Genomic DNA, 53,315 nt, shown 5'->3' with positions numbered 1-53,315 from the left:
CCCAGGTCAGAAGGCACCTGTCTTTCAAGATCCACTATGTGGACCCGCCCATAATGAAGGGCTGAGGCTAGTCTCGCAGGAAATGTGGAAAAAGGTTACGCAGACGCCGTATGAGAGTTACTACAATACGTTGCGTATGCGAATGCAGGGCGAAATCGCGAGACGGCAGCGGCAGGTATGAGGCTTACGACCAGAGCGTATGGCTGCCCACGTGGGTAGCGGGTATGTCGGTCCGGACGATAACTTGTCCCGGTCCGATAAAGCGCCGAGCAACCAGGAGTCCGGCGTCATGGGCATCGGTGCCAGCGTGGCTAGCCGAGGCGTCGGCAACAAGCCAAGGGGTTAGGTTGCGCTCGAAGGCGTCCACCGCGCCCTTCAATACACAACTTTCAGTTGCGATACCACAGAAGTAGCACTCGGTCCAGCCGTGCCGTTCGAACAGCTTGGTACCCTCAGTATCAAAGGGGCTGTATATCCTCTTGTCGAAAATTGTCCCAAACTGGATATAGGGTTGCAGTTCGGAGACAATTTCGGTTTCGGGTGGGGACTGAAGACGTTCCCAGCCAAAGAATCGTTCGAACGGGCTGTCGGGATAGTTGTGATACCGCGTAAAGAGGACATCGCTACCCGCTTCCTGCCAGCGCTGGACTAGCTCGACAACGATCGGCACGATGTGCGCTGACTGCTCGCGTACGAAGCCGTTCTGCATGTCCGTCACGACAAGTACAGGGCGACCCGATGTCATCGGTTCAACCCTCTGCCTGTATCGCGGAGTGTTTCGATGGCTTGGTCCAGGGCTGGCATCAGGTCACTCGTTCGCAGAATTGCTCGGCGCATCGCCTGATGTTGTCCGGTTTCCCGTAGTCGGGAGACAGTGAGTTGGGAGCGTACTCCTCGAAGGTAGCGCCACCCATGCTCCGGCGACACCTGTGGGTCTCGCCCCTGCTCCACCTGACGGGCGATCGCGTCGCTGTACGCCCACATCGATTGAATAGCAAGCTCGCAGGCGACCATCTCGGCTTCCGTCAAGGAACGCTCGGCTGAGATCGGGTGGTAAACGACTCCGGACCATGAGGCGTAGCCCACCGAAATCCCAGGTACGCCGAACGATTCAATGCCTCCGTGGCCGTATGCCTCGGAAAGTAATGACTGCTCGATCAGTTCGGCGTGAGCGAGGTGTTCGTCGTCCAAGGCGCGGCCACGGTGCAGCAATGCTCTTGGCGTCGACATGATACGGAGCGCAGCGTCTAACAACTCCGGCGGCCAAGCCGGCTCAGTAACCCAATGAGCGCCAAGGACGTACACGGCAGATTCATCCTCTGCTGGCGAGATGGGCGCGAGGTAGTCGGTAGCCCATTTGATGTTGTCGCCGTACGACACCTCTCGCCACGCGGCGAGTGCCGCGATCGTGGATAGCTGGACCTGCTCGACTAGGTGAAAGACTGTGGACCCGCACGGCCAGACGTACAGCGTGCAGTCGCCTTCTGGGTGCTCGACCGGAGTCGAACAGCAGGTGTGCAACTGTTCCTCTGCTGGCGTACAGCCGGTGGCCTCGCGCAGCCGGGCAGCGCCTTCAGCGCCGACGAAAGCTGTCAGGAACTTGTGGGATCGCGCCGTGAAGTGCGGCCGATCCTCGGCGCTGCCGGTTAGCTCGCCGAACAGGTCATGGGGCTTTGCGTCGTACGCCAAGCAGTAGAGCTGGCGGTAGATGGGGTCGGTGACCGATACGCGTCCGGTCTCGTGGCGGTACATCGCTTTTTCGATGGCCTCGACCGTCGGTGTCTCGCGGATGCCGTGCTGTTGGCCTACGCGGTACAGCTCGCGCGCTGCGCGCTTGCGGGACTCCCAGCCGACTGCCTTCCGGCGGTTTACCAGCACAAGATTGGGCTTGAACTGCCGAGGAACTTCAGTGGACATGGGCCGTGTCCTTCGTGTCCGTGCGTAGTACCTGCCAGGATTCGCCGCCGGCAGGGCAGTCTAATTCGCAGGCGAGGTGTCGCTGCGGACGGCAGCCGAGAACAGCGTCAGCCATTAGTAAAGCCTACGCGGTGAGACGGTGCAGGGTCAGCCTTGGAGGCATGACGTCGATGGATGAGGATCGCTGGGCTGAGTCGGCGCCGGGCGCGGACGATGCCGACGTCACCCGCGAGTGCGTGATCGATGAGGCTGGCGACATGGTGCTCACGCTGCGGTGGAGCTTCGAAGACTTGAAGGCTGAGCACGGTGAGGTCGGTGCCCGGCGGATTCTCGCCGAGATCCTGGCCCGGTGGCAGGCGAACGGCGGTGAGCCGGTGTCGCTCGACGACGAGTGACCACCCGGAGTCGTCGTCCTTTTGGAAGGAGCACATCGATGTGGAATATCGGGGCGTTGTTCGGGGCGGCGTTGCTTGGCTTCTGCGCCGGGCTGTGGTCGTTCAGGGTGAAGACGCGGTGGTGTCCGGCCTGCGGGCGTGCGACGTACCCGTTGGCGGATCGGCGTGGCGGGTAGCCGGCTGCTCCGCACGCCCGAGCCGAACCCGGGAGACGTCCTGGTGGTCGGCGGCGAGGCCAGTGTGCAGTTCGCCGGTGAGCGACGGCTGAGGTTCCGGGTGATCTCGGTCGACCAGAAGCCGACGTACGAGGGCTGGGTTTGGGTGACCGGGTACGTGATCGACAAGTTGGGAGACGCCGCCGAGCGGCGGGAGATATTCGTGCAACGCCGTGGACTTTATCGGCTGCCTCGGCGCGAACAACGACCGTGAAAGGGAGAAAGAAGTGATCGTCGAGTTGGTTCGCGACCTGGTGTTGCGGTTGCGGGAGTGGTGGGACGGGCAATCGGCGGCGTCGAAGCGGCTCGCCAGGCTGGCCGGGGAGCGGTCGGCGGCCCGGCACCGGCGGTTGGACGGCAACCGTGGGCATCACTGGTCGTCGCAGCCGACGATGCTCGCTCCGACGCTGCGTCCGCTGATGACCTTCGGCCAGCAGCTCGGCTACCGCGTACCGGCGAGGTTGTGATCTGACCCGGCGGTCGAGTCGGAGGCTGAGCTGAGACCAAGAGTTGTACGAACGCCGCTGGCCGGTCCCGTCACGGGACCGGCCAGCGGCGTTGTGGCTGCTCAGTGAGCGGAGGATACGAGATTCGAACTCGTGAGGGTGTAAACCCAACACGCTTTCCAAGCGTGCGCCCTAGGCCTCTAGGCGAATCCTCCGTCCGACAGGGTACAGCCTGTCGGCGCTGCGGCCACCACCGGTCGGGGTGGCCCAAGGTCCGTCCCGGTTGAGGGTAGAGTAGGGCCAACCCCTCGTGCGGCGTGCATCTCGTGAACCTCCCCAGGGCCGGAAGGCAGCAAGGATAAGCGGGCTCTGGCGGGTGCACGGGGGGCCCTTTCGTCTCCGGGTCGACCCCCGGCCGCCCACGTCCTGGCATGTTTCGGCCTGGAAATCGTCGGTCCCGCGTGACAGCCTGGCAGGCGGCCCGACCCCGGTGCGGGCCCGTCCGGGGTGGCGGTGACCGCCCCGTCCGCGCAGAATTGCCCGGTCGAGAGGAGGCGGTGAGAGTGGCCCTGGCGCTCTACCGCAAGTACCGGCCACGGACGTTCGCCGAGGTCATCGGGCAAGAGCACGTCACCGAGCCGCTGTCGCAGGCGCTGCGTACCGGGCGGCTCAACCATGCGTACCTCTTCTCCGGGCCGCGTGGCTGCGGCAAGACCTCCAGCGCCCGGATCCTGGCCCGGTCGCTCAACTGCGAACAGGGACCGACCCCCGAGCCCTGCGGCAAGTGCGACTCGTGCCGCTCGCTGGCCGTCGACGGCTCCGGCTCGATCGACGTCATCGAGATCGACGCGGCCAGCCACGGCGGCGTCGATGATGCCCGCGAGCTGCGCGAACGGGCGTTCTTCGCGCCGGCCAGCAGCCGATTCAAGATCTACGTGATCGACGAGGCGCACATGGTCTCGTCGGCCGGCTTCAACGCGCTGCTCAAGCTGGTCGAGGAGCCCCCGGAGTACGTCAAGTTCATCTTCGCCACCACCGAGCCGGAGAAGGTCCTCGGCACGATCAAGTCGCGGACCCACCATTATCCGTTCCGGTTGATCCCGCCGGGCGTGCTGCGGCCGTACCTGGAGCAACTCTGCTCGGCCGAAGGCGTCAAGGTCGACCCGGCGGTCTTCCCGCTGGTGGTGCGGGCCGGTGCCGGCAGCGCCCGGGACAGCCTGTCGGTGCTCGACCAGTTGATCGCCGGAGCGGGCCCGGAAGGGGTCGGCTACGCGCGGGCGGTGGCGCTGCTCGGGGTCACCGACAGCGCGCTGCTCGACGAGATGTGCGACGCGCTGGCCGCCGGTGACGGCGCGGCCGCGTACGCGACCATCGACCGGGTTGCCGAGGCCGGGCACGATCCGCGTCGGTTCGCGTCCGACCTGTTGGAGCGGCTGCGGGACCTGATCGTGCTGCAGCAGGTGCCGGACGCGGTCAGCAAAGGGCTGATCGACGGGCCGACCGACCAGATCGAACGGATGTCCGCCCAGGCCGAGCGGCTCGGACCGGCGACGTTGTCGCGATGTGCGGACATCGTGCACAACGGCCTGGTGGAGATGCGTGGCACCACCGGTCCCCGGCTGCTGCTGGAGCTGGTCTGCGCCCGGATGCTGCTGCCCGGCGCCGAGGACTCCACCGGGGCGCTGCTGCAGCGCCTCGAACGGATGGAGCGTCGGCTGGCGGCCGGCGTACCGATGGCTGTCGCGGCCTCCGTCGCACCCGCCGCCGCTGTGTCGCCGACCTCCGTGCCGCCGCCGCCCGCGACCCCGGTGGCGACCTCCGCGCCGGAGCCCTCGTCGCCGGCAGCTTCCGCGCCGGTGTCGGCTGCTCCGACGCCGGCTGTGCAGCAGCCACCACGCCGTCCGGTGGCGCCCGAGGCGGTGATGCCCGACCCGGGCACCCCTGAGCCGCCGTCGATGCCGGCCGTGCCGGGTGAGCTCGACGCGGCCGGTGTCCGCCGGGCCTGGGACGAGATTCTCGGCATGGTCGGCAACCGGAGCAAGCGCGCCGCCGCCGTGGTGCGGGAGGCGACGGTACGCGAGGTGGCCGGCGACGTGCTGGTGCTGACCTTCCGGCACAGCGTGCACGCCACGATGCTGTCGTCCTCGCCGGACCTGCTGCTGGAGGCGATCTACGAGACCCTCGGCGTGCGGTGGCAGATCCGCTGTGAGACGGCCGGCGCGCCGGCTGGTCCGGCTCGGGCGAGTGCCGCCCGGCCCACCGGTACGCCGCCAGCTGCCGAGCCACCCGCCGCACAGCGGTCGGCGGCGGCGACCAACGCGCGAGCGGCCGCCGGCGGTGCGGGCGGTCGACCTGGGGCGAGTCGTCCCGCCGCCGGTCAGCCGTCGACGGGTGGGGGCGACGAGTCCGACTGGCCTGAACCGGCCCGGCCCGGTGGTGGGCAGCCGGGGGGTGCTACCTCGGTCGGCGATGGCTCCGGGCCCGCCGATGACGGCCGGCATGACAACGGCAACGGCAACGGCAGCCAGCACCGCAACGGCGGCCAGCGTGGCGGCGGTGGCCGGCCGGCAACGGCTGGTCCGTCGGCCGCAGCCGGGGCTGTCCGTGCGCCGGGGGCCAGGCCAGGCGGCGGTGCGGCCCAGTCGGGCTCACCGCGCGCCGATGGTGGCACCTGGTCGGACGGATCGCCGGCGGAGGAGCCGCCGTACGACCCGGACTACGACGGCCCGGCGCGCCCGGCCGTCGCGAGTCCCGCTGCCGGCACCGCGACCTACGAGGGTTTCGATCCGGGTGACGAGCCGCTGGACGAGGTCGTCGACGAGAAGACGGCGCGGCAGAGCAGCGAGGAGCAGGCGATGCAGCTGCTGCGGCAGGCGCTCGGCGCGGAGAAGATCGGCGAGATCGACGCTCGCTGATCGTGGTGCCGAGTTTGTGCCGAGCGGTGCGGCTGGGGCCTGACGGACTAGGCTGGGCCACGATTCGAAGCCACACTGATCCAGCCACACTGATCGAAGGAGCGGTGCCGTGCGCCCCGGTGGACAGCCCAACATGCAGCAGATGCTGAAGCAGGCGCAGAAGATGCAGCAGCAGATGGCTACCGCTCAGGCCGAGTTGGCCGAAGCGGAGGTGACCGGGACCGCGGGTGGTGGCCTGGTGACCGTGACGCTGTCCGGCGTCGGCGAGATCCGGTCGATCAAGATCGATCCGAAGGCGGTGGACCCGGATGACGTGGAGACGTTGGAGGATCTGGTGCTGGCCGCCGTCCGGAGCGGCAACGACGAGGTCCGCAAACTGACCGAGGAGAAGATGGGCCCGGTCACGGGCGGCCTCGGCGGGCTCGGGCTGCCCGGGTTCTGAGTCACCGTCGATGTATGAAGGCGCAATTCAGAACCTGATCGACGAGTTGGGCCGGCTGCCCGGGGTGGGGCCGAAGAGCGCCCAGCGGATCGCGTTCCACATTCTGTCCGCCGACCCGGCGGACGTCACCCGGCTGGCCACCGCGCTACGCCGGGTGAAGGAGCTGGTGCGGTTCTGCACCGTCTGCTTCAACGTGGCCGAGACCGAGCAGTGCCGGATCTGCCGGGACACCCGCCGTGGGGTCGATGTGCTCTGTGTCGTCGAGGAGCCGAAGGACGTCGTGGCGATCGAGCGCACCGGCGAGTTCCGGGGGCGGTACCACGTGCTCGGTGGGGCGATCAATCCGTTGGAGGGCATCGGCCCGGACAACCTGCGGATTCGTGAGCTGATGCTGCGGCTGGGCTCCGGTGACGTCAAGGAGCTCATCCTGGCGACGGATCCGAACACCGAAGGTGAGGCCACGGCCACCTATCTCGCCCTGATGGTCAAGCCGATGGGGATCGCGGTATCCAGGTTGGCCAGTGGCCTGCCGGTCGGTGGCGACCTGGAGTACGCGGACGAGATAACCCTGGGCAGGGCGTTCGAGGGTCGGCGATCGGTCTGACAGCCGGCCGGGGAAACATTCGAAACATGTAACAACTTGATGTAGCGAAATTTCCGACATATGTGGCGTATCATCTCCTCTGTACGGTCCGATCGCTGCTGTCGGGACAGTTAAGACACGATCCGGTACCAACCGCGTACCGGCCGGTTTCCGGTCGCGTCGAACGCCCGCTAAGGTCTCGCCATCGGTGACCCCCGTCACTACGTTGTCCGTACCCAAAGGACGAGGTGAAGCACCCATGCGTGCACCCAGGCCGAAGGCCGCCATCGCGGCCGTCGCGGTCGCGGCGCTGGCCCTAGCCGGCTGCGCCGAGAGCGAACGCGACGACTCCGGCGATTCCAGCGATGCCACCCTGGTCTTCGGCGTAGCCGGTGACCCGAAGGTCCTCGACCCCAGCTTCGCCAGTGACGGCGAGTCGCTGCGGGTGGCCCGGCAGATGTTCGAGACCCTGGTCCGTCCCGAGGAGGGCGGCACGGCGATCTCCCCAGGTCTGGCGGAGAGCTGGACCCCGGACGCCACCGGCACCGTGTGGACGTTCGCCCTCAGGTCCGGCGTCAAGTTCCACGACGGCACCGACTTCAACGCCGAAGCGGTCTGCGTCAACTTCGACCGCTGGTACAACGCCACCGGCCTGATGCAGAGCCCGGACGTCACCGCCTACTGGCAGGACGTCATGGGCGGCTTCGCCAGCAACGAGAGCGAAGACCTGCCGGAGAGCCTCTTCAAGTCCTGCAACGCGGTGGACGAGACCACCGTCGAGCTGGCCTTCAGCCGTGTGTCGAGCAAGATCCCGGCCGCGCTGATGCTGCCCTCGTTCTCCATCCACTCGCCGACCGCTCTCGAGGAGTACGGCGCGAGCGACGTGACCGGCAGCTCCGACGACATCACCTACCCGGCGTACGCGTTGGAGCACCCCACCGGCACCGGCCCGTTCAAGTTCAAGGGCTGGGACATCGCGAACAAGACCCTGACCCTGGAGCGCAACGAGGAGTACGCCGGGGACAAGGCGAAGGTCAAGACCCTGATCTTCCGCACCATCTCCGACGAGAACGCCCGTAAGCAGGAGCTGCGTACCGGTGGTATCCAGGGCTACGACCTGGTCGGGCCGGCCGACGTGCAGCCGCTGAGCGACGACGGCTTCAACGTCCTCACCCGCCCGGCGTTCAACGTCCTCTACCTGGCGATCAACCAGGCCGGTAACCCGGCGCTCGCCGACATCCGGGTCCGGCAGGCGATCGCCCACGCGCTGAACCGTCAGGCGCTGGTCGACTCCAAGCTCCCGCCGGGAGCCGAGGTCGCCACCCAGTTCGTCCCGCCGACGGTGGAGGGCCACAACCCCGCCGTCACCACCTACGACTACGACGTCGAAAAGGCCAAGGCGCTGCTGGCCGAGGCCGGCCACCCGGACCTCACCCTGCGGTTCCACTACCCGACCGAGGTCACCCGGCCGTACATGCCCAACCCGAAGGACATCTTCGAGCTGCTCGCGGCCGACCTGCGGGAAGCCGGTATCACCGTCGAGCCGATTCCGCTGAAGTGGTCGCCGGACTACCTCAACGCCACCACCTCGGGCAACGCGCACGACCTGCACATGCTCGGCTGGACCGGTGACTACGGCGACGCCTACAACTTCATCGGTACGTTCTTCGACCGGCCGAAGGACGAGTGGGGTTACGACAACGCGGAGCTGTTCGAGAAGTTCGTCGCCGCCGACAGCACCGCCGACCTCGACGCACGGTACGAGCTGTACAAGGGGCTGAACGCCGACATCATGGAGTTCCTGCCGGGTGTGCCGATCTCGCACTCTCCGCCGGCGATCGTCTTCGCCGAGGACGTCATCGGTGTCACGGCCAGCCCGCTGACCGACGAGCGGTTCGCCACCGCCGAGTTCGCATCCTGATCGACCGAGTGAACTAGCGAACGGAACGAGGGCGGGCGTCCGCCGTCACCCGGGCCACCAGTCCGGATGGCGGGGGCGCCCGCCCACGTGACCCTCCACACCCCCTGCCGAGGCACCGTGTTCCGCTTCATCGTCAGACGCCTGCTTCAACTCGTACCCACCCTCTTCGGACTGTCCCTCCTGCTGTTCATCTGGCTGCACCGGCTGCCCGGCGGTCCCGAGACCGCGATCCTCGGCGAGCGCGGCACCCCGGAGATGCGCGCGGCGATCCGCCGCAACCTGGGCCTCGACGAGCCGATCCTGATCCAGTACGGCCGGTTCATGAAACGGCTGCTCCAGTTCGACCTCGGGACCTCCATCTCCACCAAGCGTGAGGTCACCACCGAGTTCCTGCTGCGCTTTCCCGGCACCGTGGAGTTGACCATCACCGCGATGCTGATCGCGGTCGGGGTCGGCATCCCGCTGGGCTATCTGGCAGCCCGGCGGCGCGGCACGCTGCTCGATCACGGTTCGGTGGTCGGCTCGCTGATCGGCATCTGCATCCCGGTCTTCTTCCTGGCGTACGTGCTGAAGGCGATCTTCGCGGAGAACCTCGGCTGGTTCCCGTCCAGTGGCCGGCAGGATCCGCGGATCGACGCCACCCGGGTGACCAACTTCTTCGTTCTCGACGGCCTGATGACCCAGGAGTGGGACGCGTCGCTGAACGCGCTGTGGCATCTCGTGCTGCCGGGTCTCGCGTTGGCCAGCATCCCGCTGGCGATCATCGTGCGGATCACCCGGGCCAGTGTGCTGGAGGTGCTCGGCGAGGACTTCGTGCGTACCGCCCAGGCCAAGGGCCTGACCGAGCGGGTGGTCCGCCGCCGGCACGTGCTGCGCAACGCGATGCTGCCGGTGGCGACCTCCATCGGGCTGCTCACCGGCGGGTTGCTCTCCGGCGCGGTGCTCACCGAGACGGTCTTCGCCTTCGGCGGCATCGGTGCGTTCGTCGCCGAGGCGATCGGCCAACGTGACTATCCCGTACTGCAGGGCTTCATTCTGATCATCGCCCTGGTCTACGTGCTGGTGAACCTGTTGGTGGACATCTCGTACACCTTCATCGACCCAAGGGTGCGTGTCCGGTGAGCGCGAGGAGTGAGCGAGCGTCAGCGAGCGAGCCCCGCAGTCGCGAACGGAAGGTACTGCGGTGAGCGACATCCTGAGTCCGGGGCGCAAGAAGGACAAACTCGACCGGCTCGCGGAGCTGTCGGCGGTGCACGACGACGAGCGCGGGGTGAGCCTCTGGCAGGAGGCGTTCCGGCGGTTGCGGCGCAACCCGGCGGCGATCGTCGGCGCGGTCATTCTCGGCATCTTCGTGCTGGTCGCCCTGATCGGCCCGTTCCTGGTGCCGTACGACCCGGTGGCGCAGCTGTGGAAGGACGAGATCCGCGAGGCGCAGGCCTACTATCCGGGTCCGCGGGCGGAGAACTGGTTCGGCGTCGACCACCTGGGCCGCGACCAGTTCAGCCGGATGATCGTCGGCGCCCGCCAGACGCTGCTGGTCGGCGTCGTCTCCACGCTGATCGGGCTGACCGTCGGCGCGCTGATCGGCGGGCTCGCCGGTGCCGCCGGTGGGCTCGGCGGCCGCTGGGGTCGCTGGATCGACACGGTGCTGATGCGGATCGTCGACATGCTGCTGGCGTTGCCGAGCCTGCTGCTGGCGATCAGCATCGCGGCGCTGCTCGGTGCCAGCCTGACCACGGTCATGATCGCGGTCGGCATGGTGTCGGTGCCGGTCTTCGCCCGGCTGCTGCGGGGCTCGATGCTCGCCCAGTCGAACAGCGACTACGTGGTGGCGGCGACCTCGTTGGGGGTACGCCGGTCCAAGGTGGCGCTGACCCACATCCTGCCGAACTCGCTCGCGCCGGTGATCGTGCAGTCGACGCTCACCCTGGCGACCGCGATCATCGAGGTGGCGGCGTTGTCCTTCCTCGGCCTGGGCAATCCGGACGCGGCGATTCCCGAGTGGGGGGTGATGCTGGCCGACGCGCAGCGCTATCTGGATGCGGCACCCCGGCTGGCGATCCTGCCCGCGCTCGGCATCATCGTGACCGCGCTGGGCTTCACCCTGCTCGGCGAGGCGATGCGGGAAGCCCTCGACCCGAAACTGCGGAAGTGAGCCATGGCGCTGCTCGATGTGGATGAACTCGCGGTCACCTTCGCCCGGCGCGGGCAGCGGACCGTACACGCCGTCGACGGGGTCTCCTTCTCGGTCGACGCCGGGGAGGTGACCGGCCTGGTCGGCGAGTCGGGCTGCGGCAAGAGCGTCACCTCGCTGGCGATCATGGGTCTGCTGCCTACCGGCAAGGGCGTCCAGGTGCGGGGCAAGGCCGCTTTCGACGGCACCGATCTGCTGCAGCTCGGCTCCCGGGCGCTGCGGGACGTACGGGGCCGCGACGTGGCGATGATCTTCCAGGATCCGCTGTCGTCGTTGAATCCGGTGGTGCCGATCGGGGTACAGGTGACCGAGGTGCTGGTGCGCCACCGCGGGATGCGGGGCGAGCCGGCCCGCAAGGAGGCGGCGGATCTGCTCGACCGGGTCGGCATCCCGGATCCGACCCGCCGGCTCAAGGAGTACCCGCACCAGCTGTCCGGCGGGATGCGCCAGCGGGCGCTGATCGCGATGGCGGTCGCCTGCCGCCCCCGGTTGTTGATCGCCGACGAGCCGACCACCGCGCTCGACGTGACGATCCAGGCGCAGATCCTCGAACTGCTCAAGGACCTGGTCCGCGAGTCGGGCACCGCCCTGGTGATGATCACCCACGACCTCGGGGTGGTGGCCGGCATGTGTGACACCGTCAACGTGCTCTACGGCGGCCGGGTCGTCGAGACCGCCCGGCGGCGGCCGTTGTTCGCCGGACCGCTGCACCCGTACACGGTGGGGTTGCTCGCCTCGATTCCGCGCCTGGACTCGGGCCCGGGGCAGCGACTACAGCCGATTCCCGGTTCGGTCCGGGACCTGCTGCCCTGGACGGACGGTTGCGCCTTCGCACCGCGCTGCACCCGGCAGGTCGACGCCTGCCTCGGCACCGCTCCGGAGCTGCGTCGCAACGTGGACGGACACGCGTTCCGCTGCGTCAACCCGTCCGAGACCGACACCGTGGAGGCCACCAGTGAGTGAAACCCTGGTCGAGGTCCGCGACCTCAAGGTGCATTTCCCGATCCGCAGGGGCGTGTTGTTCGACCGGGTGGTCGGACACGTCAAAGCGGTCGACGGGGTGGACCTGCGGATCGCCCGGGGCCAGACGTACGGGCTGGTCGGCGAGTCGGGCTGCGGCAAGTCGACGCTCGGCCGGGCGATCCTGCAGTTGACCCCGTCGACCGGGGGCGAGGTGGTCTTCGACGGGGTCTCGCTGGATCAGTTGCCGGCGGGCAAGCTGCGGGAGATGCGCCGGCGCTTCCAGATGATCTTCCAGGATCCGATGTCCAGCCTGGATCCCCGGCAGAACGTCGAGTCGATCCTGGTCGAGGGGTTGCAGGCGCACAACATCGGCGCCGACCGGGACGAGCGACGGCAGATCGTCACCGAGGCGCTGGACTCGGTGGGCCTGCCCCGCTGGGCGCTGTCGCGCTACCCGCACGAGTTCTCCGGCGGGCAGCGACAGCGGATCGGCATCGCCCGCGCGCTGGTTCTCGGCCCGGAGCTGATCGTCGCCGACGAGCCGGTCTCCGCCCTGGACGTGTCGATCCAGGCGCAGGTGATCAACCTGCTGAACGAGCTGCAGATCGAACGCAACCTCACCTATCTGGTGATCGCGCACGACCTGGCGGTGGTCCGGCACATCTCCGACACCATCGGGGTGATGTACCTCGGCGCGTTGGTCGAGGAGGCCTCCGGTGACCAGTTGTACCGCGAGCCGCTGCACCCGTACACCCGGGCGTTGCTGTCGGCGGTGCCGGTGCCCGACCCGGAGGTGGAGGACCGGCGGGAGCGGATCCTGCTCGCCGGCGACCTGCCGTCGCCGGCGAACCCGCCGGCCGGGTGCCGGTTCCACACCCGCTGCCCGTGGGTGCAGCCGACCCGGTGCGTCGACGAACGGCCGGTGCTCCGTGAGATCGGCGGCACCCGGGTGGCCTGCCACTGGGCGGAGCAGATCGCCAGCGGGGCGCTGCGCCCGCACCAGGTGGCCCCGGAGCTGGTCCACCCCGCCGGTGGTGGCACCGGTCCGTCGACGGTGTCGGCACCGAGCGAGCCGGAGACCTACGTCTGATCGGCCGTCCGGGCGGTGATCGGCCGTCCGGGCGGTGATCAGCCGTCCGGGCGGTGCAGCAGACCGACCGCGATGGCGTGCACCGCGGCCAGGTCGGCCGGATCGGCGAGGCTGGCCCGGCCACCGGTCACCAGGTACCACTCGTCGGCGTCCTTGTACTGCACGCGGAGAGTGACCTCCCCGGCGGCGAGCTCGGTACGCAGCGTCAACGCGCCGGTCACCACGCCGACCTCGTCGGTCATCACCCCACCCGGTCCGGGAACGATGTCCTGCGTGCGGCTCTGCTCCGGCGCGTCGCCCATGGTCAGCCTCCTGTCGTCGCCCCGGCCCGGATCACGGGCAGGTCGTCAGCATGTCGGCCAGCGTCGCCTTCTCCGGCTCCGTCACCGACAACTCCCAGTAGTGCTTCACCGTGATCCAGTCCTGGGCGTACTGGCACCAGTAGTCCCGGTTCGGCGGCTGCCACTGGGACGGGTCCTGGTCACCCTTTGCCCGGTTGGTCGATGCGGAAACCGCGATCAGCTGCGGTCGTTCCAGATCGTTGGCGAATTCGCGCCGTTGATCGTCGTTCCACTCGTCGGCACCGGAGCGCCAGGCGTTCGCCAGCGGCACGATGTGATCGATGTCGAGGTCGCGGGGGTTGGTGAAGGTCTTGCCGTCGAAGGCGCTGAGCCATTCGCCGCCGACGACGTTGCAGCCGTCCAGCTCGATCGCGGTGCCGTCGCGCTCCAGCACGGTGTCCCGCACGTCACAGTTGCTGCCGGCGGAGGTCCAGTGCGAGAAGCGGTCCCGGTTGTAGCCCTGCATGCCGCCGGCGGCCGCCACGGTCAGCTGGTCGAGTAGCGCTGCGGCCTCCTCGCCCGAGTCGGCGGCTGGCGCACCGACGCCGGGACTGCCGGTGGGGGAGTCGATCGAGACGTCGATGGCCTCGCAGCCGGCGGCCGCCATCAGCGCCAGCGCGGCGGCTGTGGCGACCGCCGCCCGGCGAAGGTCGAGTCGGGTGGTCCATGGTCGGTGTCGTTGAGGGGTTCGCACCCCTCAAGCTTGCGGGTGCCTGACGTACGACGCCAGGCAACCGCGAAGCACGGCGTTTCGCCAGAACTACAGTGGATCTTGGCTGACGCCGGATTTCAGCCGCTGCAGCGGATTCTCAGCCGCTGCGACGAGCCCGGTTGACCGCACTGGTCACGGCCCGTACCGAGGCGACAACGATGTTGGAGTCCAGCCCGACCCCCCACACCGTATGGTCACCGACCTCGCACTCCACGTACGCGGCTGCCTGGGCATCGCCGCCGGCGGAGAGCGCATGCTCGTGGTAGTCCAGCACCCGCACACCGACGTTCACCGACTGCAGCGCGTTGACGTACGCGTCGATCGGGCCGTTGCCCACCGAGTTCAGCGTGTGCCGGACCCCGTCGACCTCGACCACCGCGGTCGCCTCCACCTTGCCGTCGACCGTGGAGGTGGCGTACGACTCCAGCGTCACCGCCGGCCCGGTCTGCTGCCCGGCGAGGTACTCGCCAGCGAAGATCCCCCACATGCGCTGCGGCTCGATCTCGCCGCCGGTGTCGTCGGTGAACGCCTGCACCACGCCGGAGAACTCGATCTGCAGCCGTCGCGGCAGATCCAGGTTGTGCTCCTGACGCATCACGTACGCCACGCCGCCCTTGCCGGACTGGGAGTTGACCCGGATCACCGCCTCGTAGGTGCGCCCCACGTCACGCGGATCGATCGGCAGGTACGGCACTCCCCACTCGTGCTCGTCGACCTCGACTCCGGCGGCGCCGGCATCGGCCGCCAGCGCGTCGAAGCCCTTCTTGATCGCGTCCTGGTGGGAGCCGGAAAACGCGGTGTAGACCAGATCGCCCGCGTACGGGTGTCGCTCGTGCACCGGCAGCTGGTTGCAGTACTCCACCGTGCGCTTGATCTCGTCGATCTGGGCGAAGTCGATCTGCGGATCGATTCCCTGGCTGAACAGGTTCAGCCCCAGGGTCACCAGGTCGACGTTGCCGGTTCGTTCGCCATTGCCGAACAGGCAACCCTCGATCCGGTCGGCACCGGCCAGCAGGCCCAGCTCGGCGGCGGCCACGGCGGTGCCCCGGTCGTTGTGTGGGTGCAGCGACAGCACCACGCTGTCGCGGCGCGGCAGCCGCCGGTGCATCCACTCGATCGAGTCGGCGTACACGTTGGGGGTGGCCATCTCGACGGTGGCCGGCAGGTTGATGATCAGCGGGCGGTCCGGGGTCGGCTGGATCACGTCGATCACCGCGCCGCACACCTCGAGCGCGTAGTCCAGCTCGGTGCCGGTGTACGACTCGGGCGAGTACTCGTAGAAGATGTCGGTGTCCGGGGTGTGGATCTCGGCATACTTCTGGCAGAGCCGCGCCCCGGTGGTGGCGATGTCGGTGATCCCCGCCTTGTCCAGGCCGAACACCACCCGCCGCTGCAGCACCGAGGTGGAGTTGTAGAAGTGCACGATCGCCCGCTTCGCGCCCCGCAGTGACTCGAAGGTCCGGTCGATCAGGTGCTCCCGACACTGGGTCAGCACCTGGATGGTCACGTCGTCCGGGATCAGGTCCTGCTCGATCAGCTGCCGGACGAATTCGAAGTCGGTCTGACTCGCCGCCGGGAAGCCGACCTCGATCTCCTTGTAACCCATCTTCACCAGGAGTTGGAACATCCGGCGCTTGCGGTCCGGCGACATCGGGTCGATCAGTGCCTGGTTACCGTCGCGCAGATCGACCGCACACCACCGGGGCGGCTGTTCGACGCGCCGGGCCGGCCACTGCCGGTCCGGCAGATCGATGGAGAACTGCTGGTGGTACGGCTGGTAGCGCTGGTACGGCATCCGGCTGGGCTGCTGCCGGGCGATCGGATCAGCAGCGGTCCCGGCGGTGGCGGTCCCGGCGGTGGCGGTCCCGGCGGTGGCGGTATCGGCGGTGGCGGTATCGGCGGTGGTGGACCCGTTGGCGGTGCTGGTGGCCTGTTCAGGGCCGGCGATCTTGGACATCCTGCGAACTCCGCTGGTCTGAAGGAACCCGCTGCCGCCGTGCCGTCCGCCCACGGTCGGTCATGTTCGTGGGCGTCGCGGTGTGCGTAGGTGGCACGGGCGCGGGAGAGGTCAAGGCGGCGCGGATCAACTCCGCGACGAGGTGCCGGCCTGAGGGGCCTCGTCGCGGCAGCGAAGGAGGAGCGCCTGCCACATGACAGAAATCACCCTACGTGGTTTCCATCGGTCAGCAAAGCGCAGCCGGCAAATTGTGTGCCGGCCCTCAGCGCTCAGGCCGGCCCTCAGCGCTCAGGCCGGCCCTCAGCCGGGATTGGCCCCGGACGGCGACGGTGGTGCCGGTGGGCTCCCGGTCCCGAGCGGGGAGCCAGCGGTCACCGGCCCGGGAAGGGTGATCGACCCAGGTGCCGCGCCCGGCTGCCCGGCGAGGGTGACCGTGCCCAACCCCAGCCGGGCACCGGTCAGCGTGCCGTCCGGCCGGTAACAGTAGATCCCCACGTCCAACGGCGAGCGCAACGACGCGGTCGTCGACTCGACCGAGAAGCAGGTGCCGTCCGTACCGGGCAGCGGATCGACCACCGACACCGCCAACGGCGCCCGACGGTCGGCCAGCACCGCGATCCAGTCGGTGAACAGGTGCTGCAGCCGGGGATCGACCGCCGGGTCGACCGGAGTGCCCGGGTCACCCAGCCGGACACAGGACAGCGTCGTCGGCCGGGCGGCCGACGGCAGCACGCACTGGAAGGACCCGTCCTCGGTCTGCGCCATCGCGACGTCCACCGCGCCGCCGAGCGCCCCGCCGGGAATGTCCACCCGCCAGGTGCCGTCCACCGCCGTGGCCACCGCCACCGTACGGTCGGGCCGGTTCGCCGTCCGCCAGGTGTAGAACGCGGTGATCCGCAGGTCGGCTGCGGCCGCGGCGACCGCCGCCAGCTGCATCCGGGCGTCGTCTGGTGAGGTGCCCTGCCCGGACGGGGCGGCTGTCGCCTCCGCCGACTCCTCCGCCGGCGAGTGCACCGGACCGGATGATTCGCAGCCGAGTAGGAACGACGTGACGAACGCCACGCAAGCCAGTACGGCAAGTGAGTTTCGTGACGCGCCGGTACCCGGGGAACGCATCCGCCCATTCTGCGTACCCGGTCGGCATTTGCGGCAGGCGGCCCGCAGAAACGCTGATTCTCGCGGGACTACCCCTGATGACCTGCGGCCTTTACCGTCGGTGGCGGCACCAGCCGGACAGGGCGGCGGCAACGGCGGTGTCCCGGGTATCTACAGCCGGTGACCATGCCTGGCCGGATCGTGGGAACGGCTGTCTACCCGGCCGCCACCCGCCGGTACCCTGATGCCGGCAGGTTGGCAGCAGCTGGAGGGAGTGGACCGCCGTGGCACTGGTGGTGCAGAAGTACGGCGGGTCCTCGGTCGGCGACGCCGAACGCATCAAGCGCGTCGCCGAGCGGATCGTCGCGGCCCGCAAATCCGGCGACGATGTCGTCGTGGTCGTCTCCGCGATGGGTGACACCACCGACGAGTTGCTCGACCTGGCGGGGCAGATCAGCCCACTGCCGCCCGGCCGGGAGCTGGACATGCTGCTCACCTCCGGGGAGCGGATCTCGATGGCCCTGCTCGCCATGGCCATCCACAACCTCGGCTACGAGGCCCGGTCGTACACCGGCTCGCAGGCCGGCGTGCTGACCACCTCGGTGCACGGCCGGGCCCGGATCATCGACGTCACGCCGGGCCGGCTGCAGGGCGCCCTCGACGAGGGAGCCATCGCGATCGTCGCCGGCTTCCAGGGGGTGTCCCAGGACACCAAGGACATCACCACCCTGGGTCGGGGCGGCTCGGACACCACGGCGGTGGCGCTCGCTGCCGCGCTGCACGCCGACGTGTGCGAGATCTACACCGATGTCGACGGCGTCTTCACCGCCGACCCGAGAATCGTGCCCAACGCCCGACACATCAAGCAGATCACCTACGAGGAGATGCTGGAGTTGGCCGCCTGCGGGGCAAAGGTGCTGCACCTGCGCAGCGTCGAGTACGCCCGCCGCGCCGGGTTGCCGATCCACGTCCGCTCGTCGTACTCGACCAACACCGGCACCATGGTCACCGGATCGATGGAGGACCTTTCCGTGGAGCAAGCACTCATCACCGGAGTCGCCCACGACCGGAGCGAGGCGAAGATCACCATCGTCAGCGTGCCGGACGAGCCGGGTGCCGCCGCCCGGATCTTCGAGACCGTGGCCAACGCCGAGACGAACATCGACATGATCGTGCAGAACGTCTCGACCGAGGGCACCGGCCGTACCGACATCTCGTTCACCCTGCCCAAGGCGGATGGCCCGACCGCGATGGCCGCGCTCGGCAAGGTGCAGGAGCAGATCGCCTTCAAAGGTCTGCTCTACGACGACCACGTCGGCAAGGTGTCGCTGATCGGTGCCGGCATGCGGTCGCACCCCGGCGTCGCCGCCAACTTCTTCGCCGCCCTGGCCGAAGCGGGCGTCAACATCGAGATGATCTCCACCTCGGAGATCCGGGTCTCGGTGGTCTGCCGGGACACCGACCTGAACGCCGCCGTGCGCGCGGTGCATGCGGCCTTCGACCTCGGCGGTACGGAGGAGGCGGTGGTCTACGCGGGCACCGGGCGGTGAGCCGCGGTGCCTGACGCGAAGGCACGCCCGCTGCCGACCCTCGCGGTGTTCGGCGCGACCGGAGCCGTCGGCACCGTCATGTGCGAACTGTTGACCTCCCGGGCCAATGTCTGGGGCGAGATCAGGCTGCTCGCCTCGCCCCGCTCGGCCGGACAGCGGCTGCGCTGCCGGGGCGAGGAGTTGCCGGTTTCGGCGGTCAGCCCGGAAGCCTTCGACGGCGTCGACGTCGCGATGTTCGACGTGCCGGACGAAGTGTCCCGGCAGTGGGCGCCGATCGCCACCGCGCGAGGTGCCACCGTCGTGGACAACTCCGGCGCGTTCCGGATGGATCGCGGCGTACCGCTGGTCGTCCCGGAGATCAACGTGGCGCAGATCCGCCGCCGGCCGCTGGGCATCGTCGCCAACGCCAACTGCACGGTGCTGGCGATGATCGTGGCGATCGCCCCGCTGCACCACGAGTACGGGCTGCGCGAGCTGGTGCTGGCCAGTTACCAGTCGGTCTCCGGCGCCGGCCGGTTCGGCGTCGATCTGCTGCACCGCCAGCTGGCCAAGGCCGCCACCGACCGTACGCTCGGCTCACGGCCGGGCGACGTACGCCAGGCGGTCGGCGACGAACTCGGCCCGTTTCCGGCGCCGCTGGCGCTCAACGTGGTGCCGTTCACCGGTGACCTGGCCGACGACGGCTGGTCCACAGAGGAGCTGAAGCTGCGTGACGAATCCCGTAAGATCCTCGGGCTGCCGGATCTGAAGGTCTCGTCGACCTGCGTACGGGTGCCGGTGGTGACCGGGCACTCGGTCGCCGTGCACGCGGTCTTCGGCAGCGAAGTGACCGCCGACGGTGCCCGGGAGGTGCTGCGCAACGCCCCCAGCGTGATCGTCGTCGACGACCCGGGCAACGCGGAGTTCCCGATGCCGATCGACGCGGTCGGCACCGAACCGTCCTGGGTCGGCCGGATCCGTCGGTCCATCGACGACCCGCGCGCCATCGACTTCTTCGTCACCGGCGACAACCTGCGCAAGGGCTCGGCGCTGAACACCATCCAGATCGCCGAGCTGATCGCCCGGGACCTGCGGTAGGCCGGATGAGTTCGTGTACACCTCGCCGGGCAGATCGTCCGGTAGGCAGAGCAGCCCGGTAGTCCCGGTCGGCGTCGAGCACAGATAGGTCGGGTAAGGCCACCCGAGGCAGCTCGCAAGCGTGGAAGTAGTTCGACGCCCTGACTGGCATCAGCCAGTCAGGGCGTCGACCTGGTCGGGGTGGCCGGATTCGAACCGACGACCTCTTCGTCCCGAACGAAGCGCGCTACCAAGCTGCGCCACACCCCGAGGCACGCTGGGCAATACTAGCCCACCGAGCCGGCAGGGCAAATTCGGTATCCCCAAGCCACGTCGGTGGTGTGGCGGCCCGGTGCGGAGCCGACCAGCGGGAGATCAACGTCAGCGGGAGATCAACGTCAGCAGGGTGGCCTCCGGCGGGCAGGCGAACCGCACGGGTGCGGTCGGGTGGGTGCCGAGCCCGGCCGAGACGTGCAGCCAGGAGTCCGTGCCGGGCCAGCGGTGCAGGCCCTTGGCCATCGACCGGGGCAGGTCGCAGTTGGTGACCAGGGCGCCGACGAGCGGCACGCAGACCTGCCCGCCGTGGGTGTGCCCGGCGAGGAGCAGATTGAACCCGTCGGCGGCCATCCCGTCGAGCACCCGGGGCTCGGGGGAGTGGGTCAGGCCCAGGCTCAGGTCGGCCTGTGCCGACGGCGGGCCGGCGACGGCGTCGTAGTCGTCGCGTTCGATGTGCGGGTCGTCCACCCCGACCGCGTCGATCAGGCGTCCACCGGCCTTGAACGAGGCCCGGCGGTTGTTCAGGTCATGCCAGCCGGCACCGACCAGCACCTCACGTAGCTCCTCGAACGGCAGGTCGGGACCGGGCTGGTACTCCCGCTCGGGCAGCAGATAGCTCAGCGGGTTCTTCCAGACCGGGCCGGTGTAGTCGTTCGAGCCGAAGACGAACACGCCGGGCAGGTCCAGCAGCGGCTGCAGGGCCCGCAGCACCGCGGGCACGGCGGCCGTGTCGGCTAGGTTGTCGCCGGTGACGACGACCAGATCCGGGTCCAGCCCGGCCAGCCCGGCCACCCAGGCCTGCTTGCGTCGTTGGTCCGGCATCATGTGCAGGTCGGACAGGTGCAGGATGCGCAGTGGCTCCGCGTCCGGCGCGAGCACCGGCACGTCGAACCGGCGCAGGGTGAACATGTTGCGCTCGATGAGTGAGGCGTACGCCAGGGTGGCGGCGCCGAGAGCGGCGGTGCCGGCGGCGAGCCGGAATACGGTGCGCTTTCGCATGCCGCCCAGCGTAGTTTGACCAACCATGAACACAATGAAGGACCGCCTTACCGCCGACATGCGGGCCGCGTTGAAGGCCCGCGACGAGCTGACCACGTCCACGCTGCGGATGGCGCTGGCGGCGATCGGCACCGCCGAGGTCGCCGGCAAGGCCAAGCGGGAGCTCACCGACGACGAGGTGCTGTCCGTGCTGAGCAAGGAAGCGAAGAAGCGCCGGGAGGCGGCGGAGGCGTTTGCCGAGGCAGGCCGGGTCGACCAGGCCGCCAAGGAGCGGGCCGAGGGTGAGGTGCTGGACCGCTACCTGCCACGTCAGCTCGACGACGCCGCGCTCGCCGAGATCGTCGCCACGGCGCTCGGCGACGGTGGTTTCAGCGGCAAAGCGCAGATGGGTCCGGCGATGAAGGCGGCCCAGGCCGCGGTGGCCGGCCAGGCCGAGGGCGGCAGGGTCGCCGCCGAGGTACGCCGCCAGCTCGGCCTCTGATGCTGCGGGCCGCCCCATCTCCGGATTCGAACTGCCGATGGTCAGGCGCTCGCACCAGCGGGGACTGACGGGGCTGAGGGCGGGCACCGGAATGTCGGTGCCCGCCCTCAGTCCGTGCTAGCTGTCAGTCGTCCGAGTCGCCGGGGCGGCCGGGCGTACCCCTGTCGCCGGGCCCGTTGCCCGGCCCTTCGCTACCGCCCGGACTTGGTTGTGCACCCTGGCCGTTGCTGATCCGGATGATCACCGCGCCGCCCTTGATGGTCCGGCCGCTCGGACTGGTATTGGCGGCGGTGCCGGCCGGGCAGGTCGAGGTGACCGGGCCGGACCGGTCCACTTCGACCTGGAAGCCGGCGCCGGCGAGCCTGCTGCGCGCGTTGTCGATCGACTGGCACTCCACGTTCGGAATGGAGCGCTGCTCGCCGCGGACCAGCTTGCCGCCCGGTGGGGTGAACTGCTTCTTCTCCTTGCCCTTCAGCGCGTCGCGCAGGGTTTCGTAGACGGCCGGGTCGACGATGCTGTGCTTCATGGTCGCGTTGGTGTCGGCCCAGTCCGGATCGGCCAGCACGCCGGCGACCGAGAGCTGCTTGCTGGTGACGACCATGCTGGCGGTCTTCTCAGCGTCGGTGGTGCCGGTCTTGCCGGCCACCGGGTGCCCGACGATGCTGCGAACACCAGCCGCCGTACCGACCCGGCACCTCGTGGTGCTCGACCGGTCACCGACCGGGCAGCGTGCGGCGTCGATCGCGGCCCGGGCTACCTCGACGGAGACCGCCTGCTTGCACTGCGGCTGGGCGATGTCCAGGCTGTTGCCGTCCTGGTCGCGGATCTCCTGCACCGGCAGCGGCTTGCAGTACTTGCCGTCGGCGGCGAGCGTCGCGTACGCGTTGGCCATCTCCAGCGGTGTGGTGTTCGACACGCCGAGGGTGAAGGCACCCCACTGGTTGGCACCCTCCGGGTCGTTGGCGAACCGGGCGTCGTTGGCGGCCCGGAAGGTGATGCCGAGCCGCTGTGCCACGTCGATCGCGGCGGCTGCCCCGACCTGCTCCTGCAGTGGGATGAAGTACGTGTTGACCGAGCCGCCGAAGGCGCTCCACATGTCGTGTACGCCGTTCATGCTCGGGCTGGCGTTCTTCGGGCAGTACTTGTTGGTGCCCGCGCAGGCCGCCGGGCTGCCCCGCTCGACGATGTACTTCGACTCGTACGGGCTCTTCGCGTTGATCGTGTACTCCAGCGGGTAGCCCTTCTCCAGGGCCGCCACCACGGGGAAGATCTTGAACGTCGAGCCGAACTGGTAGCCGGTGATGTCACCACCGCCGGTGAGCAGCGGGTTGGTCGTGTTCGGGTAGGTGCCCCGGATGCCCTGGTCGGCCTTCTTCGGGTCGCTGGAGATCTTGTTCCGCGGGTTGTCCGGGTCGTCGAGCTTGTAGTTGCGGTTGACCGCCATGCTGCGTACGTAGCCGGTGCCCGGCTCGACGGCCGCGACCATCAGCGCGTTCTTGTTGCCGGTCTTCAGCGCGTCCTCGACGGCCTTCTTCGCAGCGTCCTGCGTCTGCACGTCGAGGCTGGTGACGATGTGGTAGCCGCCGCTCTTGAGCCGCCGTTCCCGGTCGTAGGTGGTCACGCCGAACGTCTCCTGCTCCAGCCACCAGCGGTAGAAGTAGTCGCAGAAGAAGCCCCAGTGGTTCTTGTTGGCGGCGACACAGCCGTTCGGCGCGCGTTTGCCGTTGACGACCAGCTCGACGGCCTTGGCGGCGTCGGCTTCCTCCTGGGTGATCGCTCCGGTCTTGACCATGTTGTCGATGACGTAGTCACGTCGCTCGACGGCCAGTGGGTAGCCGCCAGGGGTGGTCGGGTCGAACGAGGTGGGCGCCTTGACCAGGCCGGCGAGCATCGCGGCCTCGTCGATGGTGAGGTCCGCGGGTTGCTTGCTGAAGTAGACCTGGCTGGCGGCGAAGACGCCGTACGCGCCGTTGCCGAACGGAGCGATGTTGAGGTAGCGCTCCAGGACCTCGTCCTTGGTCATCTCCTTGGTGAGCTGCATCGCGTACTTCATCTCACGCAGCTTGCGGGCGTTGGTGTCCTCGGTGGCGGCGATGACGTCCTCCGGGTGGGTCGCCGAGTAGGCGATGGCCAGCCGGACGAACTGCATGGTCAGCGTCGAGGCACCCTGGGTGGTTTCACCAGCACCCTGGTTTGCGACGAAGGCGCGGGCGACGCCCTTGACGTCGACGCCGTTGTGCTCGTAGAAGTTGTGGTCCTCGGCGGCGATGATCGCCGCCTGCATGATCGGTGAGATGTCCTTGAGTGGGACGTCGCGGCGGTTTTCGTCGTACATGGTGGCCAGGGTGGTCTTGCCGTCGGAGGCGTACAGGTAGCTGATCTGCGGCGCCCGTTTGACGGTCAGCTCGCTCGGCAGCTTGTCGAACGTCTCGGCACCTGCCTTGGCGGCAAGACCGGACATCGCCACCGCGGGGAACGCGGCCGCGGCGACCACCACGCCGGCCAGCAACCCACAGATCAACAGTGAGGCGGCATTGGTCAGGATGTTGTGGTCTCGCTTGCGCATCCAGGTCACCCGATCAGGGTACGTGAGGTACTGGTGAGACCGCCGGTTGGCGTACCTGTGCATTTCCTGACGGCGTCGGCCTCGTTGTGCTAAACGCAGACACCCGTCGCGCGGTTGTGCTCTCCGCCGCCCGCTTTCCTCCGGGGAAGCCGTCGGCGGTGGGGTTTCCCTGTTTCAGCCGTGGGTACCCCTGCCCGGCACCTGTCTGGCAAGTGATGATGTGTCCGGATAGGTGGATTTCGGCAATAACGTTGCGTAATCATACGACTACACATGATGATGGTCCGGCGAGGATCGCACGGCGACCGTGCTGCGGGGGAAAGCGGCGCGGTTGGCCAGCTTGCCGACTGACTCCACCGGTTGGAAGCGGAATTGCTAGGGGGGACGTGGAAACGATGGGCATGATCGCTGATTGGCCCAGCCTGGCGGCGTGCCAGAGCGGAGACCCGGACGCGCTGTTCGTACAGGGCGCCGAGCAGAACGTGGCCAAGCGCATCTGCCGGGGCTGCCCGGTGCGGTACGAATGCCTGGCGGACGCACTCGACAACCGGATCGAATTCGGAGTCTGGGGCGGTATGACCGAGCGGGAGCGGCGGGCGCTGCTACGCCGGCACCCGCAGGTACAGAACTGGCGCAAGATGTTCGAAGCCGCCATGCGCGACCGTGACAAGGTGCTCGTCGCCACCAAGTGACGAGCGTGCCGGCGAACCGCCGCTACGCGCCCCGGCCGATCGCCCGACCGATCGTCCGTAGTCCGTCGACGTCGTGCACGTCGGCGGGCTGGGCGCGGACCGTCGCCACCGGCACGTGCGGGTAGGCGTCGGTGAACACCGTCGCCACCCGCTGTTCCCGCGCGGACTGCTGCGCCACGGCGGCGTGCATCCGCAGCACCTCGGCCGTCGAGGCATGCTCACCGGACTGGTCCAGTCGTCGCGCCGCGGCCAGGCTCCGCTCGGCCGACAGGTCGACCGCCGGTTCGTGCACCCGGTTGAGGACCAGCCCGGCCAGCGGCATCCGTTCGGCACCGAGTCGCCCAGCGAAGAAGGCGGCCTCGCGTACCGCATCCGGCTCGGGGGCCGCGACCAGCAGGAACGCCGTCTCGTCAGCCTGCAGGATCCGGTACGTCTGCTCGGCGCGCTGCCGGAAGCCGCCGAACATCGAGTCCAGCGCGGCCACGAAGCCGGACAGGTCGCTGAGCAACTGGGCACCGAGGATCTTCTGCACCACCCGGGAGAACATCCCGAACGAGGCGGTGACCAGGCTGAACATGCTCCGCCCGCCGGCTCTGGCCGGTGCCATCAGCAGCCGTAGCATCCGCCCGTCGAGGAAACGGGACAGCCGGGCCGGGGCGTCCAGGAAGTCCAGCGCGGAGCGCGACGGCGGGGTGTCCACCACAATCAGGTCCCACTCGCCGCCAGCGTGCAACTGGCCGAGCTTCTCCATCGCCATGTACTCCTGGGTCCCGGCGAAGGTGGAGCTCATCGCCTGGTAGAACGGGTTGGCGAAGATGTCGGCGGCCTTGTCGGCGTCGGTATGGGCGAGCACCACGTCGTCGAAGGTGCGCTTCATGTCCAGCATCATGGCGTGCAGTTCCCCGCCGCTGGCCACGACGTCGATGCCCTTGACCTGTCGGGGCGTGTTGTCCAGCTCGGTCAGGCCCAGCGACTGGGCCAGCCGGCGCGCCGGATCGATCGTGAGCACCACGGTGCGCCGCCCGTGCTGCTCGGCCGCGCGCAGCGCCAACGCCGCAGCAGTCGTCGTCTTGCCCACCCCGCCGGCGCCGCAGCAGACCACGATCCGTACGCCCGGATCGGCCAGGATCCGGTCGACGTCCAGCGGTGGCGCTGCGTAATCAGGAGGCACCTGTCGAGCGTATCGGTGCCTGGCGGCGATCCGCCGTTCAAGTGGCTGTGAGGTCGCTTCCAGGTGTCGGCGGCGGCGCCAGCAACGTTTCGGCCAGGGTGTCCAGCCCGGTACGGGTGATCCCGTCCGGCAACAGCGGCAGCCTCACGATCGGCCGGCCCAGCTCCGACAGGTCGGTCTGCAGGGATTCCTCGAGTGCCCGGCGGGTCAGGTGCTCCTGCGCCTCGGTGCGCAATCCGGACACGATGCCGCGATCCGTCGGCAACCCGGCGGCGGCCAGCCCGCGCCGCAGCTCAGCCTGGCTCACCTGGTTGTCACCCAGCAGCGGCGGTCGGGTGGCGTTGAGGATCACGTTGCCCACCGGAATGCCCAGCCCGGTCAGGTCGGTGACCGCGTCCAGCGTCTCCTGAACTGGCATCTCCTCCAACAGAGTCACCACGTGCACCGCGGTGATCGGGGATCGCAGCAGCGCCGCCACCCCCTCGCTCTGCGTCTTGATCGGGCCGACCTTCGCCAGCCGGGCGGTCTCCGTCGTGACGTTGAGAAACCGCCCGATCCGCCCGGTGGGTGGGGCGTCCAACACCACCGCGTCGTAGACCCGCCGCCGGTCGGCCATCCGGGTGGTGGCCTCCTTGACCTTGCCGGTGAGCAGCACGTCACGCAGACCCGGGGCGATGGTGGTGGCGAAGTCGATGGCACCGAACCGGCGCAGGGCCCGACCGGCGGCGCCGAGCTTGTAGAACATGTCGAGGTACTCCAGGAGCGCCTCCTCCGGGTCGACCGCGAGCGCCCGAACCTCGCCGCCGTGGGGCACGCCGGCTATCCGGCGCTCCTGGTACGGCAGCGGCCCGAGGCCGAACAACTGGGCGATGCCTTGCCGTCCCTCGACCTCGACGAGCAACGTGCGCCGGCCGGCACTGGCCAGGGCGAGCGCCAGTGCTGCGGCGACACTGGTCTTGCCGGTGCCGCCCTTGCCGGTTACCACGTGCAGCCGGGACGGCCAGCCGGGCACGGCAGGCAAAGGTGCGTGTTCGGTGACTCCCACGTCCACCCAGACTAGCCAGTCCGAGTCAGCTGACGTCGCAGACGAACCAACTTGACCTTCGCACCACGACGAAACTGAGCTCCTGCTCGGCGCTGCGCTCGTCTTCGGTGATCATCTGTACGGTCACCGTGACGACCGCCCGATCCTCGGCCTGCTCGTCGACGGCGGGCACGTTCCACTCGAACTCCGGGTTGCGGTACGTCGACGAGTAGCCCTCGATCTCCTCGACCTTTTCGATCAGCGCGGTCTCGTCGCGGGCTTCCCGACAGACCAGGTCGGCGGCGGCGGTCACGTCGCGATCGGTGTAGACCGCCTGCAGAAACTCGTCCACCGCGGCGACCGGCTCTGCCGCGCCGCCGCCGGTCTCCAGGTTGTTGATCACCAGGAAGGCGGCGATCCCGCCGCCGCCGCAGAGCACCAGGACCACCGCGAGTACCAGCGAGGCGATGAGCAGTCCGCGTCGCTTTCCCGCCGGCGCTTCGCCAGCCGCCCCCGTACCGGGCGGTGCCGAGCCGGGCGGTGCCGAGCCGGGCGGCGGCCCGAAGGCCGACGACGCGCCTGGCCCGAACGTGCCGGGCTGTCCCGACCCCGGTGCGGGAAACGGCTGCCCCGGTGCCGCCGCGGCGAACGGCGACGGAGCCTGCGCAGGAGCAGCCGGCGGCGCCGCGAAGGGAGGCTGGGCCGGCGGGGCCGGGAACGGTGGCGGGCTCGGCGGGGTGGCCGGCTGCACGGCGGGCTGGGTGGCGGTCTGCTCCGCGGCCGGGTCGGGAGGGCGCCACGGCGGCGGCGGAAGGGGCTGCCCGGCGGTGCCGGTCGCCGACTCCCCGGCAGCGGTCTGCTCGGGCTGGCCGTCCGGTGGCTGGGCGTCGCCGCTGGGCGGTTGCGTCATCCTCATCCCCAGTTTCGTCGTGGGCGGGCGGTAGCCGCCGCCGACGGTCAGGGTAGCTGGCTGGCGCACCCGCCTCACCGACCCGGCGGCGGGTCGTAGGCTGTCGCGGAAGCCAACCCGAGCTAGCGGAAGCCAACCCGAGCTAGGAGCCATATCGCAATGCAGAAGTGGGAGTACGTCACCGTGCCGCTGTTGGTGCATGCCACCAAGCAGATTCTCGACAACTGGGGCGACGACGGGTGGGAACTGGTCGCCGTGGTTCCCGGTCCCAACCCCGATCAGCTGGTGGCGTACATGAAGCGACCGAAGGCATGACCGCCGGCCCGCACGCCCGGCTCGCCGACCTCGGGCTGAGCCTGCCGACCGTCGTCCCGCCGGTCGCCGCGTACCTCCCGGCGGTCCGCTCCGGGCAGCACGTCTACGTCTCCGGACAGTTGCCGATGGCCGACGGCGCGTTGCTCGCGGTCGGCAAGGTCGGTGCGGAGGTCACCGCCGAGCAGGCCAAGGTGTTGGCCCACCGGTGCGCGTTGAACGCCCTCGCCGCGATCGACCAGCTGGTCGGTCTCGACGCCGTCACCCGGATCGTCAAGGTCACCGGTTTCGTCGCGTCGGCCAGCGGGTTCACCGGTCAGCCGACGGTGGTCAACGGCGCGTCCGAGCTGTTCGGGACGGTCTTCGGCGACGCCGGACGACACGCGCGCAGCGCGGTCGGGGTGGCCGAACTCCCGCTCGGCGCCCCGGTCGAGGTGGAGGTCATCGTCGAGGTGTCGTGACCTCGCCAGCTGAGTCGACCTGAAGATGTCTCGGCGAAGTCACGGCGCGGTCGTACGATCCAAGCCATGACCGCGCACGTCACCGCCCCCGCCACGGCCCTGGCCAGCCAGCTGCCGGACTGGGTGACCCTGTTGCGGGCGCCCAACCCCGGGCCGATGACGCTCGACGGGACCAACACCTGGGTGCTGCGCCAACCGGGTGAGCGACTCGGCGTACTCGTCGACCCGGGGCCGGCGGACGCCGCGCATCTCGACCGGATCGCGGCCCACGGCCCGTACTCGGTGATCCTGGTCACCCATGGGCACCCCGACCACGTCGACGCGGTGCCGGCGGCGCGCGAGCGCCTCGACGCCCCGGTCCGGGGCCTGGTCGCCGAGTACCAGCAGTTGCCCGACCCGGTCCGGGACCGGACCGTGCTGTCCGTCGGCGGCCTGACGGTCACCGTGCTGGCCACCCCGGGGCACACCGGTGACTCGGCGTGCTTCCTGGTCGCCGGGCCGGACGGTCAGCGGGTCGTGCTGACCGGGGACACCATTCTCGGCCGGGGCACCACCGTGGTCGCCTGGCCCGACGGGGACCTCGGCGACTACCTGACCAGTCTGCGGCTGCTGGCGACGTACGACGGGCTGGTCGCGCTGCCGGGCCACGGGCCGGCGCTGGCCGACTGCGCCGTCGCCGCCCGGTTCTACCTGGCCCATCGGCAGGCCCGGCTCGACCAGGTCCGGCAGGTCGTGGCGGCTGGCGTGACGGACCCGGCCGCCGTCGTGGCCGAGGTCTACGCGGACGTGGACCGGCCGCTGTGGTGGGCCGCCGAATGGTCGGTACGAGCACAGCTGGCGTATCTGAACGGGCTGGAACCGCAGTGACCTGCCCGGTCTGCGGCACCGTCGCGGTGCCCGGTGCCCGGTTCTGCCACAACTGTGGTGCCGCCCTGCCAGCGGCGGCGTTCCTGCCGGCCGCCGAGCGCCGGGTGGTCACCGTGCTCTTCGGCGACCTGTCCGATTTCACCTCCTGGTCGGAGGATCTCGACCCGGAGCGGGTCGGCGCGGTGACCGACCGGGTCCTGGCCGCGTTGGCCGGGGCGGTCAAGACATTCGGCGGACACGTCGACAAGCTCACCGGTGACGGGATCATGGCGGTCTTCGGCGCGCCGGTGGCACACGAGGACGACGCCGAGCGGGCGGTGCGGGCGGCGCTCAGCATGCAGCGCGCGGTGCGGCGGGTGCTCGACGACGAGCGCGGCGGCGGCGCTCCGCTGGGGCTACGGGTCGGGCTCAACACCGGCGACGTGGTGGCCGGCATCCAGGCGGCGATCGAATACACCGTTATCGGCGACACCGTCAACACTGCGGCCCGGCTGGCTGACGCCGCCGCGATCGGCGCGGTGTACGCCGGATCACGCACCGCGGCAGGCACCCGGCACGTGGCCGCCTGGCGGCAGTTGCGACCACTGCGGCTCAAGGGCAAGCGGGCTCCGGTCGAGGCGTACGAGCTGCTCGGGCTGCACGACGCGCCCGGCACCCGGTCGGGCATCGGTGATCAGGCCCCGTTCGTCGGTCGGGAGGCGGAGGTCGGCCGGTTGGCCGGCCGGCTCACCGAGGTGATCGACCACGGTGATCCCCGGGTGCTGGTGTTGACCGCGGAGGCGGGCATCGGCAAGTCCCGGTTCGCCGCCGAGGTCGAGCGGTACGCCGCCGGCTACGACGTCGGCACCGGGCGGTACGCGGCCCCGACCGGCGCCCGCGTGTTGTCGGTGCGCTGCGCTGCGTTCGGCGAACGGCGCCGGCTGGCACCCTTGGCCGACCTGGTACGCATAGCGGCCGGCCTGCCCCGGGACAGCTCCACCGCCGTCACCCGTCAGGTGGTCGAGGAACGGCTGCGTCGGCTCGGCCAGCGGCTGGCCCGGGCCAACCCGGATCCGCCGCCGATCGCCGTCGACCTGCTGCTGACCCTGCTCGGGTACGCCGACCCGCCGGCCGCCCACCCGTCCTCGGGCCCGGCGGACCTGACCGCCGACGCGCCGGTGCTCGACTCGGAGGCGATTCCGGGTGCGGTCGCCGACCTGCTCAGTGTCCTGGCCGAGGAAACGCCGCTGCTGATCGTCGTGGACGACCTGCACGACGCGCTGGCAGAGACGGTCGTGGCGTTGGGCGAGACGTTGTCGCGGCTCACCGGCCCGGCACTGGTCCTGCTGCTGGGGCGGCCCGAGTTGGTGCGGACCGCCGGTGCGCTGACCCGGGTCGCCGACGCCGAGGTGCACGCGTTGCCGCCGTTGCGCGGTGCGGACGCCGCCCGGCTGTTGACGTCCTACCTGGGCGGCGGGCGGCTGCCCCAGCCGGACGTGGACCGGTTGCTCGCCACCGCCCAGGGCAATCCGTTCTACCTCGCCGAGTTGGTGACCCTGTTGATCGAGCGGGGGGCGTTGACCCGGACCGGTCCGGGCCCAGGTCCGGGCCCGGGCACTGGACTGCCGGGTCCGGCGTCGGTGCCAGGGGCCGGCGACGGCGGCGACGGTGCGGACTGGCGGCTGGTGCCCGGCTCGCTGAGCAGCCGGCTGCTCTCTCGCGACCTGGCGGCGGTGTTGGCTGCCCGGATCGACGCGTTGCCGGCCGACGCCCGGTCGGTGTTGCGGGACGCCGCCGTGGTGGGCGATGTCGTGCCCGGCGGCGCCTTGGAGGCGCTGCGGGACCGGCGCGACGGACGGCCGACCGCCGTCGTCGCCGTCGAGCTCGACCGGGCGGTCGAGGAGTTGCTGCAACGCCGGATGTTGCGCCGTACCCGCACCGGCTATGCCTTCCCGACCCCGTTGATGCGCGAGGCCGCGTACGCCGGGATCGGCAAGGCCGACCTGGCGGAGCGGCATGCCTGCCTGGCCCGGTGGGCGGGTGCGGCGGTCGACGACGCGGCTGCGCCGGGCGTTCCCGGCGGCATCGCGGCCCCGGCCGGCGCGGCGTCCGGCGGCGGGGTCGGCGGGATGAGCCCGGCGCTGCGCGACGCGTTCGTCGCCGACCACGCCGAGCGGGCCGTCGGGTTGGCGGAGGCCGTCGGGCTGCGGCCGGACTCGCCGTCGCGGACGGTGGCGCCGCTCGCGGTGGCGGCGTTGGGTCGGGCGTCGCGCCGGGCGATCGCGGGCGGCGAGCCGGCACTCGCCGTCGAGTACGCGGAGCGGGCGACGGCGTTGGGCGGTGAGGCGGTGCCCAAAGCCGACCGTCTGGTCTACGCCCGTGCCTTGTTGCAGACCGGCCGGCCCGCGGACGCGTTGGCCGACGCGGAGAAGGTCCTTGCCAACGCCGGCGACGACGCCGCGGCGAGGTCGGGCGCGTTGCTGGTGGCCGGCCGGGCGCATCGCGCGCTGGGCGACGGCGACCGCGCGTTGACGGTCTGGCGGGAAGCGTTGCAGGTCGCGACGGATGCGGGGCTGCCCGCCGAGCGGGCGGAAGCGATGCGTCGGCTCGGGATGGCGGATTTCCTGGCTGGCCGGCTCAGCCGGGCGAGTAGTCGCTTCGCCGCCGCGTACCAGGTGAATCTGGCGGCGGGCGACCGTCGCGGGCAGGCCTGGTCGTTGCAGAGTCTGGCCTGGGTGACCACCACCCGGGGCGACTTCGCCGGCGCGGACGCGGTGCTCGCCCGGGCGGCGCGGCTCTTCGCCGAACTCGACGATCCGGTCGGGCGGTCCTGGCTGCGGGGCACGACGGCGTTCGCGCGGTTGCTCTCGGGCCGGTTGGCCGACGCCCGTCGGCTCGCGGCGGTGTTCCTGCCGTTCGGCGAGCGGGTGGGCGAGGCGTGGGCGGTCGGCTCGTTGCGCGCGGTCGAGGCGTTCGCCGCGGCCGAGTTGGGCGACCTGGCTGAGGCGGACCAGTCGGCCCGGCGGGCGTACCGGGACTTCGACAGCGCGGCCGACGACTGGGGGCGCGGCTTCGCGTTGTTGGCCAGGGGCGCGGTGGCCCGCGGGCTGGGCGAGCTGGAACACGCGGGTGATCTGCTGTCCGACGCGCTGGACCAGGGGCAGCGGATCGACCATCCCCTGTTGATCGGGATGGCCGGCACGTTGCGTGGGTTCGTGGCGTTGGAGTGCGGCGACGTGGCGTACGCCGAGCGGTTGGCCCAGTCGGTGCTGACCTCGGTCGAGCCGCACAATCCGTTGGCCGCGGTGCAGGTGGGGCCGCGCGTGCTGCTCGCGTCGGCGCGGTTGGCCGCGGGGGATCCGGCTACCGCTGTCGGGCTGCTGACGCCGATCGCGGCCGCTACCGGCACCGAGGCGGTGCTGCTTTCCCGACGCCACGCGCTGGCCCGGTACGCCGCCGCGTTGTTGGCCGACGGACAACCGGAGCGGGCGCTGCGCTGGGCGCGGCGGGCGCTCGAAGCTCCGGCCGAGGACGTGCGAAGCCGGGTGATCGGGCTGCAGGTGTCGGCCACCGCGTTGGCAGCCAACGGTGATCATCAGGGCGCGCGCCGGGCCGCCGACGAGGCGGTCGCCCTGGCGTACGCCACCGAGCAGGTCAGCGAGCGGGCGAGGGCGGAGCAGGTCAGGTCCGTTGTGGAGAAAGGCGCGGCGTCCTGACCGGTGGGTCAGGATCTTGTGGTACGCCCGGTAGGTCGACGGTGTCGACCCGGTGATGACGGGCGGGCTGACCGCTCGTTAGCCTGTACCCACAGTGGCTCCACCGTGGGCGTCACCGGGCCGGAAGGACACCTCCCGATGAAGCTGCCCCGTTCGTTGTCCGGCTGGACCATCGCGGTGTTCGGCGCGATGGCGTTGCTGATGGGCGCGGTCGGCCTGGCGCAACCCGACATCCTGTTGGGCCTGCTCGGCTTCGAGGTGGTGCCGGCGGCGCAGCGGGCGGACGGCGACTACACCCGTACCTTCATGGCGGCGTCCTCGATGGCCTCGTTCAACATGGGGGTGTACTACCTCCTGGCGGCGGTTACCGACTGGCGGCCGTTCTTCCTCTTCACGGTGGTGTTCCGGCTGGTAACGACGACGGTGTTCAGCGGGCTGATCCTGTTCGACGTGGCACCGGCGCGGTTCGTCGGGGTGGCCGCCTGGGAGGGTGTGGGGGCGGTGGCGACCGGGGTGGCGCTCCTGGTCGACCGTCGGCGTGGTGAACGGGCGGCGGCGACCAGGTAGCCGCCGGACCGCCCGGCCGTCCGGCGGGTTGGGTACCGTTTACCGTGTGAACGACAGGACGCAGAGCGCACTGCCGTTTCCGGCAGTGCCTGGACTGTCAGATTTGTCAGTGTTTGCCAGGGGTGGCTTCGCCACGGTCTATCGGGCGGTGCAGGAGTCGGTCGGCCGCGAGGTCGCCGTCAAGGTGGAGAACCGGGCCCTGGACAACGAGCGTGACCAGCGGCGCTTCATGCGCGAGGCGCGCGCCGCCGGACGGATGTCGTCGCATCCGCACGTGGTCGACCTGTTCGACGTCGGCGTCACCACGGACACGCATCCGTACCTGATCATGGAGATGTGCGACGGCTCGTACGCCGACCGGATGAAGACCTCGCCGTTGGACGAGTTCGAGGCACGCGACGTCGGGGTGAAGATCGCCGATGCGCTCGCCGACGCGCACCACCTCGGCGTGCTGCACCGCGACGTCAAGCCGGCCAACATCCTCTATTCGCGGTTCAACGAGCCGGCGTTGGCCGATTTCGGGCTGGCCGTCCTGGTCGAGGCGCGCGACGCCTCGGTCACCCTGGAGGTGCTCACCCCGGCCTACGCGCCGCCCGAGTCGTTCCAGCATCGTCCGCCGTCGCCCGCCGCTGACGTGTACGCGCTCTGCGCCACCCTCTACGCCATCATGCGCGGAAAGCCACCCCGCTGGGACGACGAACGCAATCCCAGTCTGGTGATGTTGCTGGAGTTGTTCGACCAGCCACTGCCGGATCTGCCCGGGGTCAACCCGGCGCTGACCGAGGTGCTGCGCCAGGGGATGGCGAACGACCCGGCGGCCCGGCCGACCGCACTCGCGTTGCGGGACACCCTGGCCGCCGTACCACTGGGCCCGCACTGGAGCCCCGCCGCACCGCACCGGCCACCGTTCTCGATAGCTCCGGTCTCCGGCGGTCCGTCCGCCGGCTCCGGCGGCCAGATCGCCCCGGCCCCGTCCGGGCAGCCGCGCGCGATGCCGGTGCCGGCCCAGGGCGGTTCGCCCGTGCCGGCCCAGGGCGGGCAGCCGGGCGGCGTCGCGCCGCAGCCAGCTGCCGGGCAGGCGGCCTGGAGCGTTCCGGTGCCACCTCCGCCCGGTCACCAGACCGGGCCGAACCATGGATGGCACTCGGCCGACGACCTGACGACCCGGACCAGCCCGCCCGCCGGTCCGACCGGCGCTGCCGGGAGTCCCCGGCTGCGGATGCTGGCCAGCGGGCTCGGCGTGTTGGTACTGCTGGCGATGACGAGTCTGGGCACCTGGATCGTGGCCAAGGGCTCCGGGGGCGGTGCGTTCAACCAGCCGACGGCGGTGCCGTCGGGCCAGTTCACTCCGCAGCCGGCGGCCTCCGGCAGCACCGCTGCCGCCGGAGGCGTGCTGCCGAACTGCCAGCTGACGATCCGACCGGAGCTGCGCTGCCCGACCGACAGCGAGTGCTTCGACGCGCAGGCGACCGGCGAGCCGCCGGCCCTGTCCGCTACCGCGTGTACCGGCAGGCACACCTGGGAGACGTTCGTCGTCGGCGAACTCCCGGCACGACTGCTCGGCGCCGACCACGCGCAGATCAAGGCCGACCCGGACATCGGGGCGGCGTGCAGCGAGAACGTCTTCCGGATGGTCACCCTGCGGATGGACGTCCGCGGCTGGCGGTTCGAGGTGCTGCCTCCGCACGCCCTGGCGCTGGCCGACGGTGATCACACCTTCCGCTGTCTGGCCGGCAAGGGTCCGGGCGCGCTGATGGGTCCGACGCTGGTGAATCGCTGACCGGCGGTCGCGGCTCGGTCGGATCGCGGCTGGCCCCGGCTGCCGGCTCGGCATCGAGCCGGTCGTCCGGCACGGCGATGGCGTGATCGGGTCGTTACCGGATCGACCGCAACTATCGGACGTCGCCGGCCGTATCAGAAGCGGGTACCCACATGATGAGGAGAGCAAATCATGTCATTCGTCCGTAACGATGGACGGGCTCGCTTCGCGGCGGTCGTGTCGGCGGCGGCCATGTCGGCCGGGCTGGTCGCGGGCTGCGGCGCTGCTGGAGAGGCGGTGCCCGCGGCGACCGCACCGACTGAATCCGTTGCCGTGCACACGCCGAACGGCACGGACGTCGCATTCGCCCGGGACATGATTCCGCACCATCGGCAGGCGATGGAAATGGCCGATCTCGCCGTCGACCGAGCCGGTAGCGCCGAGGTCCGTACCCTGGCCGACCAGATCCGGCAGGCACAGGACCCAGAGATCACCCAGATGGCCGGCTGGCTGACCGAGTGGGGCCAACCCCTGCCGAGCCCTGGTCAGTACACCGGCCAGGACGAGCACCACGGAATGCCCGGCATGATGACCGGTGCCGAGATGGCGGCCCTGGCCGGCGCTGCGGGGGCCGAGTTCGACCGGCTCTTCCTTGACATGATGATCCGGCACCACGAGGGTGCGGTGCGGATGGCCGGAATTCTGCACAGTGACGGCATCCACCCTGCGGTTCGTCAGCTGGCCGAGTCCATCGCCACCAGCCAGCAGAGCGAGATCACCGAGATGCGAGGGCTGCTGGAGCGGCTCTGACCGGCGTCGATCAGTTGACGGAATTCGCCGAACGGGTGATCATTCGATATTGCCTGCTGCGACTACATTGAGGGCTGGCCGGCAGAGTGGACGGCTTCCGAATTCGCATGATCTTGACTGTCGTAGTCGGGCGGAGGCTGTCATGGCAGACACACCCATCCCAGTTCACCCGTCTCGTCGGCGTCGATCACGGCAGGTGCTGACCACTGTGGCGGTCGTCGCGACCCTCGCCCTGGCCGGTTTCACGGCCTGCGACGACGAGAGCGAGCCGCCGCAACGCACCGTGAAAGGGCTACGGGACGCCTCCACCATCAGCCACCGGGAAAAATTGCGCATCGGCATCAATGACGACTTCCCACTGATGTCCTACTTGGAAGGCAATGTCCGGAAGGGATTTGATGTCGAGATCGCTCGGTACATCGCCAGCTCGCTCGGCTTCCAAGGTGATCTGCGCATCCAGTGGGTGCTGGTGCGGACCGAGGACCGGATCGCAAAACTGCGCAGCGGCGAAGTCGACATCGTCGTGGCCAGCTTCTCCATAACGGCTGACCGTGAGGAGTTCGTCGGCTTCGCCGGACCCTATCTGATCACTTCCCCGGAGGCGCTCGTCGCGACGGAGTACGCCGATGAGATCAAGTCCCTGCCGGACCTGCGTAAGGAGGGGCACGTCGTCTGCGTCGCGGGCGGGTCCACCACCGAGCAGCTCCTGATCGAGCGCGGGATTCCCCGGGTGGAGGCGGACAGCCCGACCGACTGCCGGGACGGCATCCTGCGCGGGGAGTTCCACGCAATGGTCTCCGACAAGACGATTCTCGCCGGCTTCCGGTCACAGAATCCCGATCAACTCACCCTCGTGGACATGCCGTTCGGCGTCGAGGAGGCACTTGGCATCGGCGTACCACCGGAGGACGAGAATCTGCGTGACCTGGTCAGCTACTTCCTGAACAAGAGCTATCTGCAGGGGCAGCGGGGCGAGACGACCGTGTGGCAGACGGCGTACACCAACACGCTCGGCCCCTGGCTGGGCGCTGCCGACCAGCCCCCTCCGCTACAGGCACCCGATCTCGTGGATCACGACGACAAAGTCCAGCGGTGACTTCCCCCGGCCGGCGCACCGAGGACGAGGAACGGCAGACCCGGGCCGCTCAGCAGTTCTGGAGCGTGGTGGTCGGCGCTCCGGCGATCGTGTCGGTGCTTCGGCTGGTCGTCGAGGCCGGCGGTGAACCGCAGACCACCCTGCTGCTGGCCGCCAACGTCAACCCGGTCAACCTCATCGCCGCCTTCGTCACCACGGCGAGCCGGCTGGTCTCCGGCGCGATGGTGGCGCTGTTCGCGATCAGCGCGGTGCTGTCGATCAGCATCGACAACGATCAGCAGCGGTGGCGGGACCGACGCCTGCCACTACTGGCCAGGTGGAAGCGGGTGGTGCCGGTCTGGTTCGTGATCGTCACCCTGCTGGTAGCGGCGGTCACCTGGAAGATTCTCTATCTACCGCTGCTGCTACCGGCGATCGTGGCTACCTTTCAGACCTCCCCGAACCGGCTGCACGACCGCCGCAGCGTCCGGATCATGTTCGTGGCCGCGCTGCTCGCCGCCTACTACGGACTGTTGGGCCCGACGCTCGTCGAGGCCGTCGACACCGGCGAATGGATCGCGGCGTCGGTGCTGGGGCTGCCGCCGCTACTGGCCCTGGTGGTGACCGGTCCGGTCCTGCCGCCGACGGTGCGACCCCTGGTGGCGACGGGCCAACTGGCCATCATGATCATGTTGATCTGGACGTCGTACTCGGTGGCGACCGCCCCGGTCCTGCCCAGCACGGTGACCTCCGTCGTCGCCGACGACGGGACCGAGAAGATCCGGGGCAGCGTGATCGCGGTCGACGACGTCAGCCTGGTGATCCTGCAGGAGCGGGGCGGTGTCCGGTACGTACCCACTGACGACGTGGAGTCCCGGGTGCTCTGCCCGAGCGAAGCGGACCTACCGCGCTACCGCCTGTGGGTGTACGGGTTCCACGTCGAGGACTCGCTGCTGCAGGCGCTGGGCCGGGAGGTCCGCCCGATCACCCCGGTGGACGCGGTCTGCCGGGCGACGTCGCCACGCTGACCCGATCCGCTCAGGATCGACGGCAGGCCGCGTCGGCCGCGAGCAGGGCCCGGCCCCGCCGCGTCGGCCCCGGATCAGACGCGGGCGCGCCGGGCCAGCCGCTCCGGATCCAGGATGATGATGCTCTTGCCGTCGAGGCGGAGCCAACCACGGGACGCGAAGTCGGCCAGCGCCTTGTTGACCGTCTCCCGGGAGGCACCCACCAACTGGGCGATCTCCTCCTGGGTGAGGTCGTGGGTCACCCGCAGCACGCCACCGTCGCGGGTACCGAACCGGCCCGCCATCTGCAGCAGATTCTTGGCGACCCGACCGGGTACGTCGGTGAAGATCAGGTCGGCGAGTGCGTCGTTGGTCCGGCGCAGCCTCCTGGCCAGCACCCGGAGCAGCTGCTCGGCGATCTCGGGCCGATTGTTCAGCCACGGACGCAGGGCCTGCTTACGCAGTCGGGCCAGCCGGGTGTCGGTCACCGCGGTCGCGGTCGCGGTGCGCGGCCCCGGGTCGAACAGGGAGAGCTCGCCGACCATGTCCGACGGGCCCATCACCGCGATCAGGTTCTGCCGGCCGTCGGCGGCCCGCCGGCCGACCTTGATCTTGCCGGTCAGGACGATGTACAGGCTGTCGCCAGGCTCGCCCTCGTTGAACACGATCTCGCCCTTGCGGGCCTCGATCGTCTCCATCTCCTTAGCGAGCGCCTCGGCGGCTTCCGGGTCCACGCCCTGGAAGATCCCGCTACGAGCCAGCACCTCGTCCATCGAGCACCTCCGCCTGCGCGGCGTCCGTTCCCGGCACCCAGCCGTGACCTGCCGCGCGCAGTCAGTCTAGGTGCACTCCGCCCTTGGCAGGATGCGCACCCTCCGAATCTTGATCCAGGAGCGTAACCCAACCGGGTGGATCCGTCGTTAATATGCGGCACCGGCTCGCTCACCGGTCAATGCCGTGCGGCCGGCGGGACGACCCGCACCGGGCAGCCGTATGGTCGACCGGTGCCCGATGTCGCCCGTCCGTGGTTCGCCACCCGCACCGAGGACGGGTCTGCGCTGCCGTACGCCTGTTGGGCGCTGACCGAGCCGGCGCTGGCGATCAGTTCCGCACCGCTGGGCGGCGGAATCGGGCTGCGCTGGTGGGTGATCAACGCGACGGTGCCGATGTCGTACCGCCGCGACGACCCCGACACCCACCTCGCCGGGCTGGCCGAGCAGGCCGACCTGCGTGGACCCGGCGTCGGACTGCTGACCGGGGTGGACGTACGGCGGATGCTGGCCCGCGACGAGGCCGGGGTCCGCGTCTGGGCGACCGTTGGTCTGGGCACGCCAATCCTGGCCGCCGCCGCCGCCGACCCGGAACCCGGCCCGCCTGCGGGCCGGGTCGGCACGATCAACATCGTGGCGGCGCTGCCGGTCCGGCTCTGCGACGCCGCGCTGGTCAACGCCGTCGCCACCATCACCGAGGCGAAGGCACAGGCGTTGGTCGAACTCGGCCTGTCGGCGACCGGTACCGCAACCGACGCGGTCGTGGTGCTCTGCCCACCGGACGGCCCCGAGCAGCGGTACGGCGGACCCCGCTCCACCTGGGGTGCCCGGCTGGCTCGGGTGGTGCATCGCGGCGTCCTCGACGGTGCGCCCCGGTAGGCCGGCCGGACACGCCGGCAAACCAGCCGGACGGTGGTCGTCGCCGGCGGCCGACGGCCGGTAGGGTCACGCCAGTGACCGACGCTCAGCGTGCCTCCCGGGGCCGTAGGCGGCAGGAGCCAGCCGCCAGCCGCCCCATCGTGTCGATCGTCGCCTTGACCGCGGTCCTGCTCGGAGCGGTCCTGATCGGCCTCGTCACCCTCGGCGGGATCCTCCGTCCCAAGCCGGACCCGCAGTGGCAGCCGGCCGCGGCACCGACCGGGGCATCACCCAGCGTGGATTCCACCCCGGAGTCGTCGCAGGAGATCACGATGTCCGCCACCGGCGACATCGTGCTCGGCAACGTTCCCGACCGGTTGCCGCCCAACGGCGGGGCGGGCTTCTTCGACTCGGTCACCGAGACGCTCGCCGCGGATCTGGTGATGGGCAACCTGGAGGAGCCGCTGACGGTGGACACCGGGACCGGCAAGTGCGGCGCCGACTCCACCCAGTGCCACCAGTTCCGTGCCCCGCCGGAGTATGCGGCGCATCTGCGCGACGCCGGATTCATGCTGCTCAACCAGGCCAACAACCACGGGTACGACTTCGGCGAGGCCGGCTACCGAAACACCCAGCAGGCGCTGGAGGAGCACGGACTGGCGCACACCGGCGCCCGGGACCAGATCACCGTACTGGACGTCGAAGGGGTCACCGTCGCGGTGGCCGGCTTCTCCGCGTACTCCCCGCCGAACAACAGCCTGATCGATCTGGACGCGGCGGCGGAGGTGGTCCGCCGCGCCGACGAGCAGGCCGATCTGGTCGTCGTCCAGGTGCACATGGGGGGCGAAGGATCCGACCTGACCCGGGTCACCCCGGGCACCGAGCTGTTCCTCGGCGAGAACCGTGGCGACCCGATGGCCTTCTCCCACGCCATGATCGACGCCGGGGCGGACCTGATCGTCGGCCACGGCCCGCACGTGCTGCGCGGCATGGAGTTCTACCAGGGCCGGCTGATCGCGTACAGCCTGGGCAACTTCGCCGGTGGCGGCGGCACGTTGAGCAGCAACGGCCGGCTCGGGTGGGGTGGCGTACTGAAGGTGTCGCTCACCCGTGACGGCGAGTGGACCGGCGGCGAGTTCCTCTCGACCTACATGAACGGCAACGGTCTGCCGACCCCGGACGAGGAAGGCCGTGGCCTGGGCCTGGTCCGGGAGCTGAGCGAGTTGGACTTCCCGCAGACCGGCCCGCGGTTCGGCGACGACGGGAGCATCTCCCCGCCGTCGAACTGAGCCGGCGACGTAGGCTGGCCGGCGTGACCATCTCGGCCCCACGACCCACGAGAATCAGGGCTGACCGTCCGGAGACCGAGTTGGGCCGCAAGCGTCGGGCCCGGCGGATGGCCAGGCAACTGGCGTTGACCCATCCGGACGCGCACTGCGAGCTCGACCACGACGGTCCGCTGCAGTTGGCGGTGGCGACGATCCTCTCCGCCCAGTGCACCGACAAGCGGGTCAACGAGGTCACGCCGCGGCTGTTCGTCCGCTACCCGACCGCCGCCGACTACGCCGCCGCCGACCGCGCCCAGTTGGAGGAGCTGATCCGGCCGACCGGGTTCTTCCGGAACAAGACCAGCTCACTGATCCGGCTCGGCCAAGCATTGATCGAACAGTACGGCGGTGCCGTGCCGGGCAGCCTGACCCAGCTGGTAGCCCTGCCGGGAATCGGCCGCAAGACCGCGAACGTCATCCTCGGCAACGCTTTCGACGTGCCCGGAATCACCGTCGACACCCACTTCCAACGGCTTGTCCGGCGCTGGCGGTGGACCGACGAATCCGATCCCGTCAAGATCGAACATGCGGTCGGCGCGTTGATCGAACGCCGCGACTGGACGATGCTCTCCCACCGGGTGATCTTCCACGGCCGGCGGGTCTGTCACGCCCGCAAGCCGGCCTGCGGTGCCTGCACACTTGCCCAGATCTGTCCGGCGTACGGCACCGGCCCCACCGACCCGGCCGTGGCGGTCAAGCTGCTCAAGGGCCCTCGGGCGGGGGAACTCGCCGAGTTGGCCGGGATCCCCGCCGACCTGGTGCCGGCGGCCGCCGTAGCAGACGACACACCATGACCAGCCGCCGTCTCGACCGACGCGCCACGACCGGTGGCCGGGCCCGCACCTGGGCGTCGTGGCGCCGAGCGCTCGCGGCACTGGTCGTACCGCTGCTGCTGGTGGTGTCCGGCTGCGCCGGCGGCCGCAGCGCCGCCGGGACCCCGCCGGTTCCGTTCGCGGACTGCACCGGGTTGACCTCGCCCCCGACCGGACCGGCGGACATCCCGCCGGCCGCCGAGCCCACCACCCGGCTGCCCGAGGTGGCCCTGCCCTGCTTCGCCGACGGCCAGGTGGTCGACGTCGCCGCGATCCGCGGTCCAGCCGTCATCAACTTCTGGGGTTCGTGGTGCGCGCCCTGCCGGGCCGAACTACCGGCTCTGCAACGCCTCGCCGGCCAGACCGAGGGACAGTTGCACCTGATCGGCGTCAACACCTGGGACGACCATGGCCGGGCACTCGCCGTCGCCGAGGACCTGGAGCTGACCTTCGCAAGCCTGGTGGACCGGGACCGCGAGCTGTTGCTGGCGGTGGAGCGGATCGGGCTGCCGCTGACCTTGTTCGTCGACGACCGCGGCGAGATCCGCCGGGTGTACGAGGGCGCCGTCGACGACGTCACGTTGGCCGACCTGGTCGAGCGGGAGTTCGGCCTGACGGTGACGCCGGTGACGTCGCGGTGACCGGGGGCCCGTCGCCGCAGCGACTGCCGTCGTGGTGGGAGCCCCTGCTGACCCGGGTCCGGTCCGCCCGTACCGCCGATTTCAGCCGGCTGCCGACTCCCACCCGGGGCGGCCGACTCAGCGCCGTGCTGGTGCTGCTCGGCGAGGACCGGCCGGGTGAGCCGGACGTGCTGCTGCTGCAGCGGGCGGCCACGCTGCGTACCCATGCCGGCCAGCCCGCGTTCCCCGGCGGCGCGGCCGATCCGCAGGACCGGGATGCCTCGGCGACCGCCCTGCGGGAAGCGGCCGAAGAGGTCGGACTCGAACCGGACAGCGTCACCGTGCTGGCCCAACTGCCCCGGCTGTGGATTCCGGTGAGCGGCTTCGTCGTCACACCGGTGTTGGCGTGGTGGCACCGGCCGCATCCGGTACATCCCGGCGAACCAGCCGAAGTGGCGCATGTCACTCGGATCCCGGTCGACGAGCTGGTCGATCCGGACAACCGGCTTCAGGTACGTCACCCCAGCGGCTGGGTCGGACCGGCGTTCCAACTACGCGGCATGCTGGTCTGGGGCTTCACCGCCGGAGTCCTGTCGGCCCTGCTCGACATGGCCGGCTGGGCCGGCCCGTGGCCGACCGAGCGGGTCATCGAGTTGCCGCCGACCCCACCTACCGGGAGCGACCCAGCGGCGGCGGGGCTTCCCGACACGCTCGGTGACCGGCCGCGTGGTGAATCGCCAACTGTGGACGGCCCGGCGGGCCGATCCGGCTGATCGGCGCCCGGCACCGCGTGGCTGCCGGCAGGGGTACCCGCACGGTCCCCGTAGTCTTGACGGGTGTCCGTCGTCGACGTCGTGCTCGTGTTGCTCATGCTGGTGTTCGCGATCAGCGGTTACCGCCAGGGATTCGTCATCGGGGTGCTCTCCTTCGCGGGGTTCCTCGGCGGGGCTCTGATCGGCCTCCAGATAGGCCCACTGCTGGCACAGCAGTTCGTCGACAACGTGATGCGCGTGGTGGTGTCGCTGGTCGCGGTCTTCGGGTTGGCCGTACTCGGCCAGGCACTCGCCGGCTGGGCCGGCTCCCGGTTGCGGCACGCGATCACCAGCCCCGCCGGACGCCGCGCCGACGACCTCGGCGGTGCAGCGGTGTCCCTGCTGGCGGTGCTGCTGGTCGCCTGGCTGGTCGCGGTGCCACTGGGCTCCTCGGCGATGCCGGGGCTGGCCGGCGCGGTCCGTAACAGCGCACTGCTCAACGGCGTCGATCGGGTGATGCCACCGCAGGCACAGGCGCTGTCCAACGCGCTGCGTGACACGGTCGACACCCGGGGTTTCCCGAACGTGTTCGGTGGGCTCACCCCGACCCGGGTCCGGCCAGTGCCGGCCCCCGACCCGGCACTGGCCGGATCGGCGGTGGTGGCGAACGCGGAACGCTCGGTGGTCAAGGTGCTCGGATCCGCGCCGCGCTGTTCCCGGCGCATCGAGGGCTCCGGCTTCGTGTACGCGCAGGACCGGGTGATGACCAACGCGCACGTGGTGGCCGGCACCCAGACGGTGGCTGTCGAGGTGCAGGGCGAGCGGCACAATGGCCGGGTCGTCGTCTACGACCCGGACCTCGACCTGGCGGTCATCTACGTCCCGAACCTGCCGGCACCGGTGATGCCGTTCGCTGACCGACCGGGACCGACCGGCTCGGACGCGATCGTGCTCGGCTTCCCGCTGGACGGCCCCTACAACGCCCAGTCCGCCCGGGTGCGCGACGTCGGACCGATCGAAGGACCGAACATCTACAACGAAGGCGCCGTCTACCGGGACGTCTACACGATCCGTGCGCTGGTCCGCTCGGGCAACTCCGGCGGACCGTTGGTCGCCGCGAACGGGCTCGTCCTCGGGGTGATCTTCGCGGCGGCGGCCGACGACCCGAACACCGGTTACGCGGTCACCGCGGAGGAGGCAGCCGTGGCGGCGGCTTCGGGAGTGCAGAGCACTCGTCAGACGGCCACCGGGGAGTGTGCCTGACCCCGACGCTCGTGGCCGTACTGTGCGCGCCCGCGGTCACCAGGCGCATCCGCCGGGCCAGCCAGGTGCCGACACCGACCGTCACCAGCACCAGCACCAGCAGCCCGCTGTTGAGCAGACCCTCGCCGTTGCCGGTGCCGCCCTCGTCGACCGGGCTGAGCGCCCAACCCGCGCCCTGATCACCGTCGCCAGGGCTGGTCAGTCGGGTGGAACCACCGGCCAACGCGGGCTGGGCGGGTGCCAACCCCGGAGCTGGGCCGAACCCGACGACCCCCGGCGTCTCGTTGTCGTCGAGCGGATTGCGCGGCACCGGATCGACCCCGGCGGTCAACGCGGCGACCGGGTCGACCAGGCCGAAACCGTAGCGGTCGTCCCGGCCCGGCGGACCGAGATCATCGGCGGTCTCGATGAGCCGGCTCACCACACTGCCCGCCGACATCTGCGGCCACCTCGCCCGGATCAGTGCGGCGGTCGCGGCGACCAGCGGGGCCGCGAAGCTGGTGCCCTGGACCCGCCAGTACCCGCCCGGCCGGGCCCCGACCAGACCGGTGGCGGGGGCGGTGAGAACGGTCTCCGGACCGGTGATCGAACCGTCCCAGAGCGCTTCCTCGTCCCGGTCCAGACCCGCGACGGCGATGACGCCCGGCTCCCGCGCCGGGTACCACACCCGGGACGTGCCGGTGGCGGAGACGTTGCCGGTGCAGGCGACCACCACCACGTCACTGGCGAAGGCGTAGTCCAGTGCGGCGGCGAGTGCCGGGCTGTCTCCGCTGCCGCCGAGGGACAGGTTGATCACCTGTGCTCCGTTGTCGACGGCCCAGCGCACCGCCTTGGCCACGACGATCGCGTCGTCGTAGCGGTTTTCCTCGTCCAGCACCCGGATCGGCAGAATCTTGGCATCCGGGGCCAGCCCGAGCACCCCGCTGTCGTCGTCGCCCCGGCCAGCGATCAGCCCGGCGACGGTGGTGCCGTGGCCCACCGGGTCGGACCGGCCGTCGCCGGTGCCGCCGACGCCATCGCCCGCGCCGTCGTCAGCGCGGTCGCCCTCGACGAAGTCGATCCCGGGTAGCACCTGACCGACCAGGTCGACGTGGGTGGCGTCGACCCCGGAGTCGATCACCGCGACCGTCACGCCGTCACCGGTGGAGTGCTGCCAGGCGGCGGTCGCCGTCAGCTCCCGCAACTGCCACTGGTCGTCGCGGATCGGGTCGTACCGGGCAGGCAGCATCGCCGGTGCGCCAGCGGGAACCGCTGCCGCCGTGCCGGTCGCCGTGCCGGTCGCCGGCATGTCCAGCGACGGCGAAGACGCCGCCGGGGCGGCGAACGCGACCATCACGACGAGCGCCGTCCCCGCGAGGCGGCGGGCGGCGCTGCGTGGATGGCGCGGCAACGGCGTCACAATGTGGCCTTCTCACTCACCCCAGCAGACACTTGCTGCACGGAGATTACCGCGATTTTCCACCCGTAGAAGTAGTCTTGCGAAGACTGGTCGTGGGGGCCGGGCCGGTTGTCGGCAGGTACGCCAGCTGGACGAGACGTGCCCCTTCCCGCCGGGTCACCAACTGGCCCCGGCCGGCTGGCAGCGGCACCGGTCGGACACCGCCGACGAGCTGCCCCTCATCGCGGTCCCCGGACAACACCAGTCCGGTCGCGGACAGCTCCCGGAGCCGTTGGACGACCGGCTCGTACAGCGCCCGGGCGGCTCCGGCGCAGCGCCGGGCCAGCACCAGATGCAGTCCGATGTCCCGGGCGTGCGCCAGGAACTCGACCAACGGCTGCACCGGGTTGCTCGTGCCGTCGCAGACCAGGTCGTAGTCGTCGACCAGGACGAACAGCTCCGGCCCGGTCCACCAGGACCGGCCGGCCAGCTGCTCGGCGGTCACGTCCGGTCCGGGTAGCCGCTCGCGTAGGTAGCCGGCGGCCGAGTCGATCAGCTCCGCGGCGTGTGCCGCCGTGCTGCCGTAGCCGATGAGATGCGCGGAGGTGACCGCGTCGAGCAGCCCACGCCGGTAGTCGATCATGATCATCCGGGCCTGTTCGGGAGCGAACCGATCGGCGATCGAGACGGCCACCGCCCGCAGGAAACTCGACTTGCCGGACTCGGCGTCCCCGAAAAGCAGCAGATGCGGATCAGTCGCGAAATCTACCGACACCGGGCGCAGATCGGCCTCGGCGACGCCGATCAGGAGCCGCAGCCCGTCGGTACCGCTCCGATCCAGGTCGGCGTACGGGAGCAGATCCGGCAGGAGCCGGACCGCCGGTGCGGCCGGGCCCGGCCATCGGTCGGCGACCGCCGCGACCAGGGCGGCGGTTCCGGCGGGCAGGCCCGGCCGCACCGGGTGCACGGTGGACACCTCGGCGAGGGCGCCGAGAAAGTGGAACCCGTCGCTGGTGATCCCGCGACCCGGCTGCTCCGGCACGTTGCCCGCCGACCGCCGCGACACCAACGAGTCGATCGGGTCGCCCAGCCGTAGCTCCAGCCGTGACCCGAAGAGGTCCCGCAGCGCGGGTCGCAGGTCGGTCCAGCGCGGCGCGGAGGCGACCAGATGCACCCCGTACGACAGGCCACGGGTGGCTAGGTCGATGACGGTCGGCTCCAGCTCGTCGTACTCGCCGCGCAGGGTCGGCCAGCCGTCGACGACGAGAAACACGTCACCGTACGGATCGTCGTCGGCCGCGTCCGGGCGGCGACCTCCCGCGGCGGGGCCGTCGCCGGCCAGGGAGCCGTTGGCCCGCCGGACGCGGTAGTCGGCGATCGACTCCACACCGAGTTCGGCGAATCGGCGCTCCCGGACAGCGAGCAGGTTGGCGACCTCGGCGACGGTTCGCCGTACCGCCGCCGGCTCGGCGCGCAGGGCCACTCCACCGACGTGGGGCAGCCCGCGCAGCGCCGCCAACGTCCCGCCGCCGAAGTCGAGGCAGTACACCTGCACCTCGACCGGGGTGTGGGTCAGCGCCAGCGCACAGATCAGCGTCCGGATCAGCTGCGACTTGCCGCTCTGCGGCGCGCCGACCGTGGCGACATGGCCGGCTGCCGCGTGCAGCGACAACCAGAGTGGATCGCGACGTTGCTCCGACGGCTTGTCGACCAGCGCCACTGGGACCCGTAGCCGTCCGGCGAGGGCCGGGTCCCGCGCGGCCAACCCGCGACCGGGAACCTCCCGTACCGGGCCGAGCAGGGCGTCGAGAGCCGGCGCGCTGTCGAGCGGTGGCAACCACACCCGATGGGCCGGTGGGCCGTGCCGGGACAGCCGGTCGACCGTCAGGGACAGCAGGCTGACCTCGGGTTCGACCGGCTGGACGGGTCTCGATCCCGGTTTCGGTTCGGCGGCCGGCAGCGCGGTCGGTGACGTACGGAACTGGTAGATTCTGGGCGTCGCACGGCGCTCGGCGGGCCGCCGTGGCACCGGCCGGCGGTGCGGCCCCGAGACATACGCGGCCCGGAACCGCACCGGCGGATCCGTGCCGTAGCGGAGAAAGCCGTGACCGGGATCGCCGGGCAGCTGGAAGGCGTCCGGCACGCCGAGTATCGCCCGTGACTCCAGCGCCGAGAAGGTGCGCAACCCGATCCGGTACGACAGATGGGTGTCCAACCCCCGCAGCCGTCCCTCGTCCACCCGCTGCGAGGCGAGCACCAGGTGCACCCCGAGGGAGCGGCCCACCCGGCCGATCTGCAGAAACACGTCGATGAAGTCCGGCTTGGCGGTAAGTAGCTCGGTGAACTCGTCGCAGATGACGAGCAGCGCCGGAAGTGGCGGCAGGGCGTCGTCGGTCGCCCGGGCCCGTAGGTATTCCTGCCGGCCGGCCAGGTTGCCGGCCTGGCGGAGCAGGTTCTGCCGGCGGATCAGCTCGCCGGTGAGCGAGTCCGCCATCCGGTCCACCAACGGCAGCTCCTGCGCCAGGTTGGTGATCACCGCAGCGGTGTGCGGCAACCGGTCCAGGGAGGCGAAGGTGGCCCCTCCCTTGAAGTCGACGAGGACGACGTTCAACGCCTCCGGCGGATGGGTCAGCGCCAGACCGAGAACGAGGGTACGGAGCAGCTCCGACTTGCCGGAGCCGGTGGCACCGACGACGAGTCCGTGCGGGCCCATGCCGTGCAGCGAGGATTCCTTCAGATCGAGCTCCACCGGGCCACCGCTGGCATCGACGCCGATCGGTACCCGTAGCTGGCGCTGCGCCGCCGGGCCGCGATCGGGTCCGGCGGCCGACCACCAGCGTCCAGCCGGGTCCGATTGGAGTAGCCGGATCAGGTCGGGCTCGGTAGCCGGCCCGGACGACATCGGGGTGGCGGCGCCCGCCAACCGCAGCGGGGCCAACCGCCGGGCCAGCGCCTCGACCTCGACGACGCCGAGCTGGTCCGCGTCGCCGAGGTCGGTCGACTCGTCCCGGTGCCGCACGGACAGCCGCCCGGCCGGATCGACCGCCAGCTCCAGCGCCGCCGGACCGAGGACCTGGGGGGCCACGGTGCCCAGCTCGATGACGGTGACCCCGGCCAGGTCGTGACGTACCCCGGCGCCGTCGAGCACCACCACCAGATGCGGCCCGATGGTGCCCGGCCGGCCGGCCTCGAACACCCCTGGCGGTATGGACAGCGCCGCCACCCCCGGTGGTGGTGGCGGTCCTGGCCGCGCCGATTGGCGGGCCGCCTCGCGTCCGGCCAGTAGCGGCTCGATGATCTTGTCCAACTCGGCGGCGTCGGTGACGACCATCCGCACCGGGCCGGTGGCGTCGCGATGCTCCGGGTGCCCGGCGTGGGGCAGCCACTTCACCCACTCCCAGCGGTGCCGGCGGTCCGCCGCGGCACAGACTGCGATCCGCAGCTCGTCCGGGGCGTGGAAGACCGCGAGTTGGGCCAGCACGGCCCGGGTCAACGCCGCAGCCGGCGACGTCTGCCCGGCGGCCGGCGACTGGTCGCCACCGGTCGGCTGCCCGGTGACGTGGATCCGGGCGTAGGACCGCAGCGCGACCGCCAACGGCAGGTGCGGCACCATCGCGTACGTGTCGAGAAACCGCCGCAGCGCGGCGGCGGTCAGCGGGTCGAGCTCGTCGGCGGGTCGGCCGACCGGCGGTACGAGTGGAGTCGCGAGCGGTCGTGGCCCGACCCCGATCCGGACCACGCCGAAGTCGTCGTCCGTCGGGCGGCGTTCCCAGACCCGGCCGCTGACGACCGTCGACCACAGGCGTGCCGGATCGGGGTGCCGGTAGCCGGCCGCCGTCCGCTGCCGAATCGCGGTCTCGCGTACCTGCCGGCGCAGGTCGGCGAGGTGCCGCAGGTAGCGGTGCCGGGCGGCGTCCGTCTCGGACCTGGTGGACGCCCCGGCGGCGGTGCTCCAGGAAGTCGCCATCATGGCCAGCGCGGACGCCCCGAACACCGCGCCGACCAGGTACGAGTACGCCCCGTCGCCCCGGCCGAACATCATCGCCGTCGCCACCGAGCCACCTGCCGCCGGCAGTAGCCCGAAGAGCTGGTGCCAGCGCCCGACGGTGCGTCGCGCAAGCTCCGGCGGAGCGGCGATGCGGACCTCACCGGTCGGTATCTCCGGCGCGGGCCCACGGGCAGGTCGGAGGTGGACGATGCGCGACATCGCGCCAGCTAACCCGCTGCGTCGGCTGCTCCGCAACAGACAGTCAGATTCTGTTCCGTAGTGGACAACAGATCGATAGAGTACTCCGGTTCGTTTGCCGTGCTGGATCAGTGTCACGGAGGTGCGATGGTCGACGCGTTGACGAGGATCACCGTGTGCGGACCTCACCGCCGGGCGGACCTCGCGCTGCCCGGCCACGTGCCGGTAGCGGAGCTGCTGCCAGAGTTGCTCCGGCACAGCGGGGACGGACTGGCCGAGGTCGGTGAGCGTCACGGTGGCTGGGTGCTCCGCCGGGCAGACGGCGCGGCGGTCAGCGCTGCGGATCCGTTGGTCGGGCAGGGCGTGTGCGACGGTGACGTGCTGCACCTTGTTCCCGGTCAGGCGGACTGGCCGGAGCCGGAGTACGACGACGTGGTCGAGGTGATCGCGGTCGCTGCCCGTGGGCAGGGCCCGGCCTGGTCCGCAGCCGCCACCCGCCGGTACGCGTACGCCACGGCCGCCGGCTGGCTCGGCGTTGGCTGGCTGGCGTTGCTCACCGCTGGCGACACCGAGTTGGCCACGACGGCCGGCGCGGTGGCGGTGGCCGTCGCGGCCGCCGCCGTGCTCGCCTGCCGGGTGTGGCGGGACGAGTCCGCCGGTGCCGTGCTCGGCGGCAGCGCACTGGCGTACGCCTTCGCCGCCGGACTGCTCGGCGTGGCGGACGGCGCGGCGGTCGGCCCGCGTCCGGCCGACTGGCCGACCGCCATCACGCTGCTGGCTGGCCTGGGTGTGCTGGCCGCGGCGGGGGTCATGATGGCCGTCGGGCTCACAGCGGGCCGGCCGGTCCCGGTCGCGGCGGTCACCGTCGGGGTGTTCGGCGGATTGTCGGCGACAGCGGCGCATACGGTGACTGGGGCGGCGGGGGCGGCGGCCGGTCTGCTGGTGGTGCTCGGCTGCGGAGTAGGGTTGCTGCCCCGGCTGGCAACCCGGCTAGGTCAGGTGCCGGTGACGGGCGTGGTCTCCCTGCCGTCCCTCGATCGGGCCGGCGGTCGCCCGCCGGACCTGGACCGGGTACGGCGTGGGGTCGCCCGAGCCGAGCAACTGCTGACCGGAATGCTGATCGGCTACGCGGTGCTCGCCGCTGCCGCGGGCGTCGTGCTGGTGCAGATCGGCGGCGTGGCCGGCCACACGCTCGTCGGTGTGGCAGCGGTCGTGTTGCTGTTGCGGTCACGGACGTTCGTCACCATTCGGCACCGGTTGCCGCTACTGGTCGCCGGGCTCGCGCTCGCGTCGCTACTGGTGGCCGGTGGGCTGCCGGCCTACCTGTCGATGCAGGTCGCGACGTTGGTGCCGGTCGCCGGGGTGCTCGCCCTGGTGACCGTCGCCGTCGGCGGCAGGTACGCCGCCGGTGAACCGTCGCCGTACCTGAGCCGGGCCGCCGACATCCTGGACACCGCCGCGCTGGTGTCGCTGATCCCGGTCGCCGGTGCCGTGTTGGGGCTCTACCGGTGGGCAACCGGGTTGCTCAACTGAGCAACCCGGTCGGCCGCTCCGGTCAGTGGGCTGCTTCGCCCCGTTCGATGGCTGCTTCGCGGCGGCGGAACGAGGCCTGGATCTCGGCCTCGGCCTCGACCCGGCCGACCCAGGTCGCCCCTTCGACCGACTTGCCGGGTTCGAGGTCCTTGTAGACGACGAAGAAGTGCTGGATCTCCAGCCGATCGAACTCGCCGAGGTGATGGATGTCACGCAGGTGCTCCTGGCGCGGGTCCTCGTAGGGCACGCAGAGAACCTTGTCGTCGGCACCTTTCTCGTCCTTCATCCGGAACATGCCAATCGCCCGGCATCGAATGAGGCATCCTGGGAAGGTGGGTTCTGGCACGAGTACCAGCGCGTCCAACGGATCGTCGTCCTGCCCGAGGGTGCCCTCGATGAACCCGTAGTCGGCCGGATACTGGGTCGAGGTGAACAATGTGCGGTCCAGCCGGATTCGGCCGGTCGCATGATCGACCTCGTACTTGTTCCGGTGACCCTTGGGGATCTCAACCGTAACGTCGAAATCCATCTCACGCTCCCTCGTCGCCCGCGCTGGCTACGGAAATAGAGCGGGCCCGCCGCTCGGGCGTTGCCCCACCCGGCCGTTCCGGCTCCCGCTCGTTTTGTGAACGCAAGTAGTGTCGCCTAGTCGGTTCGTCGGATGGGAGGTGGGGCCGGTGGGGAGTGAAGACTCACAGTCGGGCAAGTCGTCCGCCGAGCCGGACCGGTCGGGCAAACCGGTCGAGTCCGTCACTCAGGGTGATGATGCGGTATCCGAGGGTGGGAAAATGGCGGTCGGGCAACCGGCCGACACTAATCCACCCGACGGAGAGCGGGCTAGTGTTGAGCAGGCGCGCCCATCCGACTCCTCGGTGACCGCATCGCCTCCGTCCTCGGAGGCTGGTGAAGCGGATCCGTCCTTCGACGCGACACCTTCTACAGAAGCGGCTGAAGCAGCCCCCTCCCCGGACCCGGAGCCGGAATTCGTGCCGACACCCGCCGAACCTTCGGCGACGGCCACTTCCGCAGACGCGGATCCGGAGTCGTCGGCGGCCGTGGAGCCGGCGCAGGCACCGACTGTGATTGTGGAGCCGGAGCCGGAGCCGGAGCCGGAGCCGGAGCCGACTTCCGAACCGGCAGCGGTTGTGGAGCCGGAGCCGCCGGCGGCAACGGGGCCGCCGCCGACGACCGCCACCGGCATCGCCGCCGCGCCGCACCGGGGCCGGGCGGGCGTGCCGACGCGGGGGAGCGCGAAGCCGGTGCCAGCCGCTGGGCTGGCACCCAGCGCGCCGGCACAGCCCAGCGCGCCGGCACAGCCCAGCGCGCCGGCACAGCCCAGCGCGCCGGCACA

At 70.5% G+C, this 53,315-nt stretch carries 45 protein-coding genes, 2 tRNA genes, 1 other RNA gene and 2 pseudogenes; 33 read left to right on the top strand and 17 right to left on the bottom strand.

Annotated elements, in window-relative coordinates:
• Window positions 1-184: 184 nt before the first annotated feature.
• Both ACFHVL_RS24135 and ACFHVL_RS24130 read right to left on the bottom strand, forming a co-directional pair.
• Complete coding sequence (locus ACFHVL_RS24135; protein WP_416630705.1) at window positions 185-745, bottom strand: cysteine hydrolase; 561 nt, start codon at window positions 743-745, stop codon at window positions 185-187.
• Window positions 742-1,917: a hypothetical protein gene (locus ACFHVL_RS24130; RefSeq protein ID WP_416630704.1), complete on the bottom strand. Its 1,176-nt coding sequence runs from the start codon at window positions 1,915-1,917 to the stop codon at window positions 742-744. The genes ACFHVL_RS24135 and ACFHVL_RS24130 overlap by 4 nt, the downstream gene beginning before the upstream one ends.
• A gap of 161 nt (window positions 1,918-2,078) precedes the next feature.
• Between ACFHVL_RS24130 and ACFHVL_RS24125 the strand changes: the two genes are divergently transcribed.
• From ACFHVL_RS24125 to ACFHVL_RS24115, 3 genes are all read left to right on the top strand, one after another.
• Window positions 2,079-2,312, top strand: coding sequence for a hypothetical protein (locus ACFHVL_RS24125; protein WP_416630703.1), 234 nt, complete (start codon window positions 2,079-2,081; stop codon window positions 2,310-2,312).
• Window positions 2,313-2,450: 138 nt separating this feature from the next.
• Window positions 2,451-2,741 (top strand): hypothetical protein, encoded by a 291-nt coding sequence (locus ACFHVL_RS24120; RefSeq protein ID WP_416630702.1) that lies wholly within the window; start codon window positions 2,451-2,453, stop codon window positions 2,739-2,741.
• Between the two features lie 13 nt (window positions 2,742-2,754).
• Window positions 2,755-2,994 (top strand): hypothetical protein, encoded by a 240-nt coding sequence (locus tag ACFHVL_RS24115; RefSeq protein ID WP_416630701.1) that lies wholly within the window; start codon window positions 2,755-2,757, stop codon window positions 2,992-2,994.
• A 109-nt stretch (window positions 2,995-3,103) separates the two neighbouring features.
• On the opposite strand, the gene ACFHVL_RS24110 is transcribed toward ACFHVL_RS24115, so the two are convergent.
• Window positions 3,104-3,188, bottom strand: a tRNA-Ser gene (locus ACFHVL_RS24110).
• 87 nt (window positions 3,189-3,275) lie between these two features.
• Here ACFHVL_RS24110 and ffs point away from each other — a divergent pair.
• The 9 genes from ffs (at window position 3,276) to ACFHVL_RS24065 (ending at window position 13,081) form a co-directional block, all read left to right on the top strand.
• An RNA gene (gene ffs, locus ACFHVL_RS24105) (signal recognition particle sRNA small type) lies at window positions 3,276-3,366 on the top strand.
• A gap of 170 nt (window positions 3,367-3,536) precedes the next feature.
• Window positions 3,537-5,888, top strand: coding sequence for a DNA polymerase III subunit gamma and tau (locus ACFHVL_RS24100; RefSeq protein ID WP_416630700.1), 2,352 nt, complete (start codon window positions 3,537-3,539; stop codon window positions 5,886-5,888).
• Window positions 5,889-6,021: 133 nt separating this feature from the next.
• Complete coding sequence (locus tag ACFHVL_RS24095; RefSeq protein WP_416630712.1) at window positions 6,022-6,330, top strand: YbaB/EbfC family nucleoid-associated protein; 309 nt, start codon at window positions 6,022-6,024, stop codon at window positions 6,328-6,330.
• A 10-nt stretch (window positions 6,331-6,340) separates the two neighbouring features.
• Window positions 6,341-6,934, top strand: coding sequence for a recombination mediator RecR (recR, locus tag ACFHVL_RS24090; RefSeq protein WP_416630699.1), 594 nt, complete (start codon window positions 6,341-6,343; stop codon window positions 6,932-6,934).
• Between the two features lie 238 nt (window positions 6,935-7,172).
• On the top strand, window positions 7,173-8,834 hold the full coding sequence (locus ACFHVL_RS24085; protein ID WP_416630698.1) for an ABC transporter substrate-binding protein: 1,662 nt from the start codon (window positions 7,173-7,175) through the stop codon (window positions 8,832-8,834).
• A 117-nt stretch (window positions 8,835-8,951) separates the two neighbouring features.
• Window positions 8,952-9,956, top strand: a complete 1,005-nt coding sequence (locus tag ACFHVL_RS24080; RefSeq protein ID WP_416630697.1) for an ABC transporter permease — start codon at window positions 8,952-8,954, stop codon at window positions 9,954-9,956.
• Between the two features lie 70 nt (window positions 9,957-10,026).
• Window positions 10,027-10,989: an ABC transporter permease gene (locus ACFHVL_RS24075; protein WP_416630711.1), complete on the top strand. Its 963-nt coding sequence runs from the start codon at window positions 10,027-10,029 to the stop codon at window positions 10,987-10,989.
• 3 nt (window positions 10,990-10,992) lie between these two features.
• Window positions 10,993-11,991 carry an ABC transporter ATP-binding protein gene (locus ACFHVL_RS24070; RefSeq protein WP_416630696.1) on the top strand — a complete coding sequence of 333 codons (999 nt, stop codon included), beginning with the start codon at window positions 10,993-10,995 and terminating at the stop codon, window positions 11,989-11,991.
• Window positions 11,984-13,081, top strand: a complete 1,098-nt coding sequence (locus ACFHVL_RS24065) for an ABC transporter ATP-binding protein (protein WP_416630695.1) — start codon at window positions 11,984-11,986, stop codon at window positions 13,079-13,081. Before ACFHVL_RS24070 ends, ACFHVL_RS24065 begins: the two co-directional genes overlap by 8 nt.
• 38 nt (window positions 13,082-13,119) lie before the next feature.
• On the opposite strand, the pseudogene ACFHVL_RS24060 reads toward ACFHVL_RS24065, so the two are convergent.
• The 4 genes and pseudogenes from ACFHVL_RS24060 to ACFHVL_RS24045 all read right to left on the bottom strand — a co-directional run bounded on the left by ACFHVL_RS24060 (window position 13,120) and on the right by ACFHVL_RS24045 (window position 17,207).
• Window positions 13,120-13,523 (bottom strand): annotated as a pseudogene (locus tag ACFHVL_RS24060) (hypothetical protein).
• On the bottom strand, window positions 13,415-14,029 hold the full coding sequence (locus ACFHVL_RS24055) for an HNH endonuclease family protein (RefSeq protein WP_416630710.1): 615 nt from the start codon (window positions 14,027-14,029) through the stop codon (window positions 13,415-13,417). Before ACFHVL_RS24055 ends, ACFHVL_RS24060 begins: the two are co-directional and overlap by 109 nt.
• A gap of 202 nt (window positions 14,030-14,231) precedes the next feature.
• On the bottom strand, window positions 14,232-15,929 hold the full coding sequence (leuA, locus tag ACFHVL_RS24050) for a 2-isopropylmalate synthase (RefSeq protein ID WP_416630709.1): 1,698 nt from the start codon (window positions 15,927-15,929) through the stop codon (window positions 14,232-14,234).
• 462 nt (window positions 15,930-16,391) lie between these two features.
• Window positions 16,392-17,207: a hypothetical protein gene (locus ACFHVL_RS24045; RefSeq protein ID WP_416630694.1), complete on the bottom strand. Its 816-nt coding sequence runs from the start codon at window positions 17,205-17,207 to the stop codon at window positions 16,392-16,394.
• 263 nt (window positions 17,208-17,470) lie between these two features.
• On the opposite strand from ACFHVL_RS24045, the gene ACFHVL_RS24040 reads away from it, so the two are divergent.
• Both ACFHVL_RS24040 and ACFHVL_RS24035 read left to right on the top strand, forming a co-directional pair.
• Complete coding sequence (locus ACFHVL_RS24040; protein WP_416630693.1) at window positions 17,471-18,736, top strand: aspartate kinase; 1,266 nt, start codon at window positions 17,471-17,473, stop codon at window positions 18,734-18,736.
• A gap of 6 nt (window positions 18,737-18,742) precedes the next feature.
• Window positions 18,743-19,813, top strand: a complete 1,071-nt coding sequence (locus ACFHVL_RS24035; RefSeq protein ID WP_416630692.1) for an aspartate-semialdehyde dehydrogenase — start codon at window positions 18,743-18,745, stop codon at window positions 19,811-19,813.
• Between the two features lie 172 nt (window positions 19,814-19,985).
• Here ACFHVL_RS24035 and ACFHVL_RS24030 read toward each other — a convergent pair.
• Both ACFHVL_RS24030 and ACFHVL_RS24025 read right to left on the bottom strand, forming a co-directional pair.
• Window positions 19,986-20,062, bottom strand: a tRNA-Pro gene (locus ACFHVL_RS24030).
• Window positions 20,063-20,173: 111 nt separating this feature from the next.
• The gene (locus ACFHVL_RS24025; RefSeq protein ID WP_416630691.1) at window positions 20,174-21,067 is read right to left on the bottom strand and encodes a metallophosphoesterase; all 894 of its coding nucleotides are present in this window, start codon (window positions 21,065-21,067) and stop codon (window positions 20,174-20,176) included.
• A gap of 25 nt (window positions 21,068-21,092) precedes the next feature.
• Here ACFHVL_RS24025 and ACFHVL_RS24020 point away from each other — a divergent pair, with 25 nt between their 5' ends.
• The gene (locus tag ACFHVL_RS24020) at window positions 21,093-21,548 is read left to right on the top strand and encodes a GatB/YqeY domain-containing protein (protein ID WP_416630690.1); all 456 of its coding nucleotides are present in this window, start codon (window positions 21,093-21,095) and stop codon (window positions 21,546-21,548) included.
• 124 nt (window positions 21,549-21,672) lie between these two features.
• Here the strand turns inward: ACFHVL_RS24020 and ACFHVL_RS24015 are convergent, their stop codons facing one another.
• The gene (locus tag ACFHVL_RS24015) at window positions 21,673-24,114 is read right to left on the bottom strand and encodes a transglycosylase domain-containing protein (RefSeq protein ID WP_416630689.1); all 2,442 of its coding nucleotides are present in this window, start codon (window positions 24,112-24,114) and stop codon (window positions 21,673-21,675) included.
• Between the two features lie 395 nt (window positions 24,115-24,509).
• Here ACFHVL_RS24015 and ACFHVL_RS24010 point away from each other — a divergent pair, with 395 nt between their 5' ends.
• Window positions 24,510-24,806 carry a WhiB family transcriptional regulator gene (locus ACFHVL_RS24010; RefSeq protein WP_416630688.1) on the top strand — a complete coding sequence of 99 codons (297 nt, stop codon included), beginning with the start codon at window positions 24,510-24,512 and terminating at the stop codon, window positions 24,804-24,806.
• A gap of 22 nt (window positions 24,807-24,828) precedes the next feature.
• On the opposite strand, the gene ACFHVL_RS24005 is transcribed toward ACFHVL_RS24010, so the two are convergent.
• The 3 genes from ACFHVL_RS24005 to ACFHVL_RS23995 are packed head-to-tail and all read right to left on the bottom strand — an operon-like array spanning window position 24,829 to window position 27,980.
• Window positions 24,829-25,977 (bottom strand): ArsA family ATPase, encoded by a 1,149-nt coding sequence (locus ACFHVL_RS24005; protein WP_416630687.1) that lies wholly within the window; start codon window positions 25,975-25,977, stop codon window positions 24,829-24,831.
• Between the two features lie 37 nt (window positions 25,978-26,014).
• On the bottom strand, window positions 26,015-26,998 hold the full coding sequence (locus ACFHVL_RS24000; protein ID WP_416630708.1) for an ArsA family ATPase: 984 nt from the start codon (window positions 26,996-26,998) through the stop codon (window positions 26,015-26,017).
• 49 nt (window positions 26,999-27,047) lie between these two features.
• The gene (locus ACFHVL_RS23995; protein WP_416630686.1) at window positions 27,048-27,980 is read right to left on the bottom strand and encodes a hypothetical protein; all 933 of its coding nucleotides are present in this window, start codon (window positions 27,978-27,980) and stop codon (window positions 27,048-27,050) included.
• Between the two features lie 90 nt (window positions 27,981-28,070).
• Here ACFHVL_RS23995 and ACFHVL_RS23990 point away from each other — a divergent pair, with 90 nt between their 5' ends.
• The 9 genes from ACFHVL_RS23990 to ACFHVL_RS23950 all read left to right on the top strand — a co-directional run bounded on the left by ACFHVL_RS23990 (window position 28,071) and on the right by ACFHVL_RS23950 (window position 38,485).
• Window positions 28,071-28,226 (top strand): hypothetical protein, encoded by a 156-nt coding sequence (locus tag ACFHVL_RS23990; protein WP_282225106.1) that lies wholly within the window; start codon window positions 28,071-28,073, stop codon window positions 28,224-28,226.
• Window positions 28,223-28,684: a RidA family protein gene (locus tag ACFHVL_RS23985; RefSeq protein ID WP_416630685.1), complete on the top strand. Its 462-nt coding sequence runs from the start codon at window positions 28,223-28,225 to the stop codon at window positions 28,682-28,684. Before ACFHVL_RS23990 ends, ACFHVL_RS23985 begins: the two co-directional genes overlap by 4 nt.
• A 66-nt stretch (window positions 28,685-28,750) precedes the next feature.
• Window positions 28,751-29,551 carry an MBL fold metallo-hydrolase gene (locus ACFHVL_RS23980; protein ID WP_416630684.1) on the top strand — a complete coding sequence of 267 codons (801 nt, stop codon included), beginning with the start codon at window positions 28,751-28,753 and terminating at the stop codon, window positions 29,549-29,551.
• Window positions 29,548-33,246, top strand: a complete 3,699-nt coding sequence (locus ACFHVL_RS23975) for an adenylate/guanylate cyclase domain-containing protein (protein WP_416630683.1) — start codon at window positions 29,548-29,550, stop codon at window positions 33,244-33,246. Before ACFHVL_RS23980 ends, ACFHVL_RS23975 begins: the two co-directional genes overlap by 4 nt.
• 138 nt (window positions 33,247-33,384) lie before the next feature.
• On the top strand, window positions 33,385-33,813 hold the full coding sequence (locus ACFHVL_RS23970; protein WP_416630682.1) for a hypothetical protein: 429 nt from the start codon (window positions 33,385-33,387) through the stop codon (window positions 33,811-33,813).
• Window positions 33,814-33,922: 109 nt separating this feature from the next.
• Window positions 33,923-35,593 carry a protein kinase domain-containing protein gene (locus ACFHVL_RS23965; RefSeq protein ID WP_416630681.1) on the top strand — a complete coding sequence of 557 codons (1,671 nt, stop codon included), beginning with the start codon at window positions 33,923-33,925 and terminating at the stop codon, window positions 35,591-35,593.
• A 171-nt stretch (window positions 35,594-35,764) separates the two neighbouring features.
• Window positions 35,765-36,382, top strand: coding sequence for a DUF305 domain-containing protein (locus ACFHVL_RS23960; protein WP_416630680.1), 618 nt, complete (start codon window positions 35,765-35,767; stop codon window positions 36,380-36,382).
• 208 nt (window positions 36,383-36,590) lie between these two features.
• Entirely contained in the window at window positions 36,591-37,478 is an 888-nt protein-coding gene (locus ACFHVL_RS23955; RefSeq protein WP_416630679.1) for a transporter substrate-binding domain-containing protein, read from the top strand.
• Window positions 37,475-38,485 carry a hypothetical protein gene (locus tag ACFHVL_RS23950; protein WP_416630678.1) on the top strand — a complete coding sequence of 337 codons (1,011 nt, stop codon included), beginning with the start codon at window positions 37,475-37,477 and terminating at the stop codon, window positions 38,483-38,485. Before ACFHVL_RS23955 ends, ACFHVL_RS23950 begins: the two co-directional genes overlap by 4 nt.
• 74 nt (window positions 38,486-38,559) lie before the next feature.
• Here the strand turns inward: ACFHVL_RS23950 and ACFHVL_RS23945 are convergent, their stop codons facing one another.
• On the bottom strand, window positions 38,560-39,237 hold the full coding sequence (locus ACFHVL_RS23945; protein ID WP_278119492.1) for a Crp/Fnr family transcriptional regulator: 678 nt from the start codon (window positions 39,235-39,237) through the stop codon (window positions 38,560-38,562).
• 231 nt (window positions 39,238-39,468) lie between these two features.
• On the opposite strand from ACFHVL_RS23945, the gene ACFHVL_RS23940 reads away from it, so the two are divergent.
• The 6 genes from ACFHVL_RS23940 to ACFHVL_RS23915 all read left to right on the top strand — a co-directional run bounded on the left by ACFHVL_RS23940 (window position 39,469) and on the right by ACFHVL_RS23915 (window position 44,867).
• Entirely contained in the window at window positions 39,469-40,113 is a 645-nt protein-coding gene (locus ACFHVL_RS23940; protein ID WP_416630677.1) for an adenosylcobinamide amidohydrolase, read from the top strand.
• 137 nt (window positions 40,114-40,250) lie between these two features.
• Window positions 40,251-41,381, top strand: a complete 1,131-nt coding sequence (locus ACFHVL_RS23935; RefSeq protein WP_416630707.1) for a CapA family protein — start codon at window positions 40,251-40,253, stop codon at window positions 41,379-41,381.
• A 14-nt stretch (window positions 41,382-41,395) separates the two neighbouring features.
• Window positions 41,396-42,214: an endonuclease III gene (gene nth, locus ACFHVL_RS23930; protein WP_416630706.1), complete on the top strand. Its 819-nt coding sequence runs from the start codon at window positions 41,396-41,398 to the stop codon at window positions 42,212-42,214.
• Window positions 42,211-42,873: a TlpA family protein disulfide reductase gene (locus ACFHVL_RS23925; RefSeq protein WP_416630676.1), complete on the top strand. Its 663-nt coding sequence runs from the start codon at window positions 42,211-42,213 to the stop codon at window positions 42,871-42,873. Before nth ends, ACFHVL_RS23925 begins: the two co-directional genes overlap by 4 nt.
• Window positions 42,870-43,625 carry an NUDIX hydrolase gene (locus ACFHVL_RS23920; protein WP_416630675.1) on the top strand — a complete coding sequence of 252 codons (756 nt, stop codon included), beginning with the start codon at window positions 42,870-42,872 and terminating at the stop codon, window positions 43,623-43,625. Before ACFHVL_RS23925 ends, ACFHVL_RS23920 begins: the two co-directional genes overlap by 4 nt.
• A gap of 63 nt (window positions 43,626-43,688) precedes the next feature.
• Window positions 43,689-44,867: a MarP family serine protease gene (locus ACFHVL_RS23915; protein WP_416630674.1), complete on the top strand. Its 1,179-nt coding sequence runs from the start codon at window positions 43,689-43,691 to the stop codon at window positions 44,865-44,867.
• On the opposite strand, the gene mycP is transcribed toward ACFHVL_RS23915, so the two are convergent.
• Together mycP and eccCb are read right to left on the bottom strand one after the other, a co-directional pair.
• Window positions 44,788-46,266 carry a type VII secretion-associated serine protease mycosin gene (gene mycP, locus ACFHVL_RS23910; protein WP_416630673.1) on the bottom strand — a complete coding sequence of 493 codons (1,479 nt, stop codon included), beginning with the start codon at window positions 46,264-46,266 and terminating at the stop codon, window positions 44,788-44,790. The genes ACFHVL_RS23915 and mycP overlap by 80 nt on opposite strands.
• A gap of 46 nt (window positions 46,267-46,312) precedes the next feature.
• Window positions 46,313-50,452: a type VII secretion protein EccCb gene (eccCb, locus tag ACFHVL_RS23905; RefSeq protein ID WP_416630672.1), complete on the bottom strand. Its 4,140-nt coding sequence runs from the start codon at window positions 50,450-50,452 to the stop codon at window positions 46,313-46,315.
• 126 nt (window positions 50,453-50,578) lie between these two features.
• On the opposite strand from eccCb, the gene eccD reads away from it, so the two are divergent.
• Window positions 50,579-51,964: a type VII secretion integral membrane protein EccD gene (eccD, locus tag ACFHVL_RS23900; RefSeq protein WP_416630671.1), complete on the top strand. Its 1,386-nt coding sequence runs from the start codon at window positions 50,579-50,581 to the stop codon at window positions 51,962-51,964.
• Between the two features lie 22 nt (window positions 51,965-51,986).
• Here the strand turns inward: eccD and ACFHVL_RS23895 are convergent, their stop codons facing one another.
• A complete protein-coding gene (locus ACFHVL_RS23895; protein WP_326549888.1) occupies window positions 51,987-52,493 on the bottom strand; it encodes an inorganic diphosphatase in 507 nt (168 codons plus the stop codon).
• Window positions 52,494-52,950: 457 nt separating this feature from the next.
• Here ACFHVL_RS23895 and ACFHVL_RS23890 point away from each other — a divergent pair.
• Window positions 52,951-53,315: pseudogene (locus ACFHVL_RS23890) on the top strand (hypothetical protein); the annotation flags it as partial.

Origin of the sequence: Micromonospora sp. LOL_023, from assembly GCF_048060115.1 — a bacterium.
Taxonomy (GTDB): Bacteria; Actinomycetota; Actinomycetes; order Mycobacteriales; family Micromonosporaceae; genus Micromonospora_E.
The sequence above is the reverse complement of the archived record's forward strand: the minus strand, read 5'-3'. Positions and strand labels throughout refer to the sequence as shown.

Coding starts and splice junctions, on each gene's coding strand:
- ACFHVL_RS23990 (WP_282225106.1), top strand. CDS start 28,071: ATGCAGAAGTGGGAGTACGTCACCGTGCCGCTGTTGGTGCATGCCACC.
- eccCb (WP_416630672.1), bottom strand. CDS start 50,452: ATGTCGCGCATCGTCCACCTCCGACCTGCCCGTGGGCCCGCGCCGGAG.
- ACFHVL_RS24095 (WP_416630712.1), top strand. CDS start 6,022: ATGCAGCAGATGCTGAAGCAGGCGCAGAAGATGCAGCAGCAGATGGCT.
- eccD (WP_416630671.1), top strand. CDS start 50,579: ATGGTCGACGCGTTGACGAGGATCACCGTGTGCGGACCTCACCGCCGG.
- ACFHVL_RS23895 (WP_326549888.1), bottom strand. CDS start 52,493: ATGGATTTCGACGTTACGGTTGAGATCCCCAAGGGTCACCGGAACAAG.
- ACFHVL_RS23985 (WP_416630685.1), top strand. CDS start 28,223: ATGACCGCCGGCCCGCACGCCCGGCTCGCCGACCTCGGGCTGAGCCTG.
- ACFHVL_RS24135 (WP_416630705.1), bottom strand. CDS start 745: ATGACATCGGGTCGCCCTGTACTTGTCGTGACGGACATGCAGAACGGC.
- ACFHVL_RS23945 (WP_278119492.1), bottom strand. CDS start 39,237: ATGGACGAGGTGCTGGCTCGTAGCGGGATCTTCCAGGGCGTGGACCCG.
- ACFHVL_RS24045 (WP_416630694.1), bottom strand. CDS start 17,207: ATGCGTTCCCCGGGTACCGGCGCGTCACGAAACTCACTTGCCGTACTG.
- ACFHVL_RS24025 (WP_416630691.1), bottom strand. CDS start 21,067: ATGCGAAAGCGCACCGTATTCCGGCTCGCCGCCGGCACCGCCGCTCTC.
- ACFHVL_RS24070 (WP_416630696.1), top strand. CDS start 10,993: ATGGCGCTGCTCGATGTGGATGAACTCGCGGTCACCTTCGCCCGGCGC.
- ACFHVL_RS24010 (WP_416630688.1), top strand. CDS start 24,510: ATGGGCATGATCGCTGATTGGCCCAGCCTGGCGGCGTGCCAGAGCGGA.
- ACFHVL_RS24130 (WP_416630704.1), bottom strand. CDS start 1,917: ATGTCCACTGAAGTTCCTCGGCAGTTCAAGCCCAATCTTGTGCTGGTA.
- ACFHVL_RS24085 (WP_416630698.1), top strand. CDS start 7,173: ATGCGTGCACCCAGGCCGAAGGCCGCCATCGCGGCCGTCGCGGTCGCG.
- ACFHVL_RS24020 (WP_416630690.1), top strand. CDS start 21,093: ATGAACACAATGAAGGACCGCCTTACCGCCGACATGCGGGCCGCGTTG.
- ACFHVL_RS23925 (WP_416630676.1), top strand. CDS start 42,211: ATGACCAGCCGCCGTCTCGACCGACGCGCCACGACCGGTGGCCGGGCC.
- ACFHVL_RS24015 (WP_416630689.1), bottom strand. CDS start 24,114: ATGCGCAAGCGAGACCACAACATCCTGACCAATGCCGCCTCACTGTTG.
- ACFHVL_RS23970 (WP_416630682.1), top strand. CDS start 33,385: ATGAAGCTGCCCCGTTCGTTGTCCGGCTGGACCATCGCGGTGTTCGGC.
- recR (WP_416630699.1), top strand. CDS start 6,341: ATGTATGAAGGCGCAATTCAGAACCTGATCGACGAGTTGGGCCGGCTG.
- ACFHVL_RS24125 (WP_416630703.1), top strand. CDS start 2,079: ATGACGTCGATGGATGAGGATCGCTGGGCTGAGTCGGCGCCGGGCGCG.
- ACFHVL_RS23980 (WP_416630684.1), top strand. CDS start 28,751: ATGACCGCGCACGTCACCGCCCCCGCCACGGCCCTGGCCAGCCAGCTG.
- ACFHVL_RS24055 (WP_416630710.1), bottom strand. CDS start 14,029: ATGGCGGCCGCCGGCTGCGAGGCCATCGACGTCTCGATCGACTCCCCC.
- leuA (WP_416630709.1), bottom strand. CDS start 15,929: ATGCCGTACCAGCGCTACCAGCCGTACCACCAGCAGTTCTCCATCGAT.
- ACFHVL_RS23960 (WP_416630680.1), top strand. CDS start 35,765: ATGTCATTCGTCCGTAACGATGGACGGGCTCGCTTCGCGGCGGTCGTG.